The sequence below is a fragment of the Microcoleus sp. S13C4 genome (assembly GCF_036700865.1).
Taxonomy (GTDB): Bacteria; Cyanobacteriota; Cyanobacteriia; order Cyanobacteriales; family Microcoleaceae; genus Microcoleus.
In genome coordinates this window covers 1-57671 of sequence record NZ_JAUBPS010000001.1, presented here as the reverse complement: position 1 = coordinate 57671, position 57671 = coordinate 1, and the positions used below count along the sequence as shown (strand labels likewise).

Annotated in this window: 45 protein-coding genes and 1 tRNA gene; 32 read left to right on the top strand and 14 right to left on the bottom strand. The window is 46.1% G+C overall.

Translation table 11 applies throughout. The annotated features are described in order from the left end of the window. The first annotated feature begins 96 nt into the window (after window positions 1-96). The 10 genes from QT996_RS00225 (at window position 97) to QT996_RS00185 (ending at window position 8671) form a co-directional block, all read left to right on the top strand. Window positions 97-1056, top strand: a complete 960-nt coding sequence (locus tag QT996_RS00225) for a DUF362 domain-containing protein (protein WP_333043809.1) — start codon at window positions 97-99, stop codon at window positions 1054-1056. Window positions 1057-1210: 154 nt separating this feature from the next. Next, window positions 1211-1426 (top strand): helix-turn-helix domain-containing protein, encoded by a 216-nt coding sequence (locus tag QT996_RS28555; RefSeq protein WP_445304533.1) that lies wholly within the window; start codon window positions 1211-1213, stop codon window positions 1424-1426. Between the two features lie 24 nt (window positions 1427-1450). Further along, complete coding sequence (locus tag QT996_RS00220) at window positions 1451-1759, top strand: hypothetical protein (protein ID WP_333043808.1); 309 nt, start codon at window positions 1451-1453, stop codon at window positions 1757-1759. Between the two features lie 230 nt (window positions 1760-1989). Then, on the top strand, window positions 1990-2271 hold the full coding sequence (locus tag QT996_RS00215) for a transposase (RefSeq protein WP_445304532.1): 282 nt from the start codon (window positions 1990-1992) through the stop codon (window positions 2269-2271). Window positions 2272-2760: 489 nt separating this feature from the next. Further along, a complete protein-coding gene (locus tag QT996_RS00210) occupies window positions 2761-3822 on the top strand; it encodes a mannose-1-phosphate guanylyltransferase (protein ID WP_333043807.1) in 1062 nt (353 codons plus the stop codon). Between the two features lie 234 nt (window positions 3823-4056). Then, window positions 4057-5709, top strand: a complete 1653-nt coding sequence (locus QT996_RS00205) for an AarF/ABC1/UbiB kinase family protein (RefSeq protein ID WP_333043805.1) — start codon at window positions 4057-4059, stop codon at window positions 5707-5709. A 259-nt stretch (window positions 5710-5968) separates the two neighbouring features. Further along, window positions 5969-6175 (top strand): hypothetical protein, encoded by a 207-nt coding sequence (locus QT996_RS00200; protein ID WP_333043804.1) that lies wholly within the window; start codon window positions 5969-5971, stop codon window positions 6173-6175. Window positions 6176-6412: 237 nt separating this feature from the next. Beyond that, on the top strand, window positions 6413-7357 hold the full coding sequence (gene uvsE, locus QT996_RS00195; protein WP_333043802.1) for a UV DNA damage repair endonuclease UvsE: 945 nt from the start codon (window positions 6413-6415) through the stop codon (window positions 7355-7357). Window positions 7358-7463: 106 nt separating this feature from the next. Next, window positions 7464-8135, top strand: a complete 672-nt coding sequence (locus QT996_RS00190) for an SOS response-associated peptidase (protein ID WP_333043801.1) — start codon at window positions 7464-7466, stop codon at window positions 8133-8135. A 149-nt stretch (window positions 8136-8284) separates the two neighbouring features. After that, window positions 8285-8671, top strand: coding sequence for a VOC family protein (locus tag QT996_RS00185; protein ID WP_333043800.1), 387 nt, complete (start codon window positions 8285-8287; stop codon window positions 8669-8671). A gap of 120 nt (window positions 8672-8791) precedes the next feature. Here QT996_RS00185 and QT996_RS00180 read toward each other — a convergent pair whose 3' ends face one another. Then, entirely contained in the window at window positions 8792-9409 is a 618-nt protein-coding gene (locus QT996_RS00180) for a CP12 domain-containing protein (protein ID WP_333043799.1), read from the bottom strand. A gap of 494 nt (window positions 9410-9903) precedes the next feature. Between QT996_RS00180 and glpX the strand changes: the two genes are divergently transcribed. The 3 genes from glpX (at window position 9904) to QT996_RS00165 (ending at window position 15604) form a co-directional block, all read left to right on the top strand. Continuing rightward, the gene (gene glpX / locus QT996_RS00175; RefSeq protein WP_333043797.1) at window positions 9904-10941 is read left to right on the top strand and encodes a class II fructose-bisphosphatase; all 1038 of its coding nucleotides are present in this window, start codon (window positions 9904-9906) and stop codon (window positions 10939-10941) included. A 145-nt stretch (window positions 10942-11086) separates the two neighbouring features. After that, on the top strand, window positions 11087-12379 hold the full coding sequence (locus QT996_RS00170) for a glutamyl-tRNA reductase (RefSeq protein WP_333043796.1): 1293 nt from the start codon (window positions 11087-11089) through the stop codon (window positions 12377-12379). A gap of 216 nt (window positions 12380-12595) precedes the next feature. Beyond that, window positions 12596-15604, top strand: coding sequence for a UPF0182 family protein (locus QT996_RS00165; RefSeq protein WP_333043795.1), 3009 nt, complete (start codon window positions 12596-12598; stop codon window positions 15602-15604). A 150-nt stretch (window positions 15605-15754) separates the two neighbouring features. Here the strand turns inward: QT996_RS00165 and QT996_RS00160 are convergent, their stop codons facing one another. The 4 genes from QT996_RS00160 to QT996_RS00145 all read right to left on the bottom strand — a co-directional run bounded on the left by QT996_RS00160 (window position 15755) and on the right by QT996_RS00145 (window position 19917). After that, window positions 15755-16423, bottom strand: a complete 669-nt coding sequence (locus tag QT996_RS00160; protein WP_333043793.1) for a hypothetical protein — start codon at window positions 16421-16423, stop codon at window positions 15755-15757. Window positions 16424-16675: 252 nt separating this feature from the next. Next, entirely contained in the window at window positions 16676-17629 is a 954-nt protein-coding gene (locus QT996_RS00155) for a PIN domain-containing protein (protein ID WP_333043791.1), read from the bottom strand. Window positions 17630-17869: 240 nt separating this feature from the next. Continuing rightward, on the bottom strand, window positions 17870-19498 hold the full coding sequence (locus tag QT996_RS00150) for a site-2 protease family protein (RefSeq protein ID WP_333043790.1): 1629 nt from the start codon (window positions 19496-19498) through the stop codon (window positions 17870-17872). 345 nt (window positions 19499-19843) lie between these two features. Beyond that, window positions 19844-19917, bottom strand: a tRNA-Arg gene (locus QT996_RS00145). A gap of 939 nt (window positions 19918-20856) precedes the next feature. Between QT996_RS00145 and QT996_RS00140 the strand changes: the two genes are divergently transcribed. The 3 genes from QT996_RS00140 (at window position 20857) to QT996_RS00130 (ending at window position 24287) form a co-directional block, all read left to right on the top strand. Further along, a complete protein-coding gene (locus tag QT996_RS00140) occupies window positions 20857-21531 on the top strand; it encodes an Npun_F0813 family protein (RefSeq protein WP_333043788.1) in 675 nt (224 codons plus the stop codon). Window positions 21532-22090: 559 nt separating this feature from the next. Continuing rightward, window positions 22091-23149, top strand: a complete 1059-nt coding sequence (locus QT996_RS00135) for a hypothetical protein (protein ID WP_333043786.1) — start codon at window positions 22091-22093, stop codon at window positions 23147-23149. A 154-nt stretch (window positions 23150-23303) separates the two neighbouring features. Then, a complete protein-coding gene (locus QT996_RS00130; RefSeq protein ID WP_333043785.1) occupies window positions 23304-24287 on the top strand; it encodes a hypothetical protein in 984 nt (327 codons plus the stop codon). Between the two features lie 14 nt (window positions 24288-24301). Here QT996_RS00130 and QT996_RS00125 read toward each other — a convergent pair whose 3' ends face one another. Both QT996_RS00125 and QT996_RS00120 read right to left on the bottom strand, forming a co-directional pair. After that, window positions 24302-24577, bottom strand: coding sequence for a LapA family protein (locus QT996_RS00125; protein WP_333043784.1), 276 nt, complete (start codon window positions 24575-24577; stop codon window positions 24302-24304). A gap of 363 nt (window positions 24578-24940) precedes the next feature. Further along, entirely contained in the window at window positions 24941-26374 is a 1434-nt protein-coding gene (locus QT996_RS00120) for a phosphoglucomutase/phosphomannomutase family protein (RefSeq protein ID WP_333043782.1), read from the bottom strand. Between the two features lie 238 nt (window positions 26375-26612). Here QT996_RS00120 and QT996_RS00115 point away from each other — a divergent pair, with 238 nt between their 5' ends. Continuing rightward, complete coding sequence (locus QT996_RS00115) at window positions 26613-26798, top strand: hypothetical protein (protein WP_333043781.1); 186 nt, start codon at window positions 26613-26615, stop codon at window positions 26796-26798. A gap of 459 nt (window positions 26799-27257) precedes the next feature. Then, a complete protein-coding gene (locus QT996_RS00110; RefSeq protein ID WP_333043780.1) occupies window positions 27258-28352 on the top strand; it encodes a hypothetical protein in 1095 nt (364 codons plus the stop codon). A 41-nt stretch (window positions 28353-28393) separates the two neighbouring features. Here the strand turns inward: QT996_RS00110 and QT996_RS00105 are convergent, their stop codons facing one another. Together QT996_RS00105 and bchM are read right to left on the bottom strand one after the other, a co-directional pair. Continuing rightward, window positions 28394-28786 (bottom strand): DUF423 domain-containing protein, encoded by a 393-nt coding sequence (locus tag QT996_RS00105; protein ID WP_333043778.1) that lies wholly within the window; start codon window positions 28784-28786, stop codon window positions 28394-28396. A gap of 243 nt (window positions 28787-29029) precedes the next feature. Further along, complete coding sequence (gene bchM / locus QT996_RS00100) at window positions 29030-29716, bottom strand: magnesium protoporphyrin IX methyltransferase (RefSeq protein ID WP_333043777.1); 687 nt, start codon at window positions 29714-29716, stop codon at window positions 29030-29032. A 221-nt stretch (window positions 29717-29937) separates the two neighbouring features. On the opposite strand from bchM, the gene QT996_RS00095 reads away from it, so the two are divergent. After that, on the top strand, window positions 29938-30669 hold the full coding sequence (locus QT996_RS00095) for a DUF4058 family protein (protein ID WP_333043775.1): 732 nt from the start codon (window positions 29938-29940) through the stop codon (window positions 30667-30669). A gap of 69 nt (window positions 30670-30738) precedes the next feature. On the opposite strand, the gene nagA is transcribed toward QT996_RS00095, so the two are convergent. Further along, window positions 30739-31968, bottom strand: coding sequence for an N-acetylglucosamine-6-phosphate deacetylase (gene nagA, locus QT996_RS00090; RefSeq protein WP_333043773.1), 1230 nt, complete (start codon window positions 31966-31968; stop codon window positions 30739-30741). Window positions 31969-32202: 234 nt separating this feature from the next. Here nagA and purE point away from each other — a divergent pair, with 234 nt between their 5' ends. Continuing rightward, window positions 32203-32724: a 5-(carboxyamino)imidazole ribonucleotide mutase gene (gene purE / locus QT996_RS00085; RefSeq protein ID WP_333043771.1), complete on the top strand. Its 522-nt coding sequence runs from the start codon at window positions 32203-32205 to the stop codon at window positions 32722-32724. A gap of 83 nt (window positions 32725-32807) precedes the next feature. Then, entirely contained in the window at window positions 32808-34409 is a 1602-nt protein-coding gene (locus tag QT996_RS00080) for an ammonium transporter (RefSeq protein WP_333043769.1), read from the top strand. Window positions 34410-34707: 298 nt separating this feature from the next. On the opposite strand, the gene QT996_RS00075 is transcribed toward QT996_RS00080, so the two are convergent. Then, window positions 34708-35310 carry an IS607 family transposase gene (locus QT996_RS00075; RefSeq protein ID WP_333043766.1) on the bottom strand — a complete coding sequence of 201 codons (603 nt, stop codon included), beginning with the start codon at window positions 35308-35310 and terminating at the stop codon, window positions 34708-34710. Window positions 35311-35591: 281 nt separating this feature from the next. Between QT996_RS00075 and QT996_RS00070 the strand changes: the two genes are divergently transcribed. The 9 genes from QT996_RS00070 (at window position 35592) to QT996_RS00030 (ending at window position 48999) form a co-directional block, all read left to right on the top strand. Then, window positions 35592-36509, top strand: coding sequence for an SGNH/GDSL hydrolase family protein (locus tag QT996_RS00070; protein WP_333043764.1), 918 nt, complete (start codon window positions 35592-35594; stop codon window positions 36507-36509). A gap of 432 nt (window positions 36510-36941) precedes the next feature. Beyond that, entirely contained in the window at window positions 36942-38381 is a 1440-nt protein-coding gene (locus tag QT996_RS00065; RefSeq protein WP_333043763.1) for an ammonium transporter, read from the top strand. A gap of 236 nt (window positions 38382-38617) precedes the next feature. Further along, a complete protein-coding gene (locus QT996_RS00060; protein ID WP_333043761.1) occupies window positions 38618-39823 on the top strand; it encodes a 4-hydroxy-3-methylbut-2-enyl diphosphate reductase in 1206 nt (401 codons plus the stop codon). A 916-nt stretch (window positions 39824-40739) separates the two neighbouring features. Further along, window positions 40740-42698 carry a CHASE3 domain-containing protein gene (locus tag QT996_RS00055; RefSeq protein WP_333043759.1) on the top strand — a complete coding sequence of 653 codons (1959 nt, stop codon included), beginning with the start codon at window positions 40740-40742 and terminating at the stop codon, window positions 42696-42698. Next, window positions 42661-43107, top strand: a complete 447-nt coding sequence (locus QT996_RS00050; RefSeq protein ID WP_333043757.1) for a response regulator — start codon at window positions 42661-42663, stop codon at window positions 43105-43107. The genes QT996_RS00055 and QT996_RS00050 overlap by 38 nt, the downstream gene beginning before the upstream one ends. A gap of 251 nt (window positions 43108-43358) precedes the next feature. Next, entirely contained in the window at window positions 43359-43805 is a 447-nt protein-coding gene (locus QT996_RS00045) for a response regulator (protein ID WP_333043755.1), read from the top strand. A 21-nt stretch (window positions 43806-43826) separates the two neighbouring features. Continuing rightward, the gene (locus tag QT996_RS00040) at window positions 43827-44834 is read left to right on the top strand and encodes an ATP-binding protein (RefSeq protein WP_333043754.1); all 1008 of its coding nucleotides are present in this window, start codon (window positions 43827-43829) and stop codon (window positions 44832-44834) included. A 423-nt stretch (window positions 44835-45257) separates the two neighbouring features. After that, the gene (locus tag QT996_RS00035; RefSeq protein ID WP_333043753.1) at window positions 45258-48176 is read left to right on the top strand and encodes a PAS domain-containing protein; all 2919 of its coding nucleotides are present in this window, start codon (window positions 45258-45260) and stop codon (window positions 48174-48176) included. Between the two features lie 325 nt (window positions 48177-48501). Then, on the top strand, window positions 48502-48999 hold the full coding sequence (locus QT996_RS00030) for a hypothetical protein (RefSeq protein WP_333043751.1): 498 nt from the start codon (window positions 48502-48504) through the stop codon (window positions 48997-48999). A gap of 66 nt (window positions 49000-49065) precedes the next feature. Here QT996_RS00030 and QT996_RS00025 read toward each other — a convergent pair whose 3' ends face one another. From QT996_RS00025 to QT996_RS00015, 3 genes are all read right to left on the bottom strand, one after another. After that, window positions 49066-49431 (bottom strand): response regulator transcription factor, encoded by a 366-nt coding sequence (locus QT996_RS00025; protein WP_039886668.1) that lies wholly within the window; start codon window positions 49429-49431, stop codon window positions 49066-49068. Window positions 49432-50119: 688 nt separating this feature from the next. Next, the gene (locus QT996_RS00020) at window positions 50120-52465 is read right to left on the bottom strand and encodes a polysaccharide biosynthesis tyrosine autokinase (RefSeq protein WP_333043750.1); all 2346 of its coding nucleotides are present in this window, start codon (window positions 52463-52465) and stop codon (window positions 50120-50122) included. A gap of 291 nt (window positions 52466-52756) precedes the next feature. Then, window positions 52757-54238, bottom strand: a complete 1482-nt coding sequence (locus tag QT996_RS00015) for a polysaccharide biosynthesis/export family protein (protein ID WP_333043748.1) — start codon at window positions 54236-54238, stop codon at window positions 52757-52759. Window positions 54239-54603: 365 nt separating this feature from the next. On the opposite strand from QT996_RS00015, the gene QT996_RS00010 reads away from it, so the two are divergent. Together QT996_RS00010 and QT996_RS00005 are read left to right on the top strand one after the other, a co-directional pair. Next, window positions 54604-55947: an O-antigen ligase gene (locus QT996_RS00010; RefSeq protein WP_333043746.1), complete on the top strand. Its 1344-nt coding sequence runs from the start codon at window positions 54604-54606 to the stop codon at window positions 55945-55947. A gap of 54 nt (window positions 55948-56001) precedes the next feature. Continuing rightward, entirely contained in the window at window positions 56002-57348 is a 1347-nt protein-coding gene (locus QT996_RS00005; protein ID WP_333043745.1) for a flippase, read from the top strand. The last annotated feature ends 323 nt before the right edge of the window (window positions 57349-57671 follow it).

Here is a 57671-nt window from a genome sequence, read left to right as displayed (position 1 = left end):
GTAATGGGTAATGGGTAATGGGAATCGCTGACAATTAATAGCGAGGATAAATTACCAATTACCAATTACCAATTACACATTTATTCACAATTAATTATGTCTGCTGTTAGTTTAATTCGTGCCAATTCATACGATCGCCAAATCTTGCAAACCTCTTTAGAAAGTTTGCTGGCGCCCTTGGGCGGAATCTCGGCTTTTGTCAAATCGGGCGATCGGGTTTTACTCAAACCCAATCTCCTCACAGGTTCTCGCCCTACAAAAGAATGCGTCACCCGCCCAGAATTAGTTTACTGCGTGGCTAAAATGGTCATTGAAGCGGGAGGGAAACCGTTTTTAGGTGATAGTCCCGCTTTTGGCAGCGCAATGGGTGTAGCCAAAGCCAACGGTTATTTGCCGCTGTTGGAAGAACTGAATTTGCCAGTAGTTGAGTTTCAAGGAAAACGCTATGAAACTGTCAGCGAAGATTTCAATCATCTGCGAATTTGCAAAGAAGCAATGGAAGCGGACGTAGTGATTAATTTGCCCAAACTAAAATCTCACGTTCAATTAACCGTGACAATGGGCGTGAAAAATTTGTTTGGGTGCGTCCCCGGCAAAATGAAGGCTTGGTGGCACATGGAAGCTGGCAAGGATAGCGCCAGATTCGGTGAAATGCTGGTAGAAACAGCCCGGGCAATTAACCCAAATTTGACGATTTTGGATGGCATTATCGGCCACGAAGGTAACGGGCCAAGCGGCGGCGAACCGAAGTTTTTGGGAATTTTGGCCGCCTCTGATGATGTGTTTGCTTTGGACAGAACTTTAGTTGAAATTATTAATGCTGATCCGGCGACGGTTCCCACTGTAGCTGCGGCTATGAGACTGGGGCTTTGCTCGAATTTAGAGGCGATTGATTTTCCGCTTTTGCAGCCCGAAACTCTCAAGGTTTTGGATTGGAAGTTGCCGGAAAATATGATGCCGATCGACTTTGGTATGCCCCGCGTGGTGAAGTCGGCTTTCAAGCACCTTTATATCCGGTTTATTAAAGAAAAGTTCAGCATCAAGGCTTCGCATTAAGTAGTTAAACAAAATTAATTATATAAATAACTAATATGATATACTAAAGTATTAAGTTGTATTTAAATAGGTTTTATATGTTTTTACTTCGAGAGATTAATCCACTTTCCTTGAAATTCTGAACCGAATTTATCGCGAAAGCAGACATCATCAAGTGCGCCAAATATCGCATTTTTTGATCTTAGTTTCACAAGGTGTCAACAATGAAAACTTGATGAAAATTTTTCAAGTTAGTTATAAGACTATGTATAACTGGTTGAATCGATGGGAATATGAGGGAATGCTCGGATTATACAATAAACCAGGTAGAGGCAGAAAAAAAACTTTTGATTCCGCACAATCAGCTCAAATTAGAGACTGGCTAAAATAGGAGCCAAGACAATTAAAGCAAGTAGTGCAAAATATTAAACAAGAATGGGATATTAATATCAGTACGGAAACTATTAAGAGAATACTTAAAAAACTTTGTATGAGTTGGCATAGGATGCGTCGAGGTGTTGGCGGCAAGCCAGACACCATAGAATATAAAGAAAAAACAGAAAAATGGTCAGAATTAAAACACCTAGAAGATGAGAAAAAAATTGATTTATACTATTTGGATGAATCCGGATTTTGTGGCATCCCTTGTGTCCCTTATGGATGGCAAGATATTGGTGAATATTTGTCAATTGATAGTCGTAGAACTACTCCCTTCCCACTCTAAGACTATAGATTAATATTTTATATATGCCCTCTGCGCTCTCTGGGTCTCTGCGGTTAAAAAAGATGGCTGGATTAGTAATAGAATGGTGGTGATATCTATAATCTTCTGGCGGGAAGGGAGTAAGCGTTTAAAGGTCTTGGGAATCATGAATCGGCAAAACACGCTTCATGCTTATGTTTCAGAGCAGACTATTAATTCTGATGTAATCATAGCCTGCATAGATACTTTCTTTGCTGTGGTGGAGCGGCCAACATTTATGGTGGTCGATCAAGCTTCTATTCATACGCTTCAATGCCATTTTCGATAAACTTGAAGAATGGAAAGAACGCGGTTTAACTATATTTGAATTGCCTAATTATTCACCTGAATTGAATTTAATTGAGATTTTGTGGCGGTTTATCAAATATCAATGGCTCGAAATAGATGCCTACTCTAGCTGGCAATCTCTTGTTTCATATGTAGAAATAATTCTTAAAGAATTTGGAGATAATTATGTAATTAATTTTGCTTAACTACTTATGACATCCGCTCACTTCCCGAGTCTGGGCATCCATCACTAACCAAACCCATTGTTTATTCCCTTTGTTGTCTACTTTCATACCATAGTTCATCCATTTGGACGGTGTGTTTTCCCACTTCTTTTGGGATAACTGTAGCCTTGGGTACTACTCTTGTGAATTATTAAGAAATCATATTGAAGTTGAGGAAAACTACCATTTCAGCCTCCGGCTTGTCAATACCCTACTTAGACTTTCCCCATCAAACCCTTATGAGATAAAGGCTTCAGCAATTGCGTCTGCCGTTTTCCCCAGAAATATGCCTCAAACCCTTACAGAAATTGGATTACAGCCGACAAAATTAACCCCTCGAATTTTACACCCAGCAACAGACGCAATTTTCCCAAAAATATAGCTCGCCCCCAAAACCCGCAGACAGCCACAATTCTGTTCATAATTATAAGCTGTCGAGCAAAATAGATCAGAACCCTTAAACTTCAAACCATGACCAGAACCTTAATTCCCGTAATTCTCGCCGGCGGTAAAGGCGAACGTTTTTGGCCGCTGAGTCGCAAGCAGCGCCCCAAGCAGTTTTTGAGTCTCGACGGTAGTGGCAAGAGTTTGCTGCAGGCTACTGCGGAAAGACTTTTGGAATTAGGTAACGGTTGGGACGATTTGTGGGTGGTAACGTCGGAAATGTTGGCTGCGGGAGTCCGGGAACAATTGCCGCTTTTACCTCCTGAGAATTTGCTGGCGGAACCGGAGGGCCGGGATACTGCGCCAGCCGTGGCTTGGACTGCTATAGAAACTGCCAAGCGTTACGGTGAGGATGCGGTGGTGGGTTTTTTCCCGGCGGATCACTGGATTGGGGAACCACAGGAGTTTATCAAGACTTTGGAGGCGGCTGCCGAGTTGGCGAGAAATCAGGATGCGATCGCCACTTTGGGAGTAAAACCGAGTTATGCTTCCACCGGCTACGGCTACATCGAACAAGGCGAGGAAATTGGCAGTTTTGCGGGTTTTCCGGCCTATCGGGTAGCCCGGTTTACCGAAAAGCCCGATCGCACAACTGCTGAAGAGTTTGTAGCCAGCGGCAAGTTTAGCTGGAACGGCGGCATTTTTGTATTTCGAGTTGGCACAGTCTTGACAGAATTGCGAAATCATGTACCGGAAATGATGGCAGCTTTGGAAGCAAAAGGGGCGCAGGCTTACTCGGAATTACCGAAAATTAGCATCGATTACGCTTTGATGGAGAAGACGCAAAAAGCGTGTGTTCTCCCCGTAGGCTTTAGTTGGGACGATTTGGGAGATTGGAATGCGATCGGGCGTTTGCTGCAAGGAGATAAGCCGAATGTCGAGTTAGCAAAACACGTGGGAATTGATACCAAGGGCGGCATTTTTTATGCAGCAGATGAGAATGAAGTCATCGTCACCATTGGTTTAGAAGATGTCGTAGTTGTCAGAGATGGCAATGTGACTTTGATTGTGAAAAAGGACAGGACGCAGGAGATTAAACAGGTCATCAAAGTGTTAGGAGAAGATGAGAAATTGAAAGATTTGCTGTGAGGACAAACACAACAAAATACCTGTAGCGAAAGTCCCGGAAAATTCTTTTGTAGTAAGGACTTTAGTCCTTTCTTACCGAAATGTTTAAAGTCCTTACTACGAACTTCTGCCCTCTCCCCCTTCGCCCATTCCCACTATTTCCCCCAAGTTATTCCTCAAGACACTCGTCAGCTTGGTTAACAGCGCTATCCTAGTAGTTATATAGCCCTTAAACCCGATCGACCCGGAGGCCCCTTGTTTAGCCTAGTTCAAAACACTTCTCGCAAAGGAGAAATTCTAGAGGTCGTCTTCCGCAACGGTTGGGACTACATGAAAAGCCTCCTAACCGGCCGCAAAACCGACGCACCCAGTCTCCCAACTCCAGCAGTTCTCCGCAACATCCTCGTCGAATTAGGCCCAGTTTTTGTCAAATTGGGACAATTGCTGAGCACCCGTCCCGACCTTTTGCCGGCCAGCTACATCGAAACTCTCTCCACGCTACAAGCGGAAGTGCCGCCCGTACCGTGGTCGCAAGTAGAAGCAATCGTCCGCCAGGAACTCACACAATCTCTCGAAGATACCTTCGCCAAATTTAACACTCAAGCTGTCGCCGCAGGTTCGATCGCCCAAACCCACAAAGCTACTTTAAAAGACGGCCGCGAAGTCGCCCTCAAAGTTCAGCGCCCCGGTATTGAGATTGTCATCGAACAAGACATCGCCGTACTGCGAGGTTTGGCAGAACTTGTCATGCTCACAGACTTCGGTCAACAATACGATATTGTCGCGTTAGCAGAAGAATTTGCGATCGCCCTGCGTGCAGAATTAGACTTCATTCAAGAAGCCAGCTACACAGACGAACTGCGCCGCAATTTATCTAAAAGTAAATGGTTTGACCCCACACAAGTTGTGTTGCCAGAAATTAACTGGGAGTTAACCACAAAAAAACTCTTAGTAATGGAGTGGCTAAACGGAGTACCGATTTTGTTAGGCGATTTGCAAGGAATTCGCCAAAAAGGAGATATAAACGCCGAACGCGAAGAAATTACAACGCTGCTTTGCCGTGTTTTCTTCCAGCAGTTGTACATCGACGGATTCTTTCACGCAGACCCGCATCCCGGCAATTTATTTTATCTCAAAGACGGCCGGATAGCTTTACTGGACTGCGGCATGGTCGGCAGATTAGACCCGCGCACTCAGCAGAATTTGACAGAAATGTTGCTGGCAATTGTCGATTTGGACGCTCAGCGCTGCGCTCAATTAACTTTAGAAATGGCAGAATTTGCTCAGCCGACAAGTTTAGTTAATCTAGAGAACGATTTAGCTCGAATGCTCCGCAAGTATTACAATGTCAGTTTGTCGCAAATGAACTTGTCGGAAATTTTTTATGAGGTGCTGGAAATCACTCGCAAAAATAAAATTCGACTTCCCAGCAATCTCGGTTTATATGCAAAAACTCTCGCTAATTTGGAGGGACTGGCGCGCTCTTTTAATCCCAGATTTAATATTGTAGAGCAGGTCAAACCGCTGATGACTGATATGTTTCGGCGTCAGTTATTAGGAGATGATCCGATCCAAGCTCTGCTAAGAACTGCCCTCGATCTCAAAAGCTTATCTTTGCAATCTCCGCGACAGGTGGAAGTGCTTTTAGACCGGGTTACTTCGGAAACTTTGAAGTGGAACTTGACACTAAAAGAACTCGATCCGCTACGCCGCACTCTGGGAGATTCTGCGAACCGACTTTCTTTTAGTATTGTTGTGGGTTCGCTAATTATAGGGGCTGCAATTATTTCTTCTAACGCGCAAACTTCTCAGCTATCTTTTTTGAGCACTGGTTTGTTTGGGGCGGCGAGTTTTTTGGGTTTTTGGTTAATTATTAGCATTCTCAGATCAGGGCGTTTGCGGAGTTGATTGAAAAGGGGCAATGGGGAAAATCAGGAGATATAGTAATCCTTTCGGGAAACGCGCAACTGGCTTTTTTGTGGAGGAAGCGCGAAGACTCTCTTGACGCGGATGTTGAGAAGAAAAGAGAAAGATTTCACAATTTATGCCAGGAGTCCTATAACATCCTCAACTATTAAGCCACATCTCTGACTTAAGATAGGCGATCGCCCGCAGCAGCTAAGTCTAAGCTAGAAATTGTTCCATAAACCTAATTGAGGAAAAAAAGATGAGTAGCGGTCACGCCAGCCATAAAGGCTCTTCCACCAAACCCAATACCAACACTAACGGTCAAATTACATCCCCTGATGACCAACCCGCTGATCCGCTAAATCAAGAAACATCGGGTTATCCGTTCCATAACGAAGCAATGGAAAATCCTGCGGCTACCGCGCGGCCTGACGAAGAGGCTGAGTCGGGCGAAGAACAGCAATAGTTATATCGATTAAATTGTCATCGATATGCTATCTGCGACGCGGTTGATTAGATGTTTGATAAAAATCAGGTTGGTACTAATTACATCTTGCACCTGTTCCTATACTCCGCCAGGGATTTCAATCTCTGGCGGACTATTCGGGCAGGTTCAGTAGTACCTCAAAACTTCAGAACAAAAGACTGAAGTCCTTACTAAGAAAATATTTAACCTCAAAGTCAAGTTAGGAATTATTGATAAATGAGCGAGATTAACCAACTATTTCAAAAAGACAAATTGCCGGAATTGGGGTTAGTCTGCATTACAACATCCGATGCAGTTCGCTTTCGCACTGTCACGCGGAAGCGACTTTTACAGCTTTCGGAGACTGAACAAGAAACAGTATTGCGCGAGCTTTATACAGACAACTTAAAGCGGCTTGACAAAGCGATCGACTTCTGTTCTGCTAATCAGATTAAGCTGTACCGCATGACTTCTGCACTGTTCCCTTTTGCAGATACAGATTTGGGGGAAGCAGTGCTGCACTCAATGACTGAGGAATTGCGAAATACGGGCGATCGCGCAATTTCCCTCAACATCCGTTTGGTACTCCACCCGGATCAATTTGTCGTCCTCAGTTCCGACAAGCCTGATGTCGTTAAAAACAGCATTAAAATTCTCGCCACTCATGCTTTAATTTTAGATATGTTGGGACAGCCCCGATCGCCCCAGGCACTGATGAACATTCACGGCGGCAAGAGCGATCGCACTTCGCAGCTCAAATCCGTCATCCGCGACTTGCCAGAATCAATTCGATCGCGCTTAACCTTTGAAAATGACGAATACGCTTACAGCTCCTCGGAAATTTTAGAAGTTTGTCTCGATACCGGCGTACCAATGGTTTTTGACGCCCACCACCACGTCATTCACGAACATTTAGAAACTTACGACGACCCCAGCGTTGCCGAAATACTCGCAGCAGCCCGCACTACTTGGTCTGTTCCTGAATTGCAATTAGTGCACATATCGAATGGCAAAGAATTTTTTGCAGATCCGCGCCACAGCGATTTAATTACAGAAATGCCTAATTGCTATTATCAAGCTCCTTGGATTGAAGTAGAAGCTAAATTCAAAGAATTAGCTATTGAAAAGTTGCGCGCCGAATGGTTGTCTGCGAATGTTCCACAATTTAGCAATGTGTCGTAGGGGCGGGTTTTACAAACCATCTTTGCCTAACACCAATAATCTCGAAAACCCGCCCCGCCCAACGGTAAATCCCCATCTACCTTTTTGTTAATACCAATTATAAATTATGTGTGGACGATACACTTTAACTACCTCAGGTGAAATCATAGCCGAGTTCTTCAAACTGTCGGGAGTTCCCGATATCAAACCGCGATACAATATCGCCCCAACTCAATCAGTGGCCACAGTAACAGTAGAACAAAAAAAACTGCAGCGAGAGTTCCAATTTATGCGCTGGGGTCTGATTCCCAGTTGGGCAAAAGACATCAAAATAGGCAGTCGCATGATTAACGCGCGATCGGAAACTGTAGCCGAAAAACCTGCTTTTCGCAGCGCCATCAAGCACAGGCGATGTTTGATAGTCGCTGACGGTTTCTACGAATGGCAACTGCAGGGAAAGAACAAACAGCCTTACTATTTTCAAAAGGCAGACGGCGAACCTTTTGCTTTTGCCGGTTTGTGGGAAAATTGGGAATCTCCTGAAAAAGAAAACATTGTATCTTGCAGTATAATTACTACCGCTGCTAACCAAACAGTGCAGCCCATGCACGATCGAATGCCAGTGATTCTCCCCGACAGCGATTGGGAACAGTGGCTCGATCCTTCTGTTAAAAATGCTCAGGAAGTTTTGCCCTTGTTAAAGCCCTATGCTTCGGAAGCCATGAAAGCAAAGGCCGTAAGTGCGATCGTCAACAGTCCAAGTAGAGACACTCCCGAGTGCATTAGCGATCGGCAATAAATCATTGCAGCGGACAAAACCGAGATAGTTTGAGTTATGATGTAAAATGATGTTTGAGCTGTAGCTTAGGTTTTCTAAGGATCAGTTTAACTCAGTTGTTATTTGCTCAAACATTTTTTCATCTTAACATCAGTTAGAAGACACAAAATATGATTGGATACGTTACACTCGGTACCAACGATATTGAAAGTGCAGCCAAGTTTTATGATGTTTTGCTTGCTGAAATTGGCGCTCGACGATTCATGGAATTCGACGGATTTATCGCATGGAGCGTTTCTCCAGAGCTACCAGCACTTGCTATTACAAAACCATTTGATGGTAACACAGCAACTGTTGGCAATGGAGTAATGATAGCTCTTAGAGTTGACAGTCCAGAAAAAGTCAACTTAGTTTATAACAAAGCGATCGAACTTGGGGCTAAGGATGAAGGAGCTGCAGGACCTAGAGGCGTGTTGCCGGGGTTTTATGCGGGATATTTTCGGGATCTTGATGGGAACAAGCTGAACGTGTTTTGTATGATAGGGCCAAACACTTAAGATTTTTATTTTTCGTGAAGCTCGCCGAACAAAAGCTATTTCCGATCGTTAGCTATTAGTTATCAATCCATAAATAAGAGTTGATAACTAATAACTAATGGCTAATGACTAATAACTCAATTAACTCTCGTACATCCGCGCTTCAGCAGCCTCGGGATTTTCCTCGCAATACTCGTCAAAAGCCGTTTTTTCAAGCTTCATCGATCGCTGGTGAGAAGCCTCAGCCTGCATTTCCTCTACAATATCCCACGCTACCGCGCACTCTCTAGATGTAGCACCTTTCTCGGCACAGATAGTTCTGGCATCCGCGATCGCCTGTTCGATTTGTTCCTCAAATAAAACACTTTTCGGCTTCTCGACAAAATCGCTTTTTGTCAAGATATCCGTGACCGAAATAATGCCCACTAGCTCGTCCTTAATCACCGGCGCCCGGCGGATGCGGGTATTCGCGAACAACCTAGCCACATATTCCACGCCCAAGTCAGGATTGACCGTAATGCAAGGTTTGGTCATAATCTCGAAGACGCGGACTTTTTTCGGGTCTACTCCGTAGGCTGCTACTTTATAGACAATATCCGTTTCTGTCACAATACCGTAGGCATCTTGTTCGTGGCGGCGTTCCACAATTAACGCGCGCAAACACAGATCGTTCATCATCGCCACTGCTTCAGCTACAGTTGCCGAACCGCGAATGGTAACAACATCTGTGGTCATAATATCTTGGGCTTTCATCATCATTTTTTATTCCTTTCCGCTTATAAAGTCTAGTGCGTCCCGATTTGGGGCTGTCCATTTGATTTGTGATCATCATTAGGACTTACCCTCAGAAACCCGGTGTCTACCAAAATGTTGGGTTTAGTAACGATGAATCCGGTCTAGCAACCAGGTTGGTGAGAAATCGTGCGATCGCAAACTAATCATAAAACCTTTAACGGCACTCGGGATGACAAGTTGCCTGAAACAGCCCCTCGCTCCCCCGGAACCTCTGGAGTCGGCGATTTAGCGCTCAGACGGGGCTAGCGTGCGATCCTCCAAGCAAGAGTGAAGTATTGGGGCGATCGATCTTTAAGCTGGTTGGACTCAGATTTTCCAGCCCCAGTCTCAAAGAAGCAAAAGTTAACACAAACTAAGCAACTGCTTGCGCTCGCACAGATCCCCGGCTCTGATAAACTTGATGGCTGGGAGTGCAAAAGAGCACAAGGCACGCATCAGCAGTTGGGAGGATCTAGTTCGTGGACAATGTAATCGGTTTAGAGATTATCGAAGTAGTTGAGCAGGCAGCCATCGCTTCCGCTCGCTTGATGGGCAAAGGCGAAAAAGATGAAGCCGACAGAGTGGCTGTAGAAGCCATGCGGGAGCGCATGAACAAAATTCATATGCGCGGCCGCATCGTGATCGGCGAAGGCGAGCGCGATGACGCACCCATGCTTTACATCGGCGAACAAGTAGGTATTTGTACCCGCGAAGATGCCAAAGATGTCTGCAACCTAGATGAATTGATCGAAATTGACATCGCTGTTGACCCCTGCGAAGGTACTAACCTGGTAGCTTACGGTCAAAACGGTTCGATGGCAGTTTTGGCAATCTCTGAAAAAGGTGGTTTGTTTGCGGCACCGGATTTCTACATGAACAAATTGGCTGCTCCTGCGGCTGCTAAGAATCATGTAGATATTCGCAAGACGCCAACCCAAAACCTCAAAATTATCTCTGATTGCCTCGGCCGCAGTATTGAAGATTTGGTGGTGGTCGTGATGGATCGCGATCGGCACAAAGGTTTAATTAAGGAAATTCGGGAAGCGGGTGCAAGAGTTCGGCTGATCAGCGACGGCGACGTTTCGGCAGCGATTTCTTGCGCGTTTTCTGGTTCCAACATCCACGCACTTATGGGTATTGGCGCTGCACCCGAAGGTGTGATTTCCGCAGCAGCAATGCGCTGCTTGGGCGGTCACTTCCAAGGACAGTTAATTTACGATCCGGCTGTTGTAAAAACTGGTTTGATCGGTGAAAGCAAAGAAAGCAATATCGCCCGCCTGAACTCCATGGGCATCACAGACCCAGACAAGATTTACAATGCTGAAGAGTTGGCATCTGGAGAAACAGTTCTGTTTGCAGCTTGCGGGATTACTCCCGGAACGCTGATGGATGGAGTTCGCTTCTTTGGCGGCGGCGCTCGCACTGAAAGTTTGGTAATTTCTTCTCAGTCGAAAACTGCTCGGTTTGTGGATACAATCCATATGTTTGACCAGCCGAAATCTTTGCAATTGAATTAGTGATTAGTTAGGGGTTAACAGTTAAATGTTAACAATTAACAGTTAACGGTTAACAGTCACCGGTGATTAGCAATTAGCGATAAACTAATAACTAATAACAGGTGACTGTTAACAACTAAGAAAGAAATAGTGACAAATCACAGATATGAATATTGCAGTCGTAGGTCTCAGCCACAAAACAGCGCCGGTTGAAGTTCGCGAAAAACTAAGCATTCCAGAACAGAAAGTTGAAGCGGCGATCGCCCAATTGCGAGGCTACCCCCACATTCAAGAAGTTGCTATTCTCAGCACTTGCAACCGCTTAGAGATTTATATTGTTACCAGCGAGTCGGAGCCTGGTGTGCGAGAGGTTATCCAGTTCCTTTCGGAATGCAGTAAAGTTCCTTTGCAGTCTTTGCGTCCTCACCTGTTTATTTTGCTGCACGAAGATGCGGTAATGCACTTGATGCGAGTGGCTTCGGGTCTCGACAGTTTAGTGCTCGGAGAAGGACAAATTTTGGCTCAGGTGAAACAAACTCACAAACTCGCCCAGCAGTACAAAGGTGTCGGCAGAATTTTAGAGCGCTTGTTCAAGCAAGCTCTCACAGCAGGGAAGCGAGTTCGCACGGAAACTAGCATCGGTACTGGTGCAGTTTCTATCAGTTCGGCGGCGGCAGAATTGGCTCAAATGAAGGGTCAGCATTTAGCAAGCAGCAAAATTGCGATTATCGGTGCTGGCAAAATGTCGCGGCTTTTGGTGCAGCATTTGCTCTCAAAAGGAGCTAGCCATATTTCCATCGTCAACCGTTCGGTGCGGGGCGCGCTGGAGTTGGCAGGCCAGTTTAAAGATGCTGAATTGCACCTATATCAGCTCTCGGAAATGATGCAGGTAATTGCCGCTTCTGACTTGGTTTTCACCAGTACGGCAGCTACCGAGCCGCTGTTAAATAAAGCTAAATTGGAAGCTGTTTTAGACCCGAATCGCCCTTTGATGTTGGTGGATATTTCTGTACCGCGCAACATTGACTCAGATGCGAACGAACTCGCTAATGTGCGATCGTTTAATGTGGACGACTTGAAAGCAGTAGTAGCTCAAAATCACGAAAGCCGCCGCAAAATGGCAATGGAAGCTCAAGGCTTGCTGGAACAGGAAGTAGAGGCTTTCGATCTCTGGTGGCGCAGTCTGGAAACTGTTCCTACTATTAGCTGTTTGCGGGATAAGATAGAATTGATTCGGGAACAAGAATTAGAAAAAGCTTTATCGCGTCTTGGTTCGGAATTTTCGGAGAAACATCAAGATGTGATTGAATCTTTAACAAGGGGGATTGTGAATAAGATTTTGCACGATCCGATGGTACAGTTGCGCGCTCAGCAGGATATTGAGGCGCGACGACAAGCGATGCAAACTTTGCAAACACTGTTTAATTTGGATGTGGATGTCAATCAGCAGTACAGCTAGTTTGTCATTAGTCATTGGTCATTAGTCATTAGTCAGTTGACAGGAAAGCAGTTGCCAGTTGACAGGAAAGCAGCAGTGATATTATGTCCGGTCAATTACCCTTAATAAAAATGCCTTCCACCCTTGCGGCAAAAGCATCGTTCGGGATGGGCAATTGCTCGGACTTGATATCAGTTATCGTTCAACCAATAACTAATGACTACTAACTAAGGACTAATGACTAATAGGCGAATTTATAAAATAATGCTACTAATTGCGGGCCTATGGCTGGTTGTGGAGTTAGCCTCCCGCATTGTGGCAGAAATTCTCTGGTTTCAGGAAGTTGGATATCTTCAGGTTTTTCTGTTAAAGCTGAAAACTCAAGGGTTACTGGGGGTAATTCCAACTGGCACTTCTGTTGTTTTTTTGATAGGAAATTTGGCTTTAGCCCGCCGCCTGCAACATCCCGCAGAGGAAATGAAATCGCCGGTTGCGGGGGCGCTATTCGCTTCACTGAGGGCGAATAAAACTGGGAAGAATTACGAATTACCTGTTGCTAAATCCCAAATAACCTTTTCCTGGCTGCTGTTGGCGGTATTCGGATTGACTTCGATCGCAACTTTGACACTAATTCACTGCGGGCTGTTAGCTGCAAACAGCCTCACCTATTTCGGTATAGTTGACAATTTGCCGACACCGCCCGTGCAGTTTGGAATTGAGTCAATCCAGCAAATAGCAGTGCAGCTATTTTTTCACTGGTGGCAGTTGGGTTTGCTGCTGGGGACAATGTTAGCTGTGGCAATTAAGCCGGATTTTTGCCTGCGGGCGATCGCCCTTTTTCTCAGTTTGGCGATCGGGCTGATTGCCGCCAGTCGCTGGACAAATGTTTTGCAATATTTTAACCCTACTAATTTTAACACAACCGACCCTCTTTTTAATCAAAATATTAGCTTTTATGTATTTATTTTGCCAATCTTAGATTTGCTAGACTTCTGGCTAACAGTTGTCTTTTTGTACGGTTTAGTATCTTGTGCTTTAACATATTTGCTGTCGGGAAATAGCCTGAGTCAAGGGATATTTTTAGGGTTTTCTCGATCGCAGCAGCGGCACTTGTACGGGTTGGGTGCAGCTTTAATGCTAGCCGTTGCATTCCGCTACTGGCTGGGACGCTACGCCTTGCTGTATGCGCGGGGAGACGTTACTTACGGGGCGAATTATGCTGATGTGACGGTGCGACTGCCCTGCTATGGATTTTTGAGTATTTTGGCGGGGGCGATCGCACTTTTGATGGTGTGCCAAGTTTACCCATTCAAAATAAAAAATGAACTCATAAAAAAGATTATTTTAGCGTGGCTAACTTTAAGTTTGTTGGGAACTTGGCTGCTGCCAACAATGGTGCAGCAACTCCTAGTTAAACCCAACGAACTAGCACGAGAACAGCCGTACATCCAGCACAGCATTGCCTTTACTCAAGAAGCCTTTGACCTCAAACAAATTGAAATAAAAACTTTCGATCCCGCCGGAAAGCTTACTTATGCCGACTTAGAAAAAAATCAACTTACTATTAGCAACATCCGGCTGTGGGACAAGCTGCCGCTGCTAAAAACCAACCGACAGTTACAGCAAATCAGACCATATTATACCTTCCTTGATGCCGATATCGATCGCTACACAATCAAAAATGAAAAATCAAAAAAGGGAGATTCTGAAAGCCAACAAGTGCTTCTGGCGGCGCGGGAATTAGATTACACAGCAGTTGCACGCGAAGCTCAAACTTGGGTGAACAAACACCTGGTTTACACTCACGGTTACGGCTTTACTATTTCTCCCGTAAACACCGTCGGTGTCGGCGGTTTACCCGATTATTTAGTCAAAGATATTGGAGTTGCAGCCCAGACAGGAGAGACTGCTTTGGGAGTAAATAGCGATCGAATTCGGGCCAGTATTCCGATCGGCTACCCGCGAATTTACTACGGCGAAGTAACCGATGCAGACGCCATGACGCCAACAAAAGTCAAAGAATTCGACTATCCCAGCGGCGAAGACAATGTTTACAATACTTACAGCGGTAGGGGCGGAATTAATCTCGGTTCTAGGTGGCGGCGCTGGCTGTTTGCTAATTACCTCAAAAATTGGCAAATGGCGCTGACCCGCAATTTTACGCCAGAAACCAAGTTACTTTACCGCCGCAATATCAACAAAAGAGTCCGGGCGATCGCTCCTTTTTTGCGCTACGATTCTGACCCGTATTTAGTAGTAGCAAACGCCAATCTTAGCAATGATGATATAGAAAAAGAAAAAGATGAAAATGGCAACGAGATTAAAGCTCCACCCTCGGCAACTGATAAATCTCCCAACTATCTTTACTGGATTATCGATGCCTATACAGCAAGCGATCGCTATCCGTATTCTGATCCCGGCAATCATGACTTTAACTACATCCGCAACTCCGTCAAAGTAGTGATTGATGCCTACAACGGGTCTGTTGACTTCTACGTTGCCTATCCCTCCGATCCGATTATTAACAGTTGGATTGCTATCTTTCCCGGACTCTTCAAACCCCTTGACAAAATGCCTCCGGCTCTCCGCAAACATATCAGGTATCCAGTAGATTTGTTAAGCATTCAATCGGAACGCTTGCTAACTTATCACATGGAAGACCCGCAGGTATTCTACAATCGGGAGGATTTGTGGCGAGTTCCCAATGAAATTTACGGTAGCGAACAGCAGCCCGTAGAACCGTATTATTTGATTACTAAACTGCCAACGGAAACAGCAGAAGAATTTATTTTGCTGCTACCTTTTACACCAGTAAGTCGCAACAATTTAATTGCTTGGATTGCAGGGCGATCGGATGGTGGCGATTACGGAAAATTGCTGCTGTACCTGTTCCCCAAACAGCGATTAGTTTACGGCCCGGAACAAATAGAAGCTTTAATTAACCAAGATCCGGTTATTTCAGAACAAATATCTCTCTGGAATCGCCAGGGTTCCAAAGCACTTCAAGGAAACTTATTAGTAATTCCCATAGAACAATCTTTACTGTATGTGGAACCTCTTTACTTAGAAGCCGAACGCAATAGTTTGCCAACTTTAATCAGAGTTATTGCTGCCTACGAAAACCGCATCGTCATGGCAGAAAATCTTGACTTGGCACTCAAGGCACTTTTTCAGAAACAGTCTACCAATAAACCCGCAATTGTGCGACCTGTAGAAGGAACTCAACCAGCTTTAAAGAGTGAATGATATCACTTCCGGTTGCACCCGTCACTATTGTTGACTGTTGATTGTTGGCAGTTGACTGTTGACTGTTGACTCTGGGTCGAAAAACTAGATGCTTGAGTGTTAAGTGTTGACTGGGTTTTATTATTCCGATGCAACCGGAAACGATATAAATTACTGCGATTTCTGTTCGCTAGCAGCCTTGATATCCTGCCACCAAACATCGACATAGGGCCAGATCAAAGTCTCATCTCCTCCAGAATCTACTTTCACTGTCACCTCATAACGGTCAATATGCGTGAGTTCGCCAGTTTTGCCATTCAAATACAATTGTTTGGGATGGTCGGTGATAATTTCTACCCTTTGATTCAACAGCGGTAGCATCTGGGTAGAAGAACCCTGAAACGGATTTTTGCCTTTGAGCACATAACCGCCAATCAAAGATAAGTACATTGAAGCTAGGAAAAATACTGTACATAAACCCACAATTACCAGTGTTTTTTGTTGTGAAAAACTGGTATAAACCCTCGCATATCCTACGCTCATAGTTCCAAAAAATAACAAATTTGGCAGGTACAGCCCATCTTCCAGAAACACGCTACCAAAAAACATGAGGGCTATCTGAAAACCCAATAATGCAGCCACCCAACTCCCGCCAGTTAGCAACGATGCAGATAGTAGCCAATTCATTGTTATAGTAAGGGCGATCGCCATTGCTATTGTCCCAAGTGGTGCTGCATAATCGTACTGTCTGAAGGGAAGAAGAACAAAAAATACTAAAGCATAAGCAAAACCCGCAAAAGCCAGTGCTAATCCACTAATTATTTCGTTCCCGTTCAGCATGGCGATGGATTTTTAGAGCACTAAAGTGAAGCGTTCATCTTCTGTTGTGATAGTAGCCGTTGAAAACTCCCCGCGGGCTAAGGGCAGCAAATCTAACCGTAGGGTAGTCCACGAGCAGCTTACCGCTATATTTAGAGGAGGCAACTAATTTGTGAACCAAGCGTGCTATCCCAGTTTCCCAAGGTGCAAGATTAACGATGACCGAAGGCACAAGTCAGCCGTATCTGAAGGTGAAATTTTCAGAAAACCCGATTATTTTTTAGGGTCGATCGACTTAACAAATTGTTGCACAGGCTGTGGTAGAGCCGGCACAAAAGTCTTTCTAAAACCCTTAACATCGAACACTCGCCACAAAATACCCACCGCTACCGTCAAGAAAAATAACGCTCCCAAAAAATTGAACGCACCAGACAGAAAACTGCTGTCCCTTTTTTTCGGAGGCGTAATATGTTTCATGCGATATACAGCCGGCTCGTAATCTCTCGACTCCTCGCGATTGCGCCGCGGTGTTTTGGGGCGCGAACTCGCACTACGGCTCTCAGTCAAACCCGTTTTATTAGTTTTAGTAAAACTGCTGGGCGACTTCAATTCAGAAGCGCCGCGCGTCCCCGTTAACTTACTAGCAGAAGCCCCCGTTTGGCCTACCCCAGCATCCTGAATTCTGCTATTAGAGCGCTGAGTCAATTTGCGCTCGGCGAGGGTACGCATCAAACTTTGCAATTGCTGAGTCGCAGCCGGCGGGCGTTCCCCTTTCCTAGCCCAATTTAACAGCATCGCCCCGGTAATCCCGCAGAGATTCGTAGCGCCTACAGAAGCCAGCCGCTTCAGCAGAGGCTGGCTGTTGGACACAAAAATCACCAATGCCTCCGGGTGTTCGGTCGCCAAACCGTAAACGCACTGAGCCGTTGCCACCACGAGCATTGCTGGCTTGCTTTGATTTTTGATCGAAGGTTCGAGAGCTCGGTGTGTTTCCTGAGCGTCAGTTGCTATCCAGCCACTGTCTGCAAAAAAGCGCATAAACTCTCTAGCTACTTGCTCTTGCTCTTTTTCCACCGCCTGCCCTGTCAGACGATCTATTTCGTCGTACACTACTTCCGGGATATAGCAAGTTCCCACCTTGGCATATTCTTGCCACACTTGGGTTCTGCCAGTCATTAAAACATCTGCATCAAAAGTTACCAATACAGGAGGAAGTTGATTAGCCATGACTTTATCCTATAGGCTCAGATAAGTTATTTAAACTTAATCGATCAAGTTTAAACAAATTTTGGGTTATAAAAAAATCAACTTTTGGTAGTAGAGAAGTTGCCCTGGGCGGGGGTCTTAATGGGAAATTAGTAGTTAGGAACCCGATCGCCCGAAATTCCCCAGTTCGATCGCTCAATTCCTATATTCCACTAATTTACCGCAACCCAAGAGCCTATTACCAAAAACGCGCGGCTGCTGTTAGTTGCCGATTCCCAGACGGCCAGCCAAAGCCGGAGTCAACGGCAACAGCGCAGCAATCATCAAGAACAAAGCTAGCAAACCCAAAGCCGCGCGAGCATCGTCAGGCTCAGTCAGCTCGTTGAGGCTCGGCCGCTCCAGATTCCGCTGTAAAATCAGAATCACGATCGCCCAATACAGAGCCAAAGGATTACCTAAAGAAACGATCGCCAGCACCACAAAAGTCGCCAAAGTAGTGCGACTGGCTATTTTCCGACCGTAGATGGCTTGCACAATTCTACCCCCGTCCAACTGTCCCGCCGGCATCAAATTAATCGCCGTTATTACCAAGCCCAACCAACCGATAACTACCAGCGGGTGAACGTCAACAATCTGCTGCTGCAACGCCGAACCCAAAACCACTTTGGCCAAAGTTCCCACCAAAACCGAGCCCTTGAAAAATTCTGCGGGAATTTGAAACAAACTGCCGGGGTGAGACAGCAGCAAACCCGTTACCAGCATTAGCAGAGAAACTATTCCCCCAGCCGCTGACCCGGCAAAAGCGATGTCAAACAAAACTTTACGGTTGGGCAGCAGCGACTCAAAACGGTCGAGCGCTCCAAAACAACCTATCTGCAAAGTTGGTATAAAAAACGGCCAACTCAAGCCAACCTTGTACCGATTTGCCAGCACTCGGCGAGCCATTTCCCCAGAGCCTAAAACCACCCAAATTCCGACCGCAATTGGCAGAACTTCTAGATATCGAGTCGGCGAGTTAAAGAAATCGAAACCCAGCAGCAAACCGCCTGTCTCTAAGCTGGTAGCAATTGTTGCCAGCAGCAGCACGACTGCTAGGATTTTTTGAGACACGGTTGTTGGCTGCGGGTCGTTGGTGCTGGGCAAGATAATAACTACGGGCTTGTCGTCCTGATTTTCTACTAAAAATAGACGGTAGCGATCGTTTAATCTCTCTTCCAAACTTGCCGTCAAACGTGAGTGTACTTGTTCTGGGTCTCCCCGGAGATTACCTTTGAGAATTACGCCATCTTGATAAGGAATCGTTTCTGTGGCAAAGAAAGTATCAATTCCAAAGATGCCTTTAATTGCATTCAGGTCTTCAACTGGAACGGGAATAATTTGTAATTCATTATTCGCAGGCGACGAAGTGACGATTTTAATGGTTTCTGGGCCTGGTGTTCGCTGCGACTCAGGGGCCGAGAAAGCATCGCTTTGGGACTTTACCTCAGCAGCATCCGGCCGCGGCAGCACTGTATCAGATGCAGCCTTACGCAATTGCCGGCCCAGATAAATGTACAATCCCGTGGATGCCACTAGCAGCAACAATACCGCAACTAGATTGAGGTAAATTCCGGCGGCGAACAAACCAAAGAACAGCAGCCAGGGACTCATCAGCGCAACAGACTGCAACCAAGCCAAAATTCCCAGTTTGCCAAAAGGTCTGGCGCGATAAAATCCCCAACCCAGAATTCCCAGAGCAACCAATACGAGCGCAATTGTTGCCGTATTTTCCGATGCCACTATAGGCATTCCGGTTGCTTGCGCCAATATAGGCTTTAATCGGTCGATCGCGCTGCGGTCGAGTAATAGCATTAAATTTTGGGGAACATGAAATAGAGTTGTTGGGAACATATCCAAACCTGTCGGAAACTAGCCTGATTACTAAGGATAACCCCTGAGGGCTACTCGGCCCACAACCTGCTGCTGGTGCTGTTTGAACATTGCAGGATCTAGACTATTGACACAATAGCCTTTTTATGATACCACATCCGATGTGGCAAATATATACTCAGAAGGGTAGCAGTGTCGATCGCCCCGAAGCAGGCAGATTGGTCTGGGTGTGGCAGGCGGGGCTTGTTTAAGGATTTGTTTCGGATTCGGGCATCGGAAACAAATCCGAAGCCAAATAAGATCTCAGCCGCTCTTTCCTTCGTGGTAAAAAGTGCTGAAACCCTTGAGATAATTAATTTTCTGTAACGGGTACGGCAGGACTTGAACCTGCGGCTCGCTGCTTAGAAGGCAGCTACTCTATCCAACTGAGTTACGCACCCAACTCAAAAATCGCTAACAAGATTATTGTATCGGTGCAGTGTGCGATCGAGCAAGTAAATTATATGATGACTTACGCAGAAACCGCTTCGATGTAGAAAAAGACGGCGTGGAGCGCGGCATGGCTGGGGAAAAAACCAAGGTGATGAGAGTTCCTGTGCGTCCTCTTCCTGTATCTCACCCAAGCTGGAGGGACTCACCTGCAAACAGCACACTTGTAAACTTACCCTCAAAACTAGGTAGCACGTGAACTCGCGTAAAGTATTTAGAGGTCGAGTTGAAACCAAAATATTTGGTCGATCGCATCTCTCCCAATTAAGACGGAACTCAGACAGCACAAGAGTCACAGGTGCTTTTTCCCAGATTTCTATTGGTTATGTTAACATCCCCTAGTGGCAAAGCCTAAAACGCTGACCGCATTACCGAAAAACCAGAGATCGTCCCCTGATTTGAGGTATGAGTTAAGACAGAATGACTGATTGGCTGATGTTTAGTTATGTTTGCTAACATTCTGCTCGACTTGATATTTAATAAAAATGTGGTAGAACTAGATTGAAAGACTCAGGTGAAAATCCCTGATGGTACGGAGCCTCTATATAAGCTTCCTCTACGGCATCAAAGCAAAACAGTCAATCGCCCGCTCGGCACGAGCGCGAAAATCAAGCGTTGCCAGTACAGCAGTCGTAAATTGTGCGCGGGGGATTTTCCTTCGTGCATTGATTTATACGCCAAGGCGGAGAGACTATCTCAGCTTAGATATTTGTTAGCATTTGTTAGCAAAAAAGTATCGGAACGCTTGAGGAGAGAACCATCTCTGGGTGATCGGGAGCAATCCTGCTAATTTAAGTGGACTCGCTGAATCAAGAATCCCCTCGCCTTTAGGCATGGGGAGTGTCAAAAGCACAGCACCTCGGCCATGACAGGAGTCAAATCGCAGTGTCATGTTTATTCTGAAACGGCAGGATGTTGAAATAACCAATTATCAACACCCAAAACGGGATCAACAAATTCCCATTCTCAATTATCAGGGGCAGACTTTTCGCCTGATCAGCGCCTTCAACGGCAAGCAAGCAGAAGACGCCAGAGCCTTGTGGCGGGACTTAACCGACAACCGAGGCAAAGCCTGTGTTCTGCTAGAAGAGCCGGAGCGATATAGCGTCTGGGGAAAAGTCCGTTTAGATCAGCTTGCCGGTGAAGAACCGGCAGGTAATGAAGCAGCCAAAGCACCGCTGTTCGCGCAGGGTTGTCTGCTGCTGCTCCAAGCTGTTTACTTCGATGTAGAAGACCTCTTAGGCGCAAGGCAAGCCACATCGTTTCAGAAAGATATCGCCAAGGTATTTCAGCAGGGAAACTTCCCCCAGGCAGACTCCCCTGATGCGATCAAAAACTGGCTAACCGTTAGTCCCTTGCAAAATCACAAGGTGCCTGCTTGGCAAGAGCAGCATCTCAAAACCTTATTGCAAGAACTCCACCGTTTGGGGAAATCATATTTTGGCAATACGGACTTCGCTGAGGGAGTCAGCGATGTGCTGCAAGATATGCCAGCCCCGGATCGGACTCAGTTTCTAGATTGGCTGAAACAATCAGCCCTCAACAAATTGTGGATCGCAGGATAGAAAATCTTTGACAATTGCTCAGACAATTGGACTGAGATAATTGAGCTTAGATAATTGCACTGTAGGGGGTAGGGGATATAGAGGTTGGATTGCCAACTTGTATTGACCAACCAAATTGTTGATTCGGTTTGGATGCCACCTATGGTCTGGCAATTTAACTAAGTTTAGATCGCACTGCCCACCCAGAATTATTGATATGAGTGGGGGAGTGTGAAAGCAAAAAAACAGATACCTCAACCTGTGATGGTAGAATTTCAGAGATAGATTGGGTACTGTAAAAACCTTAAGGGTGGAGACATATACCGTATTTCTATCATTATATTTCCGGGTAGAAGATCGACTAACGACTAATTTATTGAATTAGTCAATAGATATTATTCTTGCTTAGTCTTTCTAGAGTGTACGAGGGCGCAAATCCCGACGACACACTGAGGACGCCAGTTATTCCGGAAGCGTCAGATCGAGGTTTTTTAAGGTTTCTTGGCGAAAGAATCCTCGTCTCCAATCAAAGATTGAGATGGGGTGCGTTCAACCGCTAGTTAGGTCTCGTGGAATCCCTATGAGTAGCACTTCAGAAAAGTCATCTACATCTTCATCTTTACTGTCAGCTCAGACCCTAGTGATTGCGGGCATTGTCTGGGCTGTAATGGCGCTGCTGTTCTTTTTGCTGTTCAGCGTCCCCCTCTCAGCAGAAGAGGGTTTACCTCTGTGGTACTCGATCGGCACTTATATTTTTGAATGCGGAGCATACTTGGGAGCGGCTTTAGTCTGTTTTAGAAACTGGCAAAGCCCGCACATGGTCAGCGGGCGCAACGTCTGGCTGGGCATTGGTCTGGGGATGCTGTTCTATTTCCTAGGCGGCGTGCTGTTCGGGATTTGGGAACTCTATTTCGGGTTAGACCCGGACGTGTCTCCCGCAGATGCGTTTTATCTGGGCAGCTATGTGGTCCTGATCGGGGGCATGGTTGTAGCTGTGACTTCCAAGCGACTGAATCTAGAAATTTGGCAGTGGGGTTTGTTAGCGGGAATTGCAGCCTTCGGGATTGCTGTAGCTATTTGGGTTGCTGCACCTGGCTCTTGGAGGGCCCAGCTAGGAATGGCTCCGGCAGCCACTCAAGAAGTAGTGACAGAATCTGAACCAGCAACCACTGCCACAGGAAGAGCGCCTGCTTTGGACAATTCGTCCAAGATACAGGCAAAAGGAGCAACAGCGACTGATCCTGTATCCGCACCCGAAGAAGCAGCAGCAGAAATCAAAGCTCCGGCATGGGTGATGGCACTGGACAAGCAACTAGCGCCTCACAAAAATGCAATCAATTTGTTTTACATTGTCGGGGACGTTTTTCTGCTAATTATTGCTACTGCACTGCTGCTGGCATTTTGGGGAGGACGTTTTTCCCAATCTTGGAGAATGATTGCGGCTGCGACTTTTTCGCTTTACATCGCAGATATGTACTTTAAATGGCGCGATACTCAGGCTGAGGGTAGTTATCAAAGCGGCAGTTTGCTAGAAGTCTTTTTTGTTTTCAGCGCCATCCTGTTCGGAATTGGAGCTATCTTGGAACATGACATCTCAACCCGTTCTCGCCAGAGCAGGCGCACTCGTCGCGCAGCGTAGCGATTTGAGATTGGGGTTGCTTTGGCAAGCGATGGGGACGCGAAAGCTTTTTTGCCCTTGTCGGCATCTCTGAGCTTGAAATTAAAAACGAAAAATCACAGTTCGCTGACCGCTAGCCTGCGTCTTTTCACGTCTTTTTGCTGGAAAACTTGGCATGACGCCTACAAAACTCTCCGATTCAGACAAACGCGAACTCATTAGGCTGTACCGACAGTCGAACGAGAATACTATCACTCTGGCAAAGCGCTACGGAGTGAGCAGTTCGACTGTGAGGCGCATCCTTCAGGGGGCTTTGTCGGGGCCGGAATACGAATCTTTAGTCCAGCAAAAACAAAAGCGTTTGTCCGATCGCAGCAGTGTTTCTGAACCGACAGAGGCGACTACTGAGTCGTCGGCAAATGGCGAAACCGATCCTGTAGGTGTCCCCCTGTCCGAGTCAGTCCCAGTCCGTCACTCAGCCTCAAATTCGAGACCGACGATCCGAAAGCGTTCTGGAGCAGTCCCTCAACCAGTTGCAGAACTTGAAATTCGACGAAATGTAGAGTCGGATTTGGATGTTTCTGATCGGCAAGATGCCCAAGCAGCCAATCTTGCAGATCAGAGCCACCACGCTGTTGTGACTGGTGAACTAAAGGCAATGCTGCCAGCAGAAGGGCTGCTGGCAGGTGAAGACTTTAGCGATTTCGAGGACGACGAGGATGATGATGAGGATGAAGACGATTTAGATGACGACTTCGACGAAGATGTAGAGGATGAAGACTCTCTGTTTGAAGGCAGTCTCCTGGGTTCCCTATCGTCGGGCGAGTTGATCGAGCTTCGGGGTACAGGACTAATTCAAGTTTTGCCTTTAAGCGAAGCATCTCTGCCCAAAATTTGTTATTTAGTGGTCGATCGGGCTGCAGAGTTAATTACCAGACCCCTAAAAGCTTTTGGCGAACTGGGTCAAATTCCTGTCGCAGAAATTCGCGAGAAAACCCTGGCAGTGTTTGACAATCACCGAGTGGCCCGCCGATTTGCTACTCGCAATCAAAGAGTTTTCAAGATTCCTGACAGCAGTATGCTGCAAAAAGCAGCACCCTATTTGCGAGCTAAGGGAATTACTCGGCTGCTGATTGACGGTCAGGTATATTCCCTTTAAGGGATCAAATCTATTTAATATTGTACGGTGTCGGATTCTTCTGGATTTGCCGGAAATTTACGACTAGAGTTTTGGGAATCTGAAAAGTTCCACAACGGTTGCAGTAGCGCACCTCCGATCAATCCTGCACTTATGCTCATTGCCAATACTACTCCTACGGGCATTTGTATCGATTGAAAAAAGATAAAGTTTAAGGATACTGGGGCGGCGTTTTGCACTGAGATAATGCCGATCGCGCTTACTAAAATTGCTACTAAAAAACTAATGGCGAGCAGAGGAATTGTTTTCATAAACGGGTTGACAGGCTAATAATTTAACTTGTATACTTCTTTATAATTGAAATATTTGTTAATTTTTTATTTTTGCAAACACCCCATTATATAATGAATGTACAATAAGGTTAGGGGAAAAGTCAAGTAGAGACGGAAAAAATAGAGAAGTTTTTTTATTAAAAATTTAACAAACATAAATGAATTTACACTTCCCAAACTTAAACAAATTCAAGTCTATTGCAAATATATAACTAGCCCAGCAGTATCGATGATTAATGTTCAGAGGCTTTGCGAGAGTTATCAAAAATACGTAAGGTGCGCTTGGCGCACCTCACAATCCCAAGCCCTAGGGGAAAAGCCCCCGTTGGAATAGGTAGAAATTTAAACAGGTTCTAACTGAGAAATTACCTTTTCCATGTATTGAGCAACTTGGCTTTCTTTTTCCACAGAATTGGTTTCCATGTAAACGCGCATCAAGGGTTCGGTTCCCGAAGGTCGCAGCAGTACCCAGCCACCGTCTTCAAGATAAAGTTTAATTCCGTCTTTGCGGCCGATTTCCTTAACACCAATACCTGCTACTTCTGTGGGGGGATTCTTGGTAAAAGATTCCAAAACGGCTGCTTTGTGGGCGTCATCTAGGTGCAAGTCCAAGCGCTTATTGTACAGGGGGCCGTCGGCTTCTTTAATGGCTTCTTCAACTAGCTGAGAAAGCGGTTTCCCTTCATAGGCGATCGCCTCCGCAACTAGCATATCAGCCAAAATTCCGTCTTTTTCGGGAATGTGACCCAAAACACTCAAACCGCCAGATTCTTCGCCACCGATGAGTACCGCAGTTTCCCGCATTTTTTCGCCGATGTATTTAAAACCAACTGCGGTTTCGTAGATTGTTAAACCGTACTTGGCGGCCAAATTGTCCAGCAAGTGGGTAGTTGCGACGGTACGGACGATCGCCCCAGTCAAGCCTTTATTCTTAACCAAGTGACGCGCCAGCAGCAACAGGACAGTATTTGGAGTCAAGACATTTCCCAACTCGTCAACAATACCAAAACGATCGCTGTCGCCATCGGTAGCTAAACCCAAATCAGCCGAATCCTTCTTAACAGCTTCCACCAACTCCACTAACTGTTCGCCCTTGGGTTCGGGCATTCCGCCGCCAAACAGCACATCGCGGTAGGTGTGAAAACTTTCGACATCACAGCCGCAGTGTTCCAAAACCCCGTCGAGATAGCCGCGAGAAGTCGAGTAGAGAGCATCATACTTCACCTTCAACTTAGCAGAGCGAATCCGCTCCACATCGATCAAAGTATAAAGAAACTTCAGATATTCAGGTTTCGGGTCAAAACTGGAGATTTTATCGTTGTGACTGCCTTTGGCTGGGGCATCAGAAGCACCAGCAATATTTGCCACAATTGTATCAGTAATTTCCGGGGTTGCCGGGCCCGCGTAGTCGGGGATGTATTTGATGCCGCAGTAAGGTGCGGGATTGTGCGAAGCCGTGAACATCAGGGCTCCTGCAGAGTTGAGATGCTTGGCGCTGTAGGCGATGACTGGTGTGGGGCAATCTCGATCGACCACTTTCACAGTCCATCCCAAATCTGCCAATACTTCAGCCGCCGTGCGGGCGAACTCGTCTGCCAGAAAGCGGGTATCGTAGGAGACTAGAACTGGGTGGTCTTTTGTGTAAGCGGTTTCTAGGTAACTGGCGATCGCCCGGGTGACTTTTCGCACGTTGGCAAAAGTAAAGTCATGGGCAATCAGTCCTCGCCACCCATCGGTTCCGAACTTAATTTCTGTTGAATTGCTGCTAGCGCTCATTTTATCCACTTCCTCTCGTCCTATTAATCCTACCCGAAGGCATAGCCTTAAAGACGTACTGGCCGTGCTGTTTGTGAGGATCGATCGCCCGTGCTACCCAATCAACCTAATCCTATCGTTGTAGGGACAGGCTTCCGGCTCCGACAGAGGACTTGAAAAACTCAGAGTTGGCAAAATGTGGGAGGGATGGGGCTAGTCAGTCGCTAATTCCGGTTTTGAAGGGTCGTTTGCCGATCGAATGGACGACGATCAATTGCGGGCGATTCCCTACGGGATAGCTTCGCTTCACGGGGAAGATAAAAAACTGAGCGCAAAAAACCACGCTGGCAATGGCATTAACGAAATGCACATAAATCTCATCCTAATATCAAATTTAATTTTTTATTTAGAAAAGCCGATCGTTAAATTTGTTAGGATTTCCTAACAATCACAAGGCTCAAAATACATTTCTAATTCAGCTATAAAAATAAATTAACCAAAGTCACCGCTAGATCGTGCTGTAGCCTAGCTTATTTAAGAGATTAGGGCGATCGACCAAAGCACTCCAAAACAAAGATAAGGTATTTCAAGCAGCAGTTTTTTTTAAGCAGACTTAACTTTAACTGTCAGCTTTTAAGACAAATTAAATTTATTTCCCGCCTTCTTTATACGTCAAAAAAATAGATTATGGTCGCGATCACAGGGTGACTGTGATCGATCGCACAATAAATAGCGTTATTAACGTGCAACTTATAAAAGATGCAGACAGTCGAGCCAAATGGCTTATAGCTTTAAGCGTAATGGCTGATGACTGTCAGCGTACAAATGCAGAAAATTGTAGTTAACAACGTTAAAAATTAGGGGAATCGAGCGGGTGCGACTTAATAAAAAAACGAGGTTTATCATGACGGGTATTTCACAAATATCTTCAAAGTCTTTACCTGCTGCAGACGAAATTCAACATGGCGACAGTCTGGCGTCGGAAGGTATTAGCGGATCGGACACTCACAAACTCCCAGAGGCTAAAAGCGTCAGCGTTTCTTCTTTCGCTGTTAGCTGGGCAAAAAAATATTACAGTACAGTTGCGGCACGACAAAACCAAGCCCCGCGACAAATTCCCCAAAGCCCAGAGTTAACTAATTTTGAGGGAAACCGAGCCCAAATAGTTGACAAACTGACAGATACCCTGAAATTAGCGAGCGAGATAGCTTGGAGTAGAGTAGAAGCTCTTTTAGGGGAACAAATAGAGCGCCACGCCATCGATCAAAGCTTAATTAATTCTTTAGAAATTGCAGCAGACACTCGCACCTTATATCGGAAAGCAATAGACGCTTATGCAGATAGAGAACCTATTTTCCGCTTGTCCGTGCTGGTGGGAAAAGATATTATTCAAGTGAGGCGGAAATACTCAGAGGCTGATCCGTTAGTGCTGGGATTTGTGACGGTGCAATTTCAATACACTAGCAAAATCTTGTTAGGATGTCTTTCGGAGTCAGAGCGATCGGAATTTGCACCATATTTAAAAGTTGTAGAGGACTATTTGCACATTCCCTACGGAGAGATTAACGAGGCTGCGGCGAATCAGCCCGCGAATTCAAGAGCTCTATTAGCCGTTCAGCATTTGTTGCAGCACACGACTCAGATTGCTAGTGCAGTGTACGATCGAGCTAGTGCCCAGCATCAAGGATACCGCAGCAGCAGCGGGTATTTGAGCGATCGCGAGGTAAAAATTTCTGGTATCCGGGATGTCGAGATTTTTCAAAGCTATTTGTGCTGGTGCGTTTTGGAAGGTAGCATTCACCCGGTACAGCAAGAATTGTTTCCAATTTGCGTGATGTTGTACCCCAAACTTCATGTAAGTTGGGAGTTAGTGCAGGATATGCTGCTGATTTTATTTTGGGAAATATGCGAGCGGCTTCCTGCAGAAGATTTAACGGTATTTGTACCTTACTTGCGTACTTTGACAGAGATGTTTTCCAGGGATGTGTTTGATAATTAGGTAATTGCTAATTGGTAATTGCTTCAAAATTTACCACTTGCCTATTTAAAACTAAAAGCTGCGACTGCCAAACATCCCCAACCAACAATAAAAGCAACTCCCCCCAGTGGCGTAATTGCACCCAGCCATTTGATGTCGCTCAAACTCAGGGCGTACAAACTGCCTGAAAAGATGATTGTGCCGGCAATAAAAGCCCATCCAGCAACTGCCAAAAAGGTTTGAGACTCTTGGGCGCGGCTCAAGAGTAAAGCGACGAGTAATAAAGCCAGGGCATGGTACATTTGATATCGCGCGCCGGTCTCAAAAATGGTTAAAGCTCGATCGCTCAATTGATTTTTCAAAGCGTGGGAGGCGAAAGCACCGCCTGCAACGGATAAACCTCCGAATAAGGCTGCGGTTGCTATAAAAATGCGAATTAAAACTAGCGGTGACATAATATTTAGTGAATTGGGAAGAAGGAAGAAGGAAGAAGGAAGAAGGAAGAAGGAAGAAGGAAGAGGGAAAAACATCTAATTGTTGATATCGAAGGTGCGCGGTGCGTGCCTTACTTGTCATTGCGAGCCTCCGCGAAGCAATCGCATAGTAGAGATGTTCAGTGGCATAACTCTGGGAAGGGAAGGTGCGCGGGGCGCACCCTAGGCTTATGATAAATTAGCTTTTTTGCAAATATTTTTAACCTATTTTCGCACAGCTTCCAGCAAGCGAGAATAGTAAAAGCTAGTGCTAGTCATCGCTGTTCTGTTAATAACAAAACCATTGTTTTCTAGGATTTTGATAATATCAGCTTCACGGTGCTGGTAAGCCCTGGTAGTTTTGCTCGGGCCGGGGAAAAGTTCACCAACTTTTTTGAGGGCGGTAAGTGCTAAAGTTTTGGGTGCAAAACTAAGAATTAGTCGCGATTCGGCGATCGAACTTAGGTGAGCGATCATTTCTGCAGCCTTATTTTGAGGATAGTGGATTAGCACATCCAAACAAATTACTGTGTGGAATTTGCCGGTCAAAGCTTCCAAATCTTGGGCGGCGAAGGAGATGTTGTAGAGCTTGCCAGGAACTGCTGTCGATCGATCGTAAGCTTCTGCTACCATCTTTTCAGAGATATCGCTAGCGCAAACAATTGCCCCAGCGTCAGCCAGAGGAATGCTCAGAGATCCCACACCGCAACCGGCATCGCAGACACAAAGCCCGGGCAAATTGCCGTCAGCTTGCAGCCATTCGATGACTGTATCCACAGTTTTCTGGTGCCCAGTGCGGATGTCTAGCTGAACTTTATTGACTTGGCCCTCGCCGTAAATTCGCTGCCAGCGATCGAATCCCGTCGAGTTAAAATACTGTCTAACTATAGTCTTGTCGTCTACCAAATTCATTAGTCTGCCTGCTGCTGAGTTATTGCCAACGGTTAAATATTATAAAGCCGCAGCGGCATTTATTGTGGACACTCCCCACCTAATTAAATTGAGTTAGATTTATTGATACGGGCGATCGCAACTCGAACAATCCCGAATTGAGAAACTAATTCAATAAAAACCGAGTACCCGCCGATCACCCATTCGATCGATAATTTCAATAAGTCCTAACTTTTAAAAATATGGTGTTACAAGATCATTTTCGCCCGCCGCTGTCGGTGCGCCGTCACTGGCACGCCTTTCACAATGCCTGGGCGACTTATATTGCATCAGATTTGAATGCCAAATTACCAGAAGGTTACTTTGCCGAACCTAACGTACAGTTTGGGATTGAAATTGATGTAGCAGCTTTTGAGGAATCGTTACCGGAGTTGGAGAACCCAGAGACGGTAATTCATTTGCCAATAGATTTCCCAAACAATTGGTTACCACCGCCAGCCCAAACTGTGCCTTTTTTATCTACCGCGGAAACCGTGCAAGTCAGTATTTTTAACACTGAAGCTGGCCCGGTATTAGCCGGTGCAATTGAATTAGTAAGTCCTGCCAACAAAGATCGTTCTACTCATCGCGATGCTTTTGTTTCTAAGTGCGAGACGTATTTGCGGCAGGGAATTGGGTTAGTAATAGTTGATGTTGTGACAGGAAGGAAGGCAAATCTTCACAATGAATTGTTAATCCGTTTGGCGCGAGGAAGTGCTTCGCCCTTCGAGGCTGACCTCTATGCTACAGCTTATCGCCCGATCGAGCGAGACGGCAAGCAATGCCTGGATATTTGGCAAGAAAAACTGGCTGTGGGCTGCGCGCTCCCTGCTTTACCGCTGTGGCTGCGGGGCGATATTTGCTTGGCTGTGGAATTAAACAATATTTACGATCGAACTTGCCGAGAGCACCGAATTGCTGTCACCAGTGCTTAGCGCATAGCAGAACGAATAAGGAAGAAGGAAGAAGGAAGAACAAATCAACCAAACACGATCTGACAACACTTAAAACAACCGATGCCAAGTCAATTCCTTTGTCGCCGCATTTAAATTCCAGCGCAACAATTGAGTTGCCGATTTGCCCATAATTCCCGAAATTCCGATCGCCTTTCTCGGAGATTCAGTTGCCAGGGCGATCGCACTATCGGCGTCGCAAATCCCCCACTTCACCAAATTCTGCACTCCCGCCAATAGCGGCAGAGTTGTACCTGCCAAAGTAGCAGATTCCAGGGGGGAATGGTAATCTAATCTTATCCAAGCTGTACCTTTTCTGACTTCAATTTGTCGGGAATCCCAAGGATAAACACCGTCAGGCAAACCCAAAGGAGCCAAAGCATCGCTCACTAAAAAAACGCCTTTTTCATACCTAGCAGCGCGCAGCAACAAATCCATCATTGTCCCAGAAACGTGCTTCCCGTCAGCAATTAAACCGCATTTTACGCCCGGATAAACAATCGCCGCTCCCAATAAACCCGGTTCTCGGTGGTGCAAACTCGGCATCGCATTAAAAGCATGAGTTACCATTGAAGCTCCCCGCTCAAATGCTTGTTGGGCTTGCTCTGCCGTCGCTTGGGAATGTCCGAGACTGACGGCAATTCCCAAACTTTGCAAATAGGGAATGACTTCGCCAGTGCTGTCTAACTCCGGCGCTAAAGTAATTATTTTGACAATATGGGCACAATCTCCTAAAACTTGCTTGACATTTTCTATAGTTAGGGGTAGTAAAAACTCAACTGGATGAGCTCCTCGCTTCTGGGGGTTGAGAAAAGGGCCTTCGAGGTGAACACCGAGAATTTCCGCTGTTTTAGTTTTATTGATTGCCGGAGCAGCGGTTTGTACAGTGCGGATATAATCAGCTATCGTCGAGAGCGATCGCCTAAACTTATCCAGCGAAGTTGTCACCAAAGTCGGCAAAAAAGCATCGACTCCCTGATTCCACAAAAATTGACAAATTTTTGGCAAAATTTCAATATGTTTGCTTTCTAAATCGGGAAAAGCAAAACCGAGGGCTCCGTTAATCTGCAAGTCAACACCGCCCAGAGAAAGCCAATCGCCTCCTACATCAAGCACTTGCAAATCGGGAGGACAAATCCGTTTAAATACGGCATCCATCGGCAAAACTTCTTGAATGATTCCCGTTTCGTCAACAGCAAGCATCTGCAAATCCTTGCAACGGGGGAGGCGAGCATTGAGAATATCTGTGGGGGCGGCAGGTGGGGTTGTGGCTTCAGTCATCCGATTTTAGATTTTAGATTTTAGATTTTAGATTTAATATTCGCTACGGATAAATCCGGTGGCTGGCGATGAGGAGGGGGAGCTTTTTGCTTTTTGCTGGCTCCAGGGCTGCTTGGACTGGGACTTGTGGCCAAATTGCTTTTAAGGGTCAGTTTTGGTACAAAATATCTAAATTTGAGTTAACGCAATCATTTAAAATTAGCATTTATCTGAAATCTGAAATCGGAAAATTGCATGAATCAACCGACAGTTGGAATTATCATGGGTAGCGATTCGGATTTGCCAACCATGAAAGATGCGATCGCAGTTTGCGAAGAATTCAGTGTACCTTGCTCCGTGGCGATCGTCTCGGCGCACCGCACCCCTGAGCGCATGGTGGAATACGCCCAAACCGCACACCAACGGGGCTTGAAAGTTATTATCGCAGGTGCCGGGGGAGCGGCACACCTCCCTGGTATGGTAGCATCTTTAACGCCCTTGCCAGTAATTGGAGTGCCGGTACTGAGCCGCCACCTGCAAGGCCTAGATTCGCTGTACTCGATCGTGCAAATGCCAGCCGGCATACCCGTAGCAACAGTGGGGATCGGCAACGCTAAGAATGCTGGCTTGCTGGCCGTTCAGATACTAGCAGCTCATCAGCCAGAATTGCTAGATCGAGTTTTGCAGTACCGCAAAACTTTGTCGGAATCAGTAATGAAAAAACAAACTCAGCTAGAAGAGTTAGGCTATCAAAACTATCTGAATCTGAACAAATAATCTCTAAACTTTTGTAGTAAAATTGGAAAGTTTTCCGAATATTGCTGAGCTTATTAGCCGTAAAGAGGGTGAAAGTGATTAAAATGACGGTCGGAAAGAAAAAGTCGAAACAAGTCAGGCGGGAGTCTTTAAATTGGCCAGCAGCTAACTTTTTGACCAAAGTTAACAGGTTCAATAAATTACAAAGGGCGATCGCCCGCCTCAGTCCAAGTTGGCAAGCCTGCATACCAATAGCAGCAATCATCGTCTTGGTGTGGGGATATGCGGCGGTAGCCCAAACCCCTGCCAAGCCAACTACTGAGGAACAATTAGCAAGCCTTAAGGTGGGCATGGATACCATGTGGGTCATGGTTGCGGCGATGCTAGTGTTCTTTATGAACGCCGGTTTCTGTATGTTGGAAACCGGTTTTTGTCGTCAAAAAAATGCAGTCAACGTGCTGGCAAAAAACTTGATTGTTTTTGCGCTTTCTACTATCGCATTTTGGGCGATCGGCTTTGCATTAATGTTCAGCAACGGCAACGATTTTATCGGCACCAGCGGCGGATTTTTTCTGTGGAATGTAGCTGACAACAGCCCCGCCACAGGAGACGCTTATCAAGGCATTTTCAACTCATTAAACAGGACGGGAGTGCCTCTTAACGCTAAATTCTTTTTCCAGTTAGTTTTTGCGGGAACTGCTGCCACGATCGTTTCTGGAGCAGTTGCAGAGCGAATTAAATTCATTGACTTCTTAATTTTCAGCTTGCTGCTAGTAGGAATTGCTTACCCAATTACCGGACACTGGATTTGGGGCGGGGGCTGGCTGTACAACGCAGGCTTCCGGGATTTTGCGGGTTCGACAGTGGTTCACTCGGTAGGCGGTTGGGCTGCTTTGATGGGAGCGGCATTTTTGGGGCCGCGGATCGGCAAGTACCGCGACGGCGAGACTGTGGCGATACCAGGACACAATATGAGCATTGCCACCCTCGGCTGTTTGATTCTTTGGTTCGGTTGGTTCGGGTTCAATCCCGGTAGGACAATGGCACTCGATCCAAATGCGATCGCCCACATTGCGATCACCACCAACACCGCCGCTGCCTTCGGGGGAGTTGCTGCAACGATTACTGCTTGGCTGTACCTGGGCAAACCAGACCTTTCGATGATTATCAACGGCATCCTCGCAGGCTTAGTCGGGGTAACAGCTAGCTGCGCTTGGATCAACGTGCCCAACTCTGCCATTATCGGGACGATCGCTGGCATCCTCGTAGTTTTCGCAGTAACTTTCTTCGACAATTTGAAAATTGACGACCCTGTAGGGGCAACTTCAGTTCACTTAGTCTGCGGCATCTGGGGAACTCTGGCAGTTGGGCTGTTTGCTGACGGGCCTACAACTGGAATTTATACCACAGGCCCGGCAGCAGGATTGCTCGTGGGCGGAGGTTTCGGTCAGCTCTGGGCGCAGTTGGTCGGTATTATCTCTGTAGGCGGGATGACCGTGCTGCTGAGTACGATTTTTTGGGCCGCACTCAAAGCTTTGCTGGGTATCCGCGTTTCTGCTGTAGAGGAGGCTGAAGGTTTGGATATCGGCGAACACGGGATGGAAGCTTACAACGGGTTTGTGAAGGAAAGGAGCTTGGACAACAGAATTGAGGGTGGCTACGGCGGTTATGCTGGGGGTTCTGGGGCGAGGACTACAAAACTGTAGAGTGTGGGAAGAGATCGCTCAATTCAGCTTTCGTGTTTTAGATTAGCTATTTATAAGCTAATTCACCTCTTTATTCAGAAAAACCACAATCTGAAATAGCCACCACCTTATGGCGGTTTATCGTTGTGCTCGCGTTTCAATCTTCAATGCGAACGCGGGCATATTTTTATTATTAGTTCACCTTTAATGGCCTACATATAGCAGTTTTCGATTCCATGAGATGTGCGTCGGTAATTGGTAATTGGTAATTGGTAATTGAGAATCTGTAACTAACGAACTGTGCAAACAGTTGTATTGATTAGAGTTTACCGGCAATGGCTTTAAGTTCTTCAACGACGCGCTTGTTCTTGGGATTCCTGCTGCCATCAACGGGGGCGGAGACAACAGTGATTATTTCTAGTAAATCTTTAGCTAAATCCTTGTCACAGCTAGTATTTTCGGTTTGATTTATAATCACTACCTCTGTCCCAAAGTGTTCGCACAAATTAAAAATTAGTTCCGAACCAAATCTCAGCAGTCTGTCTTTGTGAGTTAATACCAACCTTTCTACTTGATTGTCTACGATCGCCCGAATTAGATGTTGTAAACCCCGCTTACTGTAATTAACCCCAGAACCCACATCATCAATGATTTGGAATTGCCAGCCGTGAGATGCACAAAACAATTCCAAAACTTGTTTTTGTCTGTCTAAATCATCTTTTTGGTCGTGGCTGCTAACCCGAGCGTAAGCTATGGTTAAAGCGCCGTTGGGTTTTAAGCCGAGAAGATGAGCTAGGTCATACCGTCTGTGACCGTTAGCCGTGCGTTCCGGTATTAGCTTACCTTCGGCTTCCCACCTGCGTAAGGTGGAAGCGCTCACACCTTTAATTTTGGCTGCTTCAGTTATAGTTAATTTTTTCATTTTTGGATTTTAGCATCAGAACTGAGTAAGTTCGATCACTTTTAGATATATTTTTGTGCAGTGCGGCAGCTTTTACCAATCGGATTGCGGTGCCAGAAAGTTTGGTAGGCAGATTTTTTATGGTAAAGTAGTGCGAAAAAGCAAAGTTCTGCATTGCCGTCGCGCCCAAAACAGTACAGTGCTTGATTCTTACCAGAATTGAGGCTTTAATTGAGTGGTAAAACTTGATGCAGCAATCAGTGCAAATTATTCGGTGTGAAGCCTGCAAATAGCTTGAGTTTATGGAGAAGTTTGGAGGAGGTAGCAGAAGTAGAACTCATAAATCCCTCTTAGGGATGGAAGTTAGCCGATCGAAAGCTGTTCCGGTTTGGGCTTTGCTATCTTTGGTGACGAACGGGGTATTGATACTTACAGTTGCTCAACTACTCCTGCGGGGACACAACTTGGCAGAAAGCTTCCCGGCAAGTGCTGCGGTGACTGCAGAAGTGGCTGAAGAACAAATTGGCCAACCGGTGATCTCTGCAAAGGCAGTGCTAGACGTGCCCGTTCCCGGACCGCGACATAAATGGACTTACCAGCAGTGGGTGACCCAGTTGGGTCGCGAAGCTGAGGCGGCGGCGGCGAATCGACCCTCAAGACTGAGTGTTTTGGCTGGCGATTCTCTAAGTATGTGGTTTCCGACCAAGCTGTTACCAGTCGATCGAATTTGGCTGAACCAAGGGATTTCGGGGGAGACTTCCGTGGGTTTGCTGAAGCGGTTGCAGTTGTTCGATAGAACTGCGCCGGATACTGTGTTTGTGATGATTGGGATTAACGATTTGTTGCGGGGAAGCACCGACGAAGGGATTTTGGACAACCAGCGGCAGATTATTCGCGATTTGCGGTGGGCTCACCCCAAAGCACAAGTGGTTGTGCAGTCGATTTTGCCCCATAGCGGGGAACAAGCTACTTGGGAAAATCGCGATCGCCTGTTGGCGATTCCTAACAGTCGGATTAGGGCAATAAATCGACGGCTGAAAGAAATTGCTAGTTCTGAAAATGTTTTGTATCTGGATTTGTACCCGCTATTTGCGGATGCTGACGGCAATTTGCCAACTGAACTCAGCACAGATGGCCTGCACCTTAACGATCAAGGTTATCTGGTTTGGCGATCGGCTCTGCAACTGTTCGATGAGATGCAGTTGAAAAATGAGTCATGAGTCATTAGTTAGAAAGATAAACCATAAAGTAACATTCTCCCCCTCTACTCCTTCCACTCTCCCTTACTCAAAACTCTTACCCTCTCCTCAACTTCCTCTTTCCCCTTACTCTGCTATCACTGGCTATGTCAAGTATCCACTGAGAGATTAAGAAATATGATAGTTAGCGATTTAGTATAGGGTGATACAGAATAAGTGTTTGTAGAAATGGTGCAATCCAAAAGGCACAGACCATTAGATTGATAGTTGACGAATTTAGATGAGTCCGGCTATACGAAGTCGGGGAGTTGAGGATTGGGGAATTATCTATTGAAGATTTGTTCCGCTAAAACAGGGACTTAAAACCAAATAACTATTGCATCTAAAATCCTCGCATCTAAAATCGGCTCGGTCTTCCCTGAAAATTGCTGAGTATGAGAAGGTACAACTAACGTGATCAAAAAAAGTTTAACGATCGGCATCATCGCGCTGTGGCTGTTAAGTGTGCCGCTGACGCACAATGCCTTAGCTCAAGATGCTGCTGGTACTGCTGCTGCCGTGGTGCCGAATCCGATCAACAGCGGCGATACCGCCTGGATGTTGGTCTCCTCAGCACTGGTATTGCTGATGACACCGGGGCTGGCCTTTTTCTACGGAGGGTTGGTGCGATCGCGCAACGTCCTCAACACCATGATGATGAGCTTAGTCATGATGGGACTGATCGGCGTCACCTGGACGCTGTGGGGTTATAGTTTGGCTTTTGATGTCACCCCCAGCAACCTCAATGATAAAGGGTTTGCTCAAGGGATCGAAACCTTCATCGGCGGCTTCGACTGGATGTTCTTAAACAACGTCACGGCGGACAAACCAGATCCGATCGGCTACGCGCCGACAATACCCCACCAAGTCTTCATGGTGTACCAGATGATGTTCGCCATCATCACTCCAGCATTGATTTCCGGGGCGATCGTCGAACGGGTAACATTTAAAACCTATTTCTGGTTCGTGCTGCTGTGGTCTACCTTCATCTACTCTCCTCTAGCCCACTGGGTTTGGGGTAGAGGCTGGCTGGGGGCGATCGGGTCTCTGGACTTTGCCGGCGGTACAGTCGTGCACATCAGTTCCGGCGTATCAGCCGTTGTCGCAGCTTGGGTAATCGGGCCCCGCAAAGACCACTTGAACAAGCCTCACACCCCCCACAACGTACCCTACGTCTTGCTGGGAATTGGGATGCTGTGGTTCGGCTGGTTTGGCTTCAACGGCGGTAGCGCTTTGGGTTCTGGTTCTTTAGCAACAGTGGCTTTTGTCACCACAATGATTGCTACAGCAGCCGGCGGTTTAACTTGGACAATTGTGGAATGGGTACTCAAAGGCAAACCGACAGCAGTGGGAATTGCTAGCGGTTTCCTAGCGGGATTGGTGGGCATCACACCTGCGGCTGGATTCGTGCTTCCAGTGGGAGCGCTTTTGATCGGATCGATCACTTCGGTTGCCTGTTTCTTCGCCGTTAGTTTCCGCGCTAAGCTCGGATTTGACGACTCTTTGGACACCTTCCCGATTCACGGCGTAGGCGGAACTGTGGGCGCGATTCTGACAGGCGTGTTTGCGACTAAAGCGGTTAACGCAGCCGGAAATGACGGGCTATTTGCGGGGAATCCGGGGCTAATCGTGACCCAGTTGGTAGGCATTCTAGCTACTTACGTGTTTGCGGCTGTGGGCACTTTTGTGATCCTGAAAATTTTAGGGCAGTTTATGGAGCTACGAGTGCCGTCATCTGCTGAAGACCAAGGTTTGGATATCGGCCAGCATGGGGAAGAAGCTTACGGTGAGGATTTTGCCGGCGGTTTCAGTTCGTTTGAATCTAGTTCTCCTTTTGCGCCTAAGAAGGTTTGAGACTGATTTTCTGTGGGAGTTCGATCGTGTAGAGACTCAGCTATCTGGGTCTCTCAGCTTTTTTTAAGTTTTTTTAACGAACCGCGAGGGCGCGTTCATTCTTTCTTTGCTCTCAATTAAATGTGTCGATCGTATAAATAGCATATCCCCTCTTCGCTACTGAGCCAATAATCGCGATCGCACCCCAGGCATTCTAAAATCAAAGGTAATTAACCTAGATTTCTACTCGATACCGCATGGATACTAAAGCTTTTAAACGATCGCTCCAACAGTCTGAAAACTACCACCGCAAGGGTTTCGGACACGAAGCTGAAGTAGCTGGCGTGATGCAGACGGCTTATCAAAGCAGTCTGATCCAGCAAATTCGCGACAATAATTACAGACTGGAACGCGGCGCAGTCACGATCCGGCTGGCTGAGGCTTTTGGCTTTTGCTGGGGGGTGGAACGCGCTGTAGCTATTGCTTACGAAACTCGCCAGCATTTCCCAACCGAACGGCTTTGGATTACTAATGAGATTATTCATAATCCCTCTGTCAATCAGCATTTGCGGGATATGGAAGTTGGTTTTATTTCTGTTGAGAAGGGACAGAAAGATTTTTCGGTTGTAGATAGCGGCGATGTGGTAATTTTACCAGCTTTTGGGGCAAGCGTCCAAGAAATGCAGTTGCTTAATGATAAGGGCTGCAAGATTGTTGATACTACTTGTCCTTGGGTTTCTAAGGTTTGGAATACTGTTGAGAAGCACAAAAAGAGAAATTATACTTCGATTATTCACGGTCAATACAAGCATGAGGAAACTGTTGCCACGAGTTCTTTTGCTGATAAGTATTTGATTGTGCTGAATTTGCAGGAAGCTGAATATGTCAGCAATTATATCTTGCATGGGGGCGACCGCGATGAGTTTCTTGTTAAATTTAGCAAGGCTTATTCGGCTGGTTTTGACCCAGATGTGGATTTGGAAAGCGTTGGTATTGCTAACCAAACTACTATGCTCAAAACTGAGACAGAGAACATTGGTAAGTTGTTTGAAAAAACGATGATGCGGAAGTTTGGACCTGAGAATTTGAACGAGCATTTTCAGAGTTTTAATACTATCTGCGATGCGACTCAGGAACGCCAAGATGCTATGTTGAGTTTGGTTGAGGAAAAGTTGGATTTGATGCTGGTGATTGGGGGTTTTAATTCTTCTAATACTACGCATTTGCAGGAAATTGCGATCGACAAAACGGTTCCTTCTTATCACATTGATTGTGCAGAGCGTATTTTACCGGGAAATCGGATCGAACACAAGCCTTTGGGCGGAGATTTGGTCGTAACTGAAGGTTGGTTACCGGAGGGTAAAATTGTGGTGGGCGTGACTTCGGGTGCTTCTACGCCTGATAAGGTTGTTGAAGATGCGATCGATCGCATTTTCGCGATGAAAGCGGCGGCTGTTGTGTAATTATTATATTGTTTCGGCACTGCACTCGGAATCATCATTTTCTCAGTGCAGTGCGATCGTCCAAATCCTCAACCGACTATCAACTCCAATTGTTCTTCATATCAATTCCGGTAGCCTCCCAATAGTAAAATCCAGTCAACATTCAACAGTCAACAATCACAGATGGTGCAACCGGAATAGATCTAATTCATCGGCGTTAATCGGTGTTAATCTGCCTGTATCTGCGGTAAAAAAAGAGAATTTATTCACCGCAGATGACAAGGGATTAACGCAGATTAACGCAGAGGTCGAGAATAGAGATAGGAAAAATTCCGATGCTAACAGATTTGATATTATTCCCTCTTGATGCTGAAAATTATCCCCCTTAACCTGCCTGTATCTGCGGTTAGTTTCCCTAGCAATTTCTCCCCTCCGTGCAAAAAATTATTTTTTTCACACATCATGAAAAATCAGCCTTTTTTTTGGGGAAAAAAGCTTGACACTGGTGGCTTGACAAGGTATTATTTAATAATGGGAATAGTGCCACAACTTAAATTTATATCACCACTCCCATTATCTAAAATATACCCCACAAGTCAACTTAAGTCAATAGGTAAAAACTCTTTTCTTTGCGCCGCGATTTGAAACTGTGAAAGCAGCATAATGGATGCAACAAAACAGGGTGAATAAAGCTTTGTTAACCATCCTAGATTGTGTGGAGCCTGCATGAATCACGAGAGGCAAGAGAGCTATTTCTGGCATCCCCCTTAAGTCGGAGATGCCAGGAAGATATAGACTTAAAATAGGAACAAGATTGATTGCACATTTGAGCCTTAAATTTATAGGCTTTAGCCGCCCTATAGGCCCGCGCCACAAATTCGAGTAGTCCGTATCCAGCTAAAATAAAAAAAAGCAGGACTCGCACGCCGACTATTTCATGAAACAATCACTGACTCCCCAAATCACCGCAGGTATCGGAATGGTCGTGGCGCTGCTAATTTTTAATGCGGCCACTTCCTACCGCAACACTCTCAAGTTAGTCGAAAACGAACGCTGGGTGAGCCACACTCACCAAGTTTTAACCGAACTCGAAGCCACGCTTTCCACCTTAAAAGATGCTGAAACCGGACAGCGCGGTTATTTGCTGACGGGAGAAGAACGGTATTTAGAACCCTATCACAGCGCGATCGCCCGCATCAACCAACAAGTAGTCGGATTGCAGCAGCTAACCGCCGACAACAAGCGGCAGCAACAGCGCCTTCGCGATTTGAAAATTGCGATCGACTCTAAATTATCCGACCTTGAAGAAACCCTCAATCTGCGACGCAAACAAAACTTAGCAGCAGCCGTGGGGCAAGTAAAAACCGGTAGGGGAAAGCAAATCATGGGCAGCATTCGGCAGCAGATAGCCGTCATGACTGCCGAAGAAACTCAGCTATTGCAGCAGCGCGCCCGAGAATCAAAAAGGAGCGCTAATTTGACAATCCTGACTTTTACCCTTGCTGCTTTAATAAATTTCCTGTTGATGGTGTTGGTTTTCTATTTGGTCAAACGCGATCGAACTTTGCGCGACAATGCCGAAATTAAGCAAAATCAACTTTTAGACCAGCTAGAGCACGATCGCCACTCCCTGCAATTAAGTGAAGAACGTTTTCGCAGCGCCATTCTCAACGCACCGCTGCCAATTATGCTGCACGCTGAAAACGGAGAAGTTTTGCAAATTAACTGCGCTTGGACAGAACTCTCCGGCTACGAATACTCAGAAATTCCCACAATTGAAGATTGGACAGAAAAAGCTTACCACAGCCGCAAATCGCTAGTGCAAGCAGATATCGACCGACTGCACCAATTAAACGCCCGCATTTCTGAAGGCGAATATATGATTACCACAGCCAGTGGCGAAACTCGAATTTGGGACTTTTATTCCGCACCTTTAGGCAAGCTTTCCGACGGCAGAAGTTTAGTAATTAGTACCGCTATTGACATGACTGCGCGCAAACAAGCAGAAGCAGAAATTCGGATGCTCAATGCTACATTAGAACGCCGAGTAGAACTCCGCACCAATCAACTTCAAGCAGCTAACGAAGAATTAGAAGCTTTCGCCTATACCGTAGCCCACGATTTGCGTGCCCCCCTGCGGGGAATGCAGGGATTGGCTGAAGCTTTATTAGAAGATTACCGCGAACTCCTCGACGAACTTGGCCAAGAATACGCCCAGCAAATTGTTAACTCGGGGCAACAATTAGAAGAATTAATCCAAGATTTGCTAGCTTACAGCCGCCTGAGCCGCACAGATTTATCGATGCAAGTTTTGGACTTAGAATCAGTTGTGGCCGAGGCAATTGCTATGGTAAAAGCTGACGCTAAATCCAGGCACGCTAAAATTAGTGTTCGATCGCCCTTGCCTGCGGTAATTGCCCACCGCGTTACTTTAGTTCAAGTAATCACCAATCTGCTCACCAATGCTATAAAATTTGTGGAAGGCACACCCCCCCAAGTGCAGATCTGGGCTGAGGAAATTGAGCAGCCTCAAGAGGGAGAAACAGAGAGCAATACAGTGGGAAAATTGGAAAGTGAGACGGTGGGACAGTGGGAGCATTCCCAGTTACTGATGGCGAGTAGCCTATTGCCAGTCCGCATCATCCGTCTGTGGGTAGAAGACAACGGCCTCGGTATTGCTCTAGAACATCAAAAACGCATTTTTCGCGTCTTTGAACGGCTGCACGGTATTGAGGCTTACCCCGGAACTGGTATAGGATTAGCTATTGTAAAAAAAGGAGTTGATCGCATGGGCGGTCAAGTTGGAGTGGAATCTCAAGTAGGACAAGGCAGTCGATTTTGGATACAACTGAGGAAGCATGACCCAAATGCAGACGATTTTGCTGGTGGAAGATAACCCCGTTGATATTCTATTGATGCAGCGGGCATTGCGAAATGAGGCTTTTGCTAATACGTCGCTGCAAATTGTCCGAGATGGAGATGCAGCAGTTTTTTATTTAAATGGTGACGGAGAGTACAGCGATCGCGATCGCTATCCTTTACCTAGGATAATTTTACTAGATTTGAAGTTGCCCAGGCGATCGGGTCACGAGGTTCTGGTTTGGCTCAAGCAGCAGCCGGAACTAAAACGCTTGCCAGTGGTTATGCTTACTTCTTCTAGCCAAACAATTGATGTCAAGCGAGCTTACGATTTAGGGGTAAATTCTTATTTGGTTAAACCGGTCGGGTTTGCTTCTTTAGTGGAAATGATGCAGAGTTTTAGCCAGTATTGGCTCAATTATACCGAACTGCCGGAACCTCTATAATTGGCGCATTTTTAGTGGCGGTTTCTCGATTTTTATTGCTTGTTTTCTTGTTACCAAGCTCTTTCTGCTAGTGGCGTTTTCCCCATTTTTATTGCTTGCTTTCTCGTTACCCGGAGCTTTATGATAAGGAGGAAATTAAGTTTAGAGTGAGGAATCTCGTCCTCTATCATCTTAAAGAGGCAACCTCCAACATTTTTATTCCGAGTGATTGCTCGGCACTCTAACTAACAGCAAAATTATAAATTGTTAAAGTGGTACACATTCTAGTAATTGACGACAACCCCACTGATCGGCTGCTCGTCAGACGCGAATTAGAGCGGCAATTTTCGCCATTGCAAGTAACGGAAATTTCTCACAATAGATTGTTGGTGGAAGCACTAAATCGAGGTCGATTCAATCTGGTGATTACCGACTACCAACTGCTCTGGACGAACGGTTTAGATGTGCTTAAAACTATCAAAGCGCGTTATCCACAATGCCCGATTATAATGTTTACGAATACTGGTAATGAAGAAATTGCTGTAGAGGCGATGAAATCCGGATTGGACGATTACATTATCAAGTCGCCTAAGCACTACGTCCGCCTTTGCGTTGCTGTTCGCGCAGTGCTCGATAGAGTTGCCGCCTGGGAACGAGTCGCCCGACTAGAAAATCAACTTAATTATCTGCTAGAACGCTTAAATGTCGGAGTTTTTTGAGCGAGTTCCCAGGGGCAGCTTTTGGAAAGCAATCAAGCTTTTTTGCGCTTGTTTGATGCCAGCAATTTAGCAGATGTCCAAGGGATTTATCTTGAGCAATTGTTTGTGCAACCCCTAGGTTCAGGGGAGTCTCGGTCTCAAAATATCGAAATTACATTTCCTTTGGCAGACGGTCGAGTAAAATGGATTCGGTTTACTCAATATCTCTACAGTGTAGAAGGTGAAACTACCATTGAGGGATTGGTGGAAGATATTACGGAACTCAAGCAAGCAGAACTTGCTTTGCGCGAATTTAATGAAACTTTGGAAGAGCGGGTGAGAGAGCGTACTGCTGAGTTAGAAGAAGTTAACGCACAGCTCGAATCGTTTACTTATTCAGTTTCGCACGACTTGCGCGCTCCTCTGCGGGGAATTTTGTTTTTTGCTGAAATGTTGCTTAAAGATAAAGGCAACGAGTTGGATGCTACCGCACAGGATTACTTGTCTCGGATTAATGACGCTGCAAGTCTGATGAATACTTTAATCGAAAATTTGCTAGAGTACGGCCGTCTCAGCAAAGCTAACTTGCCACTACAAGCAGTTTCTCTTAATTTAATTGTGGCTCGCTCGATCGCGCAACTAGAGGCGGAAATTGCTCAAAAACAAGCTCGGATAACGGTTGTTGAAACGCTACCTACTGTGTTGGCCCATCCTGCTACCCTGCTGCAAGTCTTGGCTAATTTGCTCTCCAATGCTCTTAAGTTCGTGCAGCCTGGGATAGAGCCGCAGGTGCGAGTTTATGCAGAAGCTGACGACGAATATATCTATCTTTGGGTAGAAGACAACGGTATTGGTATTGAAGAAAAATTTCAAGAAAGGATTTTTGGGTTGTTCGATCGCCTGCACGGTCAAGAAGTGTATCCAGGGACAGGAATAGGGCTGGCGATAGCGAACAAAGGAGTTGATCGGATGGGGGGTGCGATCGGGCTGAAATCCACAGTGGGAATCGGTACCCGCTTCTGGGTAAAATTACGCAAGTGCGAGAGTTGAGGAAGTAAGTTCGGCAACGCGCAGTGAATCGGGATTTAAAAGATGAGGTTCTAGGGAAGAGGGTTTTAACAGCAATATTCTGCTGTAGCTCAAAGAATTAATCAACCCGCTTGTTCACACCCGAAGACAGAATAAACAATTAGTATAGTGATAGTTAACTAATCTCTGGCACCTTTCCCGCCTGAGCATGGTTTCTGAGCGATTTTACAACAACTTACTTAATTAATTTGCTTGTGGGCCCGCCCCTAAAAGGCTGGTTGAGGATATTACAAGCTGTAAAATATAATAAAATACAAGCAAATACAATAAATTTATTGGCAAGTCTAATTAACCCACCAAGTACATATTTAAATGGTCGAGATTGCTCAATAACATATTGTTAGATTTAAAAATGTTTGCGCCCCTATAAAAAGTCAAAGGCTAATGCTCTCTATTCTGTTAATCGACGACAACCCGAACGATCGCCTGATGATCGAGCGAGAACTGAGGAAAACTTTTCCCGATTTAGAAATTAAAGCCGTTATTGATCTCCAAACTCTAGAATACATCCTGGCAGCCGGCGGTTTTGATATAGTAATTACCGATTACCAACTGCACTGGAGCGACGGATTAACTATTCTCCAAAAAGTTCACAGTCGCTACCCCAATTGTCCGGTAATTATGTGTACTGACAGCGGCAGCGAACAAGTGGCAGTCGAAGCTATGAAAGCCGGCTTAAGCGATTACGTATTCAAAGGGCGGCACTTCAAGCGACTGGCGGGGGCTGTGGGCGAAAGCTTGAAAAATCAGCAGTTGCGTGAGAAATACGCGAAAACGTCGGCGCAGTTGGCAATTTCGGAGGAAAGGCTGAGGTTGGCGATCGAAGCCTCGAAAATGGGAACTTGGGATTGGAATTTATTAAATGGCGAGGTGGTTTGGTCGGAGGGACACGAACTGTTATTGGGGTTAGAAAAAGGCAGTTTTGCGGGAAATTACGAAGCGTTTTTTGCCTGCATTCACCCGGATGATCAGGCCTCGATCGCCCGCGCTGTTGCCTTTGCTTTAGAAAACAAAATAGAATACCAATACGAATTTAGAGTCATTTGGCCCGACGGCAGTTTGCACTGGATCGCGAGTAGGGGCAAGTTTTTTGATGATGATACGGGTAAATCGGTGCGATCGAGCGGCGTGGTTTGGGATATTACCGATCGCAAATTATCGGAAACGCGGGTGCAAGAAAGCGAGGAAAATTTGCGCTTTGCTCTAGAAGCAGCTAACACGATCGCTTTTACCTGGGATGTGGCATCGGGGGAAGTCCGCCGTTCGTCCAATGCCGAAACACAGATGGGTTTGGGCCCCGACAGCACCTGTGGTACTTTTGAGCAAAAAAAGAATGCCGTGCATCCAGAAGACCGCGAAAGGTTTTTGGCAGATGTGGATGCAGCACTCACCGGGACGGGAGTTTACGAGTCGGAATACCGCAAAGTGCGACCCGACGGCTCAGTGATTTGGCTTCACGACAAAGGGCGGGTGGTTTTTGACGCATCCGGCACACCCCTTCGGCTGTTTGGGGTGGCGATCGACATTACGGATCGCAAACAATTAGAATACGACCGCTCGCGCGCGTTGGCCCGTGAGCGGTCGTATTTGCGCCGCCTGCAGAAGTTAACCTCCGCGTCAGTAGCTATTAACTCCACGCTGTCTGTGGCAGAAATACTTCAGTTAGCAGCCGATAGCGCCCGCCAAATTCTCGAAGTCCACCAGGTAGCGGTCAACCTCGACCCTGCCGCCACATGGGATGCGGGAATGAGCAAGTTTTCCATGTCAGAAAAATACGCCGCGTGGCAAGATTACTGCGAAGAGCCAGACGGTACGGGCATTTACCAGCAAGTTTGCCAGCACCAACAGCCGATGCGGATGACTCAAACCGAGTTAGATGCTCACCCGGCCTGGCGGGGGTTCGGCAAGGCTGCGGGGAAGCACCCGCCGATGCGGGGCTGGCTGGCTGTACCGCTGACGACTCGGGACGGCAGAAATCTGGGATTGATTCAGTTGTCGGACAAGTATGAGGGGGAGTTTGCCGAAGATGATGAAACTATTTTAATGCAGTTGGCTCAGGCGGTGTCGGGGGCGATAGACAATGCCCGACTTTACGAGGAATCTCAGCAGGCAAATCGCATGAAAGATGAGTTTTTGGCCACTCTTTCTCATGAGCTGCGATCGCCCTTAAACGCGATTTTGGGCTGGGCGCAAATGCTGCGGCACCGCAGTTTGAGTCCGGCTGCTACTGAGCGGGCTTTATCCACTATTGAGCGAAATGCTAAATTGCAAACTCAATTGATTGAGGATTTGCTGGATATTTCGAGAATTATTCGCGGTAAGTTGACTTTGAATCCTTGTGCGGTAAATTTGATTTCGATGGTGGAAGGAGCGATGAATACGGTGCGGTTGGCCGCCGATGCTAAGTCGATCGATTTGCGGTTTGCAATTGGAGATTTGGGCTTAGAGACTGCTGAATTTTCCAAATTTGGGGAGGTTTCTGGCAATCCTGAATTTCAGTTAAATCCGAGATTTTGGGTATCAGGAGACCCTGGCCGCTTGGAGCAAGTAATTTGGAATTTGCTGACGAATGCGATTAAGTTTACGCCGCGCGGGGGGCGAGTTGAAATCCGGCTTTCGAGAGTTGATTCGGAGGTTGAGCTGGCTGTTACCGACACGGGAATTGGGGTTGCTGCGAATTTTTTGCCTTACGTATTTGACTCTTTCCGCCAAGCGGATGCTACGATTACTCGCAATTATAGCGGTTTGGGGCTGGGTCTGGCGATCGTCCGGCAGTTAGTGGAACTCCACGGTGGCACGGTTTGGGCCCAGAGTCCGGGACTGGATATGGGATCGACTTTTAGTTTCCGCCTCCCTGCGATGCAGGTAAATTCGATACCCGACGAGGAAGGGCAGGTTTTGGCTGGCGCTGGTAATTTACTGGGAGTTAAGGTTTTGCTGGTTGATGACGAGGTTGATTCGCGGGAATTTATGAGGTTTGTCTTGGCAGATTCCGGGGCCGCTGTCATGGCTGCATCCTCTGCTGCTGAGGCGTTTGAGGTGGCTTCGCAGTTTAGCCCTGATGTTTTGGTCAGCGATATTGGAATGCCGGAGGAAGACGGCTATTCGCTGCTACGAAGGCTGCGTTCTTTGAACACCCAGGGAGGGAAATTTTGGGCGATAGCTCTGACGGCTTATGCTAGGGATGAAGACCGCGATCGTGCTTTTGCTGCGGGTTTCGATCGACATCTATCTAAACCTGTGCAACCCGATGTCTTGGTAGAGACTATAGTCAAGTTGAGGCAGCAAGGGCTAACAACTTAAAAAATTCAATTAATAATTGATAATTGGTAATGGGAATTGGGAATTGTGTTTGTAGTGACGACTTTAATCCTCATAAAACTCGCTCGGACTTGCATTCCTCACTACCAATGTATAATGCTTATTTTACCGGACACGAGCTGATCAACCAGACTCGATATCGACGGCAATCGCTCAACAGAGAAATATAAAAATTTGTATTTTTCCAACTATTCCACTTCTTGTGGGGTCGAGGTTCTAGCTCGCCTAAAATATGCAATTTCTATGCCGATTAGGTGATTGGTTTGTGTTAATATGCTAAAATATCCAACAACCACGCGGTAATTAGGTGGACAAACTTCAGACAGATATAGAGGCAATTTACTCTAAAATTGAGGAATTGCGCCTGGAACGCCAGCAGCTTAGTATTGCCGCTGCTGTCCCAGCCGGTGATTCGCCCCAAGCGATCGCCGATGCTTATCGGCGTCACGCCAGGGAAACAGCACAAGTGTCAGCAGAAGTCAAGGGGATTGATGATGCGATCGCAGCTCTGTCTGCTCAACTAAGTCAGAAACAGCAGCAATCGGTAAAGTTGCAAAGAATCACTCCGATGGAGCAGCAAGTTGAAGAAGGAAGAGCGCTCGCTCACGGACACGCGGAACGGATTAATGAACTGGCGGCGGAACTGGCGGCGGAAGTGAAGGGACTCAAAGCCATCGCCGACCAAATTAGTCCCAGCTACTGGCAGGTTTATTACAAGCCTTTTATTACGGGTTTTAAGAGTATTACTGTTCCCTACGTGCGATCGGACGGGGATGTTTGGACTATTGTCAATCGAGTAGTTTAGAGAGGCTGCGGGAGCAGAAATAATCAGCGCTCAAGACAATTTTTTTCCTGTCCCTATTCCTCTACCTCAACCTCGCAGCAATTGCTTAATAGTGCCGACCAATTCCTGTGGGTGAAATGGCTTGGCGATGTAAGCGTCGGCTCCTTGTTTCATTCCCCAGTAGCGATCGAACTCTTCACTTTTGCTCGAACACATTACCACCGGCAAATTTTGGGTTTTAGGGTCGCTTTTGAGCCGACGACAGACTTCGTAGCCGTTCATCCGGGGCATCACGATATCCAGAACGACTAAATCTGGGCGGTTAGCCTTGATTTGCTCTAGAGCTTCTACGCCATCACTCGCTACCGTGACGTTGAGTCCTCTACCTTTGAGCAAGTCGGCGATCATCTCCCGCAGAGTGACGCTATCATCAACAACCATAACTGTACTCATAAAGATACACTCATCAAAATACTCGGTAAGTGGGAAACTCAGCGTCTTTAGACCTGAGAGGGGTGGTTCGACGTAGCCCGCGCGAGCCACGACTAGGGCAGTTTTAACTGCCGCGACCATTCAATATGGCCTGCGGGAATGGTTCTTTCAAACGAGCGTGTATTTAGACCAGGGTAACAAACATATTTCCACCTAGTTTTTGCGTTGAAACTTTTACGAACTTCTGGTAATGTAGTACCGCTACATATATTACCGTTTTTGTGAAAATTTTAACTTTTTTTCCTGTAGCTGTCTACACAGATTTGACCCAATTATCAGCAAAACTTAGAAACACCTAAGTATCACGCCAACTGTTGACACCCTTGGTTAAAGATAACTTACCCACTTTTGTTGACTATCTTACTTTTTATTAAAATTACCGAGAAATCTCGGTTGACAGAGCTAGCTCTGTTTGTTAGTTTATCACTGTTATCTCAAGAATAGCATTTTTGCCTCAAACTCTGATTTTGTCCGTATCCTTTTCCCTGCTAGTAGGATACCTCAACCAAGGGCAGGGACAGAGCTGTTTGATTCTCTTGTAGGGGCAATCTCCCGTGGTTGCCCCCATCTCCCCATCTCCCCATCCACAGAAAATGAAACAGCCCTGCATCGTTGGTGGTCAGCCTTTCGGTAGACCTCTTGGTCAAGCTCAGATACGAGTATTTGGTGTTTTACTACCCAAAACCGGGAGTTGATTGTTGTAGCCAGTATCAAAACCCATTGGTCTAGGCGACGAGGCTTGTCTAGAGCCTTTAATCCCATTCACAACTGTTCCTAAGACAGAAGCACGGGAAATTTTTAGTCCTTCTAATGCTTGAGTGACCAGAGAGCGGTCGGTGCGCTCGATCTTCACCACCAACAATGTGCCATCAGTCTCAGCAGCCAGGATACGTGCATCCGCCAGCCCCACCAGCGGTGGAGTGTCATAAATTACTAAGTCGAAAAAGGTTTGAAATTGCTCCATGAGATAAAGCATTTTTTGGGATGACAACAGTTTAATCGGGTCATGGAGATTATGCCCAGCAGTCAGAACGAACAGGTTGTTTTCTTCTGGCGATTTTTGAATCGCGTCGTTGAGGCTGAGGTCTGTGGCGATCACATCCGTGAGTCCGCGCACGTTTGGTAAGCCTAACAACAGGTGAAGTTGAGGCAACCGCAAATCTGCATCTACCACCAACACTCGCAAACCAACACTTGCTGCCGTCTTCGCCAGGTGAAAAGCAATGGTAGACTTGCCATCGCCTTTTACCGCTGAAGTAATCACCAACGATCGCATCGATATCCCTGGACTTAGCAACCGGAGATTCGTATAAAGAGAGGCGAATGATTCTAGAAAAGAATAATCTAAATCTGTGCGGAACTTGTTGCTCCCCGCCTGTAACTGCCGACTCTTTGCCGGATCATCGGCAAAATTCTCCACCGCTGGTATACGATGATTCGATTTTTTGGTGATTCTTTTGAGTTTTTGCGATCGAGGCACTACACCTAAGATAGGTAGTTTAGTTCCCCACTTCACCTCTTCCGGCGTGTGGAAAACCTTGTCGAGAACCTCTACAAGAAAACCTACTGCTAGACCAAACAGTAAACTCAACACTAATGCGATCGCCAAATTTTTCGTCTTATTTGTAGGAGTCACCGATAAAGGACTGCCCTGTTCATTCGTCATGATCGATGGTTCCTTGATCACCGTCCACGGCGTGTCCTGTTGCCCCACAGCTAGCTTCAGCGTTTCCCGTTTAGATAAAAACACCTTCAGGCTCTCTGTCGCCACCCCTAACTCTCGATCTAAATCCCCATACTGTCGCATGACCGAAGGCAAATCTTTGATGGTTTTATTCAAATTATTTTCACTTGCCATCAGGCTTCGCTGCCGAGATTCTAGCTGCTGAATTTGACCTTGAACAGTCTTGAGCGTCGATTCAGCCTCTTTCTCCAACAGGCGACGCATATTTTTCTGCTTTTCTCGCAAAGACTGCATCGGCGGACTATCTTCACGATACTGGGTAGAACTAACTGCCAGTTGAGTTTCTAGCGTCTGGAGCTGACCTACTAATACCTCATACATTTTAGGGTTGATCGCCACTACTCCGGCTGTATTTCCTTGACTTAGCTGCTCCTTAAGATTTTTGTACAACTTCCTCGTTTCAGCAAGTTGCGCTTCAATGGAAATTAGCTGAGAGCTAATACCGCTTGCTTGGTCAGTAAAGCTTTTGCTGGTCTGATCTGGCAAGCTCAGGTTAGCTTGCTGGCGTAGCAATTGCAATTGTTGCTGCAGCTTATCTACTCGCATCCGCAGCGCTGGGAGCTGGCTATCAATATACGCCATACCACTTCTCGTCTGCTTCAGGCGCTCTTGGCGGCTATACTCTAGATAGTATTTGGAAACAGTACCTAAAACAGACTTAATTTTATCCGGGTCTTGATCCTGGTAAGTGAACTCTATAATTTTTGTGCCAGCTTCTTTCCCATCTTTGGAATAGATAATGCGGTTAATTTTTAACTGATTATTGATTTGCGTATAAGTAATATCTCCATAATTAGCTTGCACTTTCTTTAATAGTGGAATCAAAAGTTTCGGGCTCTTTAGAACTCGCAACAGAGTCGGATAATCTACCATACTGCTGTCTTCGACAGAGGAACCGACTTTGTTAACTTCATCAGCGCTAAAATTAGCACTCTGAGACTGAATCAATAATTGAGACAATCGACCTTCAGCCGTGATTGGCTCTACTAAAACCTGGACCCCACCTTGATAGAACCTGTTAATTTTCTTCGTTTTCCACAGTACCAGCGACCCAGAAATTCCGCCCAGCAAAAGTGCGACCGCCAGCATAATCCCCATTCTTCTTTGCACTACGGCAAACAACCAGCCCAAATCCAAAGGCTGTTGCTCATCGCTAATTTCGGTATTCTCTAGAGAGATACCATGCGCTGCTTGAGGCTGAACTCCATTGCGCTTCGAGACCGTTGGCTGGAAATTGTATCCTGTACTCATAGGAAAATTTGGGTTTGAAACCCCGTCCTAAAAGGACGGCTTTACAGTTCTCCACGAGTTGTAAGCTAGAAACCTACAATCCGTTGGTTTTGCATTTTGACACAGGCGTTTTCCTGTGTAAAAATCGTGTATGCCAATGCGGTTTTTTTTTGCATCCTCGCCACCTATAGCGGTTATCAAGCGTGGTGAGGTATGCCCTAGGCCCTAGGCCCTATGCCCGTCGGGTACCTCATCTTTCGCTCGAAAGGCTATATATAGCATTTCCCACTGTTCAACCCTCACTAACAAATTTTATCTAGGCAACCTGATAAGCCCCAAGTTGTTCAGGAATGATAGGATCGCATTACCAGTGCTGGGTAATGCCAGAACGGCAGCAGCGGGACTTAAAATCTGATTAACGGTGTCTATTAGTGTGGCTGTATTAGAGCGCCTGACTACAATGATATCTTTACTGTGGACAACGGGGTTGGTCAGCTCATTGATTCCTTGAGCAAAATCAATTTCTACCATCCGCCGAGAAACAGTGCCGTCAAAATTGAGGCGGATGAGTTCCACCGAAGTCTTTTTAGCTCTACTGGTATTGAATCCTCCTGCCGCCATCAACGCTTGGTTCAGGGTGGTGTTGCTTGCCACCTCCACCACTCCTGGCCTGACTATTTCCCCGACCACGTTCACTTGAATCCTAGCCGGAGAAAAGCTAGCCTCAGCGATTTGAGATACTTCTGCCGGATTGATTTCCGTCGCAGTCAGAATGACAATGGAATCTCCATCTTGCACGATCGTATCTTGATTGACATCACCGCTTTCCAAAAGTTGCCAGAGGTTGACGGTAAAGATTTTTTCTTTACCAGCACTGGTGGGGCGGCGCACTAGAACTTGGCGAATGTCAGCTTGAGGCTTGAGACCTCCAGCTAGCTGAATCGCCCGTGTCACAGTTGGCAGTCCTTGGACGCTTTGACCCGATGACGTATCTCCTCCGACCACAACATACCGTCCCGGTCGGACTACCTCTCCTACCACTGCCACTGTGCGAGCTTGATTGGCGGGGGAGGCAAAGGTAGACATAGCAATTTGGCGGGCTTCTTCTAGATTTACTGCGGTCGCAGTGGGTATGAAAATGGCATCTCCATCCCGCAAGGTAATATCCACAGGCACATTGCCTGTCTGTAAGTATTGCCACAGATCGAAGGTGGTGGTTTGGATTTGACCCACTCCGCCCGCTCGTCGGCGCAGCTCTACCCGCCGAATGTCAGCGACTTGGGTCACGCCCTGAGCTTTTTCTACAGCTTGCACTAAAGTGGGAAATTGTACAGAAGGGACATTGCCTGCTCCTGAGTTGAGGGCAAGGGTATAAGAGCCTGGGCGGTTAACTTCTCCTGAAATCCAGACGTTGAGAGGCCGCGTTGCTTGCAGACTGAGTGTAACCTGGGGGCGTTTGAGAATAGGTTTGTAGGCTTGGGAAATAGCCGTACTTGCTTCCTCCAGAGTCAGTCCTTGGATAGAGATACTGCCAATTAGAGGTAACTGGATCACCCCACCCGCAGGAATCTGGTAGGTGCCACTGAATTGGGGCAAGTCGAAAATATCGATGCGGAGGTTGTCTCCGCCTCCGAGAGTGTAAGTACCGCTTGGGTTGGAGGATCTGACTCTCACAGGAGCGATCGCACCATTCCGTGAAGTTGGTTGCTGGGCGATTGTCGGCTGCGGGGAAGCTACATCAGTTATAGCTAACAGGCTCAGACCAGTCAGTATTGGGATTATTTGTCTAGGCAAACTTGCGTTCACAATATTACAATGTAATTTGATTAGTTACTTTAGCGTAACCTAGTGAGTAAAAAACTGCCAAACTATCGGTTCTAAGTAGAAGGCAAAAGGCAAAGAGCATTCGTCATAAGAGAAAATACTTAAGTCGCCGGCTCTATCGCTCTGACAATAGACATCTTGCATAATAATTGTGGAGCCGGCATCCTGCCTGTTCAAAATTGTTTTTTTTGGAGAGGTCTAATATTGAGAAACGTTTGAATATAAAAATCCTGTGTCCGCTAGTCGCCTAGATAAATCAGAATCTCAGTCACGAAGAGTCCTGATAATGTGAAGAAACAGCCAAATCAAGAGAAATATTTAAGGTTGGACTAGAAATGAAAGAAATTATCCGCGAGCCTTTATTTTTGCTGATTCTTGTGGCGATCGCAGTTATTGTAATGATGTTGATGTATCAAGCAGTAGCCAGAGATCAAAAATTCGGAATCAAGGTAGAAAAATTTTTTGGTGGCATACTTCTGTTTGCTATTTCAGGAGCGACTGGTGCAGGAGTTATGCCTTTTAGCAAGTTGCATCCGGCTGTGATGGCAGGCCGCGACACAACTATGCCCACTGTTGTCGGACAGATCGTAATTTATGGTGCTTTCCTGTTCATATTATCTCCTCGTCTACGTTCGACGCTGAAAGATTATTTAAAAGCATTATTGATTACTATGACTAGCGATCCGTCTTTAGCGGTGCTTTTATTCATGATATCGTTCTCGGTGTTATGGTCAGATTCTACTGATGTTAGCTTAAAAAACGGTTTAGTGATTTTAGAAACAACTTTTATCGCTATCTACATAGGAAAACAATATAGTTGGCAAGAGCTATATCCTTGGTGGCGCACGGTTAACTTATTCGTTCTATTATGGAGTTTGGTCAAAACTAATGGGGATGCGGCTGGGTGCTGGAATGGAATATTAGGCCATAAGAACCAGTTTTCATTTTTCATGGCTCAAACATCGGTTTTGTGGTTTTTGTTTGCCTTTTACTCCCCGAAGAATCGCCGTTTGGCGATTGTCTTCGGTTTGTTAGCTTCCTTGGGAGTCCAAAAAGGATGTAGCGGGGCAAGTCGAATCTTGGTTGTTATTTTATTGGGTCTTTGCTTTTATTTCAGCGTCATCAAAAAATTGCCGGTTCAGTGGGCTGTCGTTTCAGTCATACTTTTCCTAATCATCAGTATTGGTCTAGCAATTGTGGTGATTAATAATCTCGAGGCGATCGTTGTCGGTGGTCTCCAAAAAGATATGACGTTGACAGGGCGAACGGAATTTTGGCCACAAATCGTAGAAAAAATCAATGAAAGGCCTGTGTTCGGCTATGGAGTTGCTGGTTTTTGGCAACCTTGGCGCGGTTTGGAAAATCCTGCTCACGGTATTATTATAGTTAAAAGCCAATTTGTCCCGCCCCATTCTCACAATGGCTTTTTAGACTTAGCCTGCGATTTAGGTTGGGGGGGATTGATATTATTTGTGTTGTCATTTTTAAACAATATTGTGAAGGGAGTGGTGTATTTAACCCGCGCGCGACTGCCGGAAGGTGGCTTGCCTCTTTTCATCTTGACCTATACACTAATGACAAACCTGACGGAAACAGGTCTTTTTGGGTCAACCAGCGTTTGGTTTTGGTACATTGTCATGTCAGTCCGCCTTAGCCTAGACGTTTCAGAAAAGAGTTGAACTGAAAGAGAGCTATTTCAAAAAATCACCTGCTGTGTAACGAATCGAAAATTTATGATATTAGACAAGCTCTTTGCATTTATCGATAGACTCAGCCCAGGACTGCGTAAGGTGATTATCAACACAACTTGGCTGTTTGCTGACAAGATCTTGCAGCTAGGTGTGGGTCTGCTAGTAGGGCTTTGGGTCGCTCGTTACCTACAACCAGAGAGATTTGGCTTGCTCAACTATGCGATGGCGACAGCGGGACTATTTGCTCCGGTTGCTAGCCTTGGGTTGAAGTCGATCGCGATTCGCGACCTATCTAGAGATTCGTCTAATAAGGAAGAAATTCTCGGTACAGTTTTTGTCTTAAAAAATATCGGTAGCTGGATAGCTTTATTTTTAACGGTAGGAACAGTGATTCTGTTGAATCCTACGGAACCCTATACTCAATTGTTGGTAGGGATAGCAGCATTCGTCAGCCTGTTTCAGCCTTTTGAAACCATAGATTTCTGGTTTCAGTCGCAAGTGCAATCAAAATATACTGTTATGTCTGCAAATTCCGCTTATTTAATTATGAGCATAGTGAAAATTATACTCATTAATCTCCGAGCTTCACTGATCGCATTTTCCTGGGTGATGGCTACGGAGTCTGCTTTGAGGGCTTTGGGATTGGTGATTGTTTATCAAGTGAATGGGAATCAAATACTAAGGTGGCGATTCAGCGGGAAGCTGGCGGTAGAAATGCTCCAGCAAAGCTGGCCGCTGATTTTGTCGGACTTTATGATCTTCATTTATATGCAGATCGATCAGATCATGATGAAACAGCTTAGTAGCGCTGAAGAATTAGGACTGTATGCAGCAGCAGTCAAAGTTTCTGGACTATGGTATTTTGTGCCTCTGGCTATAGTCGGCTCTGTTTTTCCATCGATTGTTAAAGCTAAAGACATTGGTGAAACTGTTTATAATGACCGCCTGCAAAAACTCTTATATTTAATGGCTGTCATATCATATGCAGTGGCAATTCCTGTGACGCTGTTTGCGGAGCCGATAGTGAATATTCTGTATGGAAAAAACTATCTTGGTGCTGCTCCCTCTTTAGCAGTCCTGATTTGGGCTGGGCTGTTTGTTTGTTTGGGAAGCGCCAGAAGTACATGGCTAATCACGGAAGGGCTGTTGAATCTTTCGGCCACTACAACCGCTGTGGGTGCGGTGGTTAATATTATTTTGAACTTGATTTTAATTCCCCGTTATGGTGGTTTGGGAGCAGGTATTGCCACTCTGATTGCACAAATGGCGGCTTCTTATGTAGCTCACGCATTTTATCCGGAAACTAGAAAGATGTTTTGGATGCAAACGAAAGCTATTTTTATGATCGGTATTATCAAAGAAATACGTCAATTTTTATCTACGAAATAAACAAAATAGATGGATATATAGCAATCCTAAATCAGTTTCAATAACTTCCAGGCGTTTCGCCTCTTAATCAATGTCACTTGTCACTCGGGAGCGTGTCACTTTTGCAATAAGTATAAATGCTCAGAAAAAGCAGAATAGTAGCTTTGAGCTATTGTTGAGCAAAATAGGCGAAAATAGTAATGTAAGGATTCAGGTCTTTGATTGGGGAATAAGAGAAAGCATGAAAAAGTTACAAGAATGGGCAGATAAGCTGATACGCAGCTAGATTGTATAATATAAATATAAAATAAGCGCTCATTAGTTATAATGTATGCCAGCCAAAA

Excerpts from the sequence above, each read along its gene's own strand:
- QT996_RS00225 (WP_333043809.1), top strand. The coding sequence starts at position 97 with ATGTCTGCTGTTAGTTTAATTCGTGCCAATTCATACGATCGCCAAATC.
- QT996_RS00210 (WP_333043807.1), top strand. The coding sequence starts at position 2,761 with ATGACCAGAACCTTAATTCCCGTAATTCTCGCCGGCGGTAAAGGCGAA.
- QT996_RS00200 (WP_333043804.1), top strand. The coding sequence starts at position 5,969 with ATGAGTAGCGGTCACGCCAGCCATAAAGGCTCTTCCACCAAACCCAAT.
- uvsE (WP_333043802.1), top strand. The coding sequence starts at position 6,413 with ATGAGCGAGATTAACCAACTATTTCAAAAAGACAAATTGCCGGAATTG.
- QT996_RS00190 (WP_333043801.1), top strand. The coding sequence starts at position 7,464 with ATGTGTGGACGATACACTTTAACTACCTCAGGTGAAATCATAGCCGAG.
- QT996_RS00185 (WP_333043800.1), top strand. The coding sequence starts at position 8,285 with ATGATTGGATACGTTACACTCGGTACCAACGATATTGAAAGTGCAGCC.
- QT996_RS00180 (WP_333043799.1), bottom strand. The coding sequence starts at position 9,409 with ATGATGATGAAAGCCCAAGATATTATGACCACAGATGTTGTTACCATT.
- QT996_RS00170 (WP_333043796.1), top strand. The coding sequence starts at position 11,087 with ATGAATATTGCAGTCGTAGGTCTCAGCCACAAAACAGCGCCGGTTGAA.
- QT996_RS00165 (WP_333043795.1), top strand. The coding sequence starts at position 12,596 with ATGACTAATAGGCGAATTTATAAAATAATGCTACTAATTGCGGGCCTA.
- QT996_RS00160 (WP_333043793.1), bottom strand. The coding sequence starts at position 16,423 with ATGCTGAACGGGAACGAAATAATTAGTGGATTAGCACTGGCTTTTGCG.
- QT996_RS00155 (WP_333043791.1), bottom strand. The coding sequence starts at position 17,629 with ATGGCTAATCAACTTCCTCCTGTATTGGTAACTTTTGATGCAGATGTT.
- QT996_RS00150 (WP_333043790.1), bottom strand. The coding sequence starts at position 19,498 with ATGTTCCCAACAACTCTATTTCATGTTCCCCAAAATTTAATGCTATTA.
- QT996_RS00140 (WP_333043788.1), top strand. The coding sequence starts at position 20,857 with ATGTTTATTCTGAAACGGCAGGATGTTGAAATAACCAATTATCAACAC.
- QT996_RS00135 (WP_333043786.1), top strand. The coding sequence starts at position 22,091 with ATGAGTAGCACTTCAGAAAAGTCATCTACATCTTCATCTTTACTGTCA.
- QT996_RS00130 (WP_333043785.1), top strand. The coding sequence starts at position 23,304 with ATGACGCCTACAAAACTCTCCGATTCAGACAAACGCGAACTCATTAGG.
- QT996_RS00125 (WP_333043784.1), bottom strand. The coding sequence starts at position 24,577 with ATGAAAACAATTCCTCTGCTCGCCATTAGTTTTTTAGTAGCAATTTTA.
- QT996_RS00120 (WP_333043782.1), bottom strand. The coding sequence starts at position 26,374 with ATGAGCGCTAGCAGCAATTCAACAGAAATTAAGTTCGGAACCGATGGG.
- QT996_RS00115 (WP_333043781.1), top strand. The coding sequence starts at position 26,613 with ATGGACGACGATCAATTGCGGGCGATTCCCTACGGGATAGCTTCGCTT.
- QT996_RS00110 (WP_333043780.1), top strand. The coding sequence starts at position 27,258 with ATGACGGGTATTTCACAAATATCTTCAAAGTCTTTACCTGCTGCAGAC.
- QT996_RS00105 (WP_333043778.1), bottom strand. The coding sequence starts at position 28,786 with ATGTCACCGCTAGTTTTAATTCGCATTTTTATAGCAACCGCAGCCTTA.
- bchM (WP_333043777.1), bottom strand. The coding sequence starts at position 29,716 with ATGAATTTGGTAGACGACAAGACTATAGTTAGACAGTATTTTAACTCG.
- QT996_RS00095 (WP_333043775.1), top strand. The coding sequence starts at position 29,938 with ATGGTGTTACAAGATCATTTTCGCCCGCCGCTGTCGGTGCGCCGTCAC.
- nagA (WP_333043773.1), bottom strand. The coding sequence starts at position 31,968 with ATGACTGAAGCCACAACCCCACCTGCCGCCCCCACAGATATTCTCAAT.
- purE (WP_333043771.1), top strand. The coding sequence starts at position 32,203 with ATGAATCAACCGACAGTTGGAATTATCATGGGTAGCGATTCGGATTTG.
- QT996_RS00080 (WP_333043769.1), top strand. The coding sequence starts at position 32,808 with ATGACGGTCGGAAAGAAAAAGTCGAAACAAGTCAGGCGGGAGTCTTTA.
- QT996_RS00075 (WP_333043766.1), bottom strand. The coding sequence starts at position 35,310 with ATGAAAAAATTAACTATAACTGAAGCAGCCAAAATTAAAGGTGTGAGC.
- QT996_RS00070 (WP_333043764.1), top strand. The coding sequence starts at position 35,592 with ATGGAGAAGTTTGGAGGAGGTAGCAGAAGTAGAACTCATAAATCCCTC.
- QT996_RS00060 (WP_333043761.1), top strand. The coding sequence starts at position 38,618 with ATGGATACTAAAGCTTTTAAACGATCGCTCCAACAGTCTGAAAACTAC.
- QT996_RS00055 (WP_333043759.1), top strand. The coding sequence starts at position 40,740 with ATGAAACAATCACTGACTCCCCAAATCACCGCAGGTATCGGAATGGTC.
- QT996_RS00050 (WP_333043757.1), top strand. The coding sequence starts at position 42,661 with ATGACCCAAATGCAGACGATTTTGCTGGTGGAAGATAACCCCGTTGAT.
- QT996_RS00035 (WP_333043753.1), top strand. The coding sequence starts at position 45,258 with ATGCTCTCTATTCTGTTAATCGACGACAACCCGAACGATCGCCTGATG.
- QT996_RS00025 (WP_039886668.1), bottom strand. The coding sequence starts at position 49,431 with ATGAGTACAGTTATGGTTGTTGATGATAGCGTCACTCTGCGGGAGATG.
- QT996_RS00020 (WP_333043750.1), bottom strand. The coding sequence starts at position 52,465 with ATGAGTACAGGATACAATTTCCAGCCAACGGTCTCGAAGCGCAATGGA.
- QT996_RS00010 (WP_333043746.1), top strand. The coding sequence starts at position 54,604 with ATGAAAGAAATTATCCGCGAGCCTTTATTTTTGCTGATTCTTGTGGCG.
- QT996_RS00005 (WP_333043745.1), top strand. The coding sequence starts at position 56,002 with ATGATATTAGACAAGCTCTTTGCATTTATCGATAGACTCAGCCCAGGA.